This is a genomic window from Chitinophaga sp. CF118 (genome assembly GCF_900112615.1).
GTDB lineage: Bacteria > Bacteroidota > Bacteroidia > Chitinophagales > Chitinophagaceae > Chitinophaga.
In genome coordinates, this window is sequence record NZ_FOMK01000001.1 from 576,714 (window position 1) to 634,384 (window position 57,671).

The 57,671-nt window shown below is 42.4% G+C and carries 47 protein-coding genes (2 of these 47 cut by a window edge); 20 read left to right on the forward strand and 27 right to left on the reverse strand.

Annotated features, from left to right (window positions below):
- Positions 1 to 88: the 5' portion of a glutamate 5-kinase gene (gene proB, locus BM176_RS02190; RefSeq protein WP_090099105.1), read on the reverse strand. Its footprint begins 947 nt before the window's first position; only the first 88 of its 1,035 coding nucleotides appear in the window; it begins with the start codon at positions 86 to 88; its stop codon lies beyond the left edge, outside the window.
- A gap of 119 nt (positions 89 to 207) precedes the next feature.
- On the opposite strand from proB, the gene BM176_RS02195 reads away from it, so the two are divergent.
- The 6 genes from BM176_RS02195 (at position 208) to BM176_RS02225 (ending at position 8,821) form a co-directional block, all read left to right on the forward strand.
- The gene (locus BM176_RS02195) at positions 208 to 1,974 is read left to right on the forward strand and encodes an SGNH/GDSL hydrolase family protein (protein ID WP_090099107.1); all 1,767 of its coding nucleotides are present in this window, start codon (positions 208 to 210) and stop codon (positions 1,972 to 1,974) included.
- A 134-nt stretch (positions 1,975 to 2,108) separates the two neighbouring features.
- Positions 2,109 to 4,418 (forward strand): GH92 family glycosyl hydrolase, encoded by a 2,310-nt coding sequence (locus tag BM176_RS02200; protein WP_090099109.1) that lies wholly within the window; start codon positions 2,109 to 2,111, stop codon positions 4,416 to 4,418.
- Positions 4,419 to 4,792: 374 nt separating this feature from the next.
- Positions 4,793 to 5,311, forward strand: coding sequence for a hypothetical protein (locus tag BM176_RS02205; RefSeq protein WP_090099111.1), 519 nt, complete (start codon positions 4,793 to 4,795; stop codon positions 5,309 to 5,311).
- A 745-nt stretch (positions 5,312 to 6,056) separates the two neighbouring features.
- Positions 6,057 to 6,518 (forward strand): hypothetical protein, encoded by a 462-nt coding sequence (locus BM176_RS02210; protein ID WP_090099113.1) that lies wholly within the window; start codon positions 6,057 to 6,059, stop codon positions 6,516 to 6,518.
- A gap of 901 nt (positions 6,519 to 7,419) precedes the next feature.
- On the forward strand, positions 7,420 to 8,172 hold the full coding sequence (locus tag BM176_RS02220; RefSeq protein WP_177230271.1) for a sensor histidine kinase: 753 nt from the start codon (positions 7,420 to 7,422) through the stop codon (positions 8,170 to 8,172).
- Positions 8,144 to 8,821 carry a response regulator transcription factor gene (locus BM176_RS02225; protein ID WP_090099119.1) on the forward strand — a complete coding sequence of 226 codons (678 nt, stop codon included), beginning with the start codon at positions 8,144 to 8,146 and terminating at the stop codon, positions 8,819 to 8,821. The genes BM176_RS02220 and BM176_RS02225 overlap by 29 nt, the downstream gene beginning before the upstream one ends.
- Here the strand turns inward: BM176_RS02225 and BM176_RS02230 are convergent, their stop codons facing one another.
- From BM176_RS02230 to kduI, 5 genes are all read right to left on the reverse strand, one after another.
- Positions 8,822 to 10,078: a DUF2264 domain-containing protein gene (locus BM176_RS02230; RefSeq protein ID WP_090099121.1), complete on the reverse strand. Its 1,257-nt coding sequence runs from the start codon at positions 10,076 to 10,078 to the stop codon at positions 8,822 to 8,824. It abuts the gene before it with no gap.
- Positions 10,078 to 11,268: a glycoside hydrolase family 88 protein gene (locus BM176_RS02235; RefSeq protein WP_090101550.1), complete on the reverse strand. Its 1,191-nt coding sequence runs from the start codon at positions 11,266 to 11,268 to the stop codon at positions 10,078 to 10,080. The genes BM176_RS02230 and BM176_RS02235 overlap by 1 nt, the downstream gene beginning before the upstream one ends.
- A 320-nt stretch (positions 11,269 to 11,588) precedes the next feature.
- Positions 11,589 to 12,653 carry a LacI family DNA-binding transcriptional regulator gene (locus tag BM176_RS02240; protein WP_090099123.1) on the reverse strand — a complete coding sequence of 355 codons (1,065 nt, stop codon included), beginning with the start codon at positions 12,651 to 12,653 and terminating at the stop codon, positions 11,589 to 11,591.
- 22 nt (positions 12,654 to 12,675) lie between these two features.
- Positions 12,676 to 13,443, reverse strand: coding sequence for a 2-dehydro-3-deoxy-D-gluconate 5-dehydrogenase KduD (gene kduD, locus BM176_RS02245; RefSeq protein WP_090099125.1), 768 nt, complete (start codon positions 13,441 to 13,443; stop codon positions 12,676 to 12,678).
- A 12-nt stretch (positions 13,444 to 13,455) separates the two neighbouring features.
- The gene (gene kduI, locus BM176_RS02250; protein WP_090099128.1) at positions 13,456 to 14,292 is read right to left on the reverse strand and encodes a 5-dehydro-4-deoxy-D-glucuronate isomerase; all 837 of its coding nucleotides are present in this window, start codon (positions 14,290 to 14,292) and stop codon (positions 13,456 to 13,458) included.
- 301 nt (positions 14,293 to 14,593) lie between these two features.
- Between kduI and BM176_RS02255 the strand changes: the two genes are divergently transcribed.
- Positions 14,594 to 16,240 carry a UxaA family hydrolase gene (locus BM176_RS02255; protein WP_090099130.1) on the forward strand — a complete coding sequence of 549 codons (1,647 nt, stop codon included), beginning with the start codon at positions 14,594 to 14,596 and terminating at the stop codon, positions 16,238 to 16,240.
- A 141-nt stretch (positions 16,241 to 16,381) separates the two neighbouring features.
- On the opposite strand, the gene BM176_RS02260 is transcribed toward BM176_RS02255, so the two are convergent.
- The 7 genes from BM176_RS02260 to BM176_RS02290 form a co-directional block, all read right to left on the reverse strand.
- Complete coding sequence (locus tag BM176_RS02260) at positions 16,382 to 17,674, reverse strand: MFS transporter (protein WP_177230272.1); 1,293 nt, start codon at positions 17,672 to 17,674, stop codon at positions 16,382 to 16,384.
- A 110-nt stretch (positions 17,675 to 17,784) separates the two neighbouring features.
- A complete protein-coding gene (locus BM176_RS02265) occupies positions 17,785 to 18,450 on the reverse strand; it encodes a beta/alpha barrel domain-containing protein (RefSeq protein WP_090099134.1) in 666 nt (221 codons plus the stop codon).
- Positions 18,451 to 18,452: 2 nt separating this feature from the next.
- Positions 18,453 to 19,451 (reverse strand): sugar kinase, encoded by a 999-nt coding sequence (locus tag BM176_RS02270; RefSeq protein ID WP_090099136.1) that lies wholly within the window; start codon positions 19,449 to 19,451, stop codon positions 18,453 to 18,455.
- Between the two features lie 20 nt (positions 19,452 to 19,471).
- Positions 19,472 to 20,872, reverse strand: coding sequence for a glucuronate isomerase (gene uxaC / locus BM176_RS02275; RefSeq protein ID WP_090099138.1), 1,401 nt, complete (start codon positions 20,870 to 20,872; stop codon positions 19,472 to 19,474).
- Positions 20,873 to 20,876: 4 nt separating this feature from the next.
- Positions 20,877 to 22,349, reverse strand: a complete 1,473-nt coding sequence (locus BM176_RS02280; protein WP_090099140.1) for a tagaturonate reductase — start codon at positions 22,347 to 22,349, stop codon at positions 20,877 to 20,879.
- Between the two features lie 100 nt (positions 22,350 to 22,449).
- Positions 22,450 to 23,130 (reverse strand): hypothetical protein, encoded by a 681-nt coding sequence (locus BM176_RS02285; RefSeq protein ID WP_090099142.1) that lies wholly within the window; start codon positions 23,128 to 23,130, stop codon positions 22,450 to 22,452.
- Positions 23,127 to 23,639, reverse strand: coding sequence for a hypothetical protein (locus tag BM176_RS02290; protein WP_218162138.1), 513 nt, complete (start codon positions 23,637 to 23,639; stop codon positions 23,127 to 23,129). Before BM176_RS02290 ends, BM176_RS02285 begins: the two co-directional genes overlap by 4 nt.
- Positions 23,640 to 24,022: 383 nt before the next feature.
- Here BM176_RS02290 and mnmA point away from each other — a divergent pair, with 383 nt between their 5' ends.
- From mnmA to BM176_RS02320, 6 genes are all read left to right on the forward strand, one after another.
- Complete coding sequence (mnmA, locus tag BM176_RS02295; protein ID WP_090099146.1) at positions 24,023 to 25,123, forward strand: tRNA 2-thiouridine(34) synthase MnmA; 1,101 nt, start codon at positions 24,023 to 24,025, stop codon at positions 25,121 to 25,123.
- 215 nt (positions 25,124 to 25,338) lie between these two features.
- Complete coding sequence (locus BM176_RS02300) at positions 25,339 to 25,953, forward strand: RNA polymerase sigma factor (protein ID WP_090099148.1); 615 nt, start codon at positions 25,339 to 25,341, stop codon at positions 25,951 to 25,953.
- 261 nt (positions 25,954 to 26,214) lie between these two features.
- Positions 26,215 to 28,929, forward strand: coding sequence for a TonB-dependent receptor (locus BM176_RS02305; RefSeq protein WP_090099150.1), 2,715 nt, complete (start codon positions 26,215 to 26,217; stop codon positions 28,927 to 28,929).
- Between the two features lie 49 nt (positions 28,930 to 28,978).
- Complete coding sequence (locus tag BM176_RS02310; RefSeq protein ID WP_255373409.1) at positions 28,979 to 29,578, forward strand: GNAT family N-acetyltransferase; 600 nt, start codon at positions 28,979 to 28,981, stop codon at positions 29,576 to 29,578.
- Positions 29,579 to 29,641: 63 nt separating this feature from the next.
- Positions 29,642 to 30,661 (forward strand): FecR family protein, encoded by a 1,020-nt coding sequence (locus BM176_RS02315; RefSeq protein ID WP_090099152.1) that lies wholly within the window; start codon positions 29,642 to 29,644, stop codon positions 30,659 to 30,661.
- A gap of 45 nt (positions 30,662 to 30,706) precedes the next feature.
- Positions 30,707 to 33,745: a TonB-dependent receptor gene (locus BM176_RS02320; protein ID WP_255373410.1), complete on the forward strand. Its 3,039-nt coding sequence runs from the start codon at positions 30,707 to 30,709 to the stop codon at positions 33,743 to 33,745.
- Between the two features lie 55 nt (positions 33,746 to 33,800).
- On the opposite strand, the gene BM176_RS02325 is transcribed toward BM176_RS02320, so the two are convergent.
- The 3 genes from BM176_RS02325 to BM176_RS02335 form a co-directional block, all read right to left on the reverse strand.
- Entirely contained in the window at positions 33,801 to 34,964 is a 1,164-nt protein-coding gene (locus BM176_RS02325) for an RsmB/NOP family class I SAM-dependent RNA methyltransferase (protein ID WP_090099153.1), read from the reverse strand.
- Between the two features lie 294 nt (positions 34,965 to 35,258).
- Positions 35,259 to 36,824, reverse strand: coding sequence for a 2-oxoglutarate dehydrogenase complex dihydrolipoyllysine-residue succinyltransferase (gene odhB / locus BM176_RS02330; protein ID WP_090099155.1), 1,566 nt, complete (start codon positions 36,822 to 36,824; stop codon positions 35,259 to 35,261).
- Positions 36,825 to 36,887: 63 nt separating this feature from the next.
- Positions 36,888 to 39,638, reverse strand: coding sequence for a 2-oxoglutarate dehydrogenase E1 component (locus BM176_RS02335; protein WP_090099157.1), 2,751 nt, complete (start codon positions 39,636 to 39,638; stop codon positions 36,888 to 36,890).
- Between the two features lie 286 nt (positions 39,639 to 39,924).
- Between BM176_RS02335 and rpsT the strand changes: the two genes are divergently transcribed.
- The gene (gene rpsT / locus BM176_RS02340) at positions 39,925 to 40,179 is read left to right on the forward strand and encodes a 30S ribosomal protein S20 (RefSeq protein ID WP_090099159.1); all 255 of its coding nucleotides are present in this window, start codon (positions 39,925 to 39,927) and stop codon (positions 40,177 to 40,179) included.
- Positions 40,180 to 40,333: 154 nt separating this feature from the next.
- On the forward strand, positions 40,334 to 42,061 hold the full coding sequence (locus tag BM176_RS02345) for a M14 family metallopeptidase (protein WP_090099161.1): 1,728 nt from the start codon (positions 40,334 to 40,336) through the stop codon (positions 42,059 to 42,061).
- A gap of 87 nt (positions 42,062 to 42,148) precedes the next feature.
- On the opposite strand, the gene BM176_RS02350 is transcribed toward BM176_RS02345, so the two are convergent.
- The 11 genes from BM176_RS02350 to BM176_RS02400 form a co-directional block, all read right to left on the reverse strand.
- On the reverse strand, positions 42,149 to 43,213 hold the full coding sequence (locus BM176_RS02350; RefSeq protein ID WP_090099163.1) for a beta-ketoacyl synthase chain length factor: 1,065 nt from the start codon (positions 43,211 to 43,213) through the stop codon (positions 42,149 to 42,151).
- Positions 43,203 to 44,417, reverse strand: a complete 1,215-nt coding sequence (locus BM176_RS02355) for a beta-ketoacyl-[acyl-carrier-protein] synthase family protein (RefSeq protein WP_090099165.1) — start codon at positions 44,415 to 44,417, stop codon at positions 43,203 to 43,205. Before BM176_RS02355 ends, BM176_RS02350 begins: the two co-directional genes overlap by 11 nt.
- A gap of 12 nt (positions 44,418 to 44,429) precedes the next feature.
- Entirely contained in the window at positions 44,430 to 44,687 is a 258-nt protein-coding gene (locus BM176_RS02360) for a phosphopantetheine-binding protein (RefSeq protein WP_090099167.1), read from the reverse strand.
- A 106-nt stretch (positions 44,688 to 44,793) separates the two neighbouring features.
- Complete coding sequence (locus BM176_RS02365) at positions 44,794 to 46,080, reverse strand: ABC transporter permease (RefSeq protein WP_090099169.1); 1,287 nt, start codon at positions 46,078 to 46,080, stop codon at positions 44,794 to 44,796.
- 12 nt (positions 46,081 to 46,092) lie between these two features.
- Positions 46,093 to 46,839, reverse strand: coding sequence for an ABC transporter ATP-binding protein (locus BM176_RS02370; RefSeq protein WP_177230273.1), 747 nt, complete (start codon positions 46,837 to 46,839; stop codon positions 46,093 to 46,095).
- Between the two features lie 3 nt (positions 46,840 to 46,842).
- Entirely contained in the window at positions 46,843 to 47,847 is a 1,005-nt protein-coding gene (locus BM176_RS02375) for a BtrH-related acyltransferase DarH (protein WP_090099171.1), read from the reverse strand.
- A 76-nt stretch (positions 47,848 to 47,923) separates the two neighbouring features.
- Positions 47,924 to 48,325, reverse strand: a complete 402-nt coding sequence (locus tag BM176_RS02380; RefSeq protein WP_090099173.1) for a flexirubin biosynthesis protein DarG — start codon at positions 48,323 to 48,325, stop codon at positions 47,924 to 47,926.
- A 158-nt stretch (positions 48,326 to 48,483) separates the two neighbouring features.
- Complete coding sequence (locus BM176_RS02385; protein WP_090099175.1) at positions 48,484 to 49,620, reverse strand: dialkylresorcinol biosynthesis protein DarB; 1,137 nt, start codon at positions 49,618 to 49,620, stop codon at positions 48,484 to 48,486.
- A gap of 277 nt (positions 49,621 to 49,897) precedes the next feature.
- Positions 49,898 to 50,818, reverse strand: a complete 921-nt coding sequence (locus BM176_RS02390) for a hypothetical protein (protein WP_090099177.1) — start codon at positions 50,816 to 50,818, stop codon at positions 49,898 to 49,900.
- A 304-nt stretch (positions 50,819 to 51,122) separates the two neighbouring features.
- Positions 51,123 to 51,791 (reverse strand): class I SAM-dependent methyltransferase, encoded by a 669-nt coding sequence (locus tag BM176_RS02395; protein ID WP_090099179.1) that lies wholly within the window; start codon positions 51,789 to 51,791, stop codon positions 51,123 to 51,125.
- Between the two features lie 2 nt (positions 51,792 to 51,793).
- The gene (locus BM176_RS02400; RefSeq protein WP_090099181.1) at positions 51,794 to 52,513 is read right to left on the reverse strand and encodes a head GIN domain-containing protein; all 720 of its coding nucleotides are present in this window, start codon (positions 52,511 to 52,513) and stop codon (positions 51,794 to 51,796) included.
- Positions 52,514 to 52,732: 219 nt separating this feature from the next.
- Here BM176_RS02400 and guaA point away from each other — a divergent pair, with 219 nt between their 5' ends.
- The 5 genes from guaA to BM176_RS02425 form a co-directional block, all read left to right on the forward strand.
- Entirely contained in the window at positions 52,733 to 54,271 is a 1,539-nt protein-coding gene (gene guaA / locus BM176_RS02405) for a glutamine-hydrolyzing GMP synthase (RefSeq protein WP_090099182.1), read from the forward strand.
- Between the two features lie 156 nt (positions 54,272 to 54,427).
- On the forward strand, positions 54,428 to 55,747 hold the full coding sequence (locus tag BM176_RS02410; RefSeq protein WP_090099184.1) for an ABC transporter substrate-binding protein: 1,320 nt from the start codon (positions 54,428 to 54,430) through the stop codon (positions 55,745 to 55,747).
- A 178-nt stretch (positions 55,748 to 55,925) separates the two neighbouring features.
- A complete protein-coding gene (locus tag BM176_RS02415; protein WP_090099186.1) occupies positions 55,926 to 56,426 on the forward strand; it encodes an Lrp/AsnC family transcriptional regulator in 501 nt (166 codons plus the stop codon).
- A gap of 11 nt (positions 56,427 to 56,437) precedes the next feature.
- Positions 56,438 to 57,301, forward strand: coding sequence for a helix-turn-helix transcriptional regulator (locus tag BM176_RS02420; RefSeq protein WP_090099188.1), 864 nt, complete (start codon positions 56,438 to 56,440; stop codon positions 57,299 to 57,301).
- A 147-nt stretch (positions 57,302 to 57,448) separates the two neighbouring features.
- On the forward strand, positions 57,449 to 57,671 hold the 5' portion of the coding sequence (locus BM176_RS02425) for an ester cyclase (RefSeq protein WP_090099189.1). It continues 164 nt past the right edge of the window; 223 of the gene's 387 nt are visible here — the first part of the coding sequence; its start codon is at positions 57,449 to 57,451; the stop codon falls past the right edge of the window.

Consider the following 57,671-nt stretch of genomic DNA (forward strand, 5'->3'; position numbering starts at 1 on the left):
TCGATGCCAGGATTGTTTCATCCAGCTCACCATTTTCATGTGTAATAGAGGCCGTTCCAAATTTTATAACTACTATCGGTTTATTCACTGCTCCCTGAATTTGATGCCAAAATATTGAAAAAGACCCGTTTTTTCATGAAAAACACTATATAATATTCAATAAGAATGCAATATTTTTAGTAGGAATTAAAATACAATAAGAATCGTATGACAATTTTCAATAACAACACTTTAAAAACAATAACAATTATAATCACTGCCAGCCTGTATAGCCTTGGCATTTCCGGGCAGGATAACAGTAAATACAACTGGTGGAACCCTGCCAAAAATAATTTCCCCGCCATTGAAGGACAGGCTTGGCCGGAAGAAGTTGCGGCCACATACGACCGATTACCGGCCCGTGCAGAGAAAACGGTACAGTCCAATGTATGGAACTTATCCCATCAATCTGCTGGCCTTTCGATCCGCTTCAGAACCAGCGCAAAAGAGATAATAGTACGTTATACCGTTACCGGCGATCTCGCAATGCAGCATATGCCTGCAACAGGAGTAAGCGGGGTTGACTTATACGCCATTGATCCCAATGGGGCCTGGAAATGGGCTGCCGGCAGATATAATTTTGGAGATACCATTACATACCGCTTCTCTGCCCTCAGCGATGAAGCACGTGAATACCGCCTTTACCTACCCTTATATAACAAAGTGAAATGGATGGAATTAGGTGTACCAGATCATGATTCCATTGTGCCATTGCAAAAACGTAAAGAGAAACCTATCGTGGTATACGGCACCTCCATTGCACAGGGAGGTTGTGCCTCCCGTCCCGGACTGGCATGGACATCCCTGCTCGACAGGCAGATGGACCGCCAGGTAATCAACCTGGGATTTTCCGGGAATGGCAAACTGGAACCACCGGTAACAGCCCTGGTATCAGAAATCGACGCTAAAATATTTGTGTTGGATTGCCTCCCCAATATCAGTGGTCTGCCTCCGGCAGAAATTCAGGAACGCATCATCACTGCTGTAACTACTCTACGGAAAAAAAGGCCGGTTACCCCAATATTGCTGGTGGAACATGCTACGCCATCCATGCAAATGATCAACACTATCGGCGATGGTAATTACGTTACGGCCAACAAAGCATTACAGGATGCTTATGAAAAATTACAGTCTACCGGTACCAAAAAGTTATACATACTGCCAGCCAGTCAGATCAACTTTGACCTGTCTGCTACGGTAGACGGTGTACATCCCGCCGATGTTGGGATGGTAGCCTATGCCAAAGCTTATGAAAGCAGCCTGCGTATCATCTTAAACGAACCAATGGGTAATATTAATACAACCATGCCATGCCGCCAGTACCGTGAGTTATCATTCTACGACTGGGATGCACGACATAATGAAATATTAACGATGAACAGTGTTCAGGCACCTAAAGTATTATTAATCGGTAATTCCATTACACATTTCTGGGGAGGCCTGCCCGCTGCACCACTTGCCAGGGGAGCCGATTCATGGAAAGAAGTACTGGATCCCCTGGGAACCCGGAACCTGGGCTTTGGATATGATCGTGTAGAAAACGTGCTTTGGCGCGTATATCATGATGAACTGGATGGTTACCAGGCTAGCAAAATATACATCATGATAGGTACCAATAACCTTGGCATAAATACGGATGAAGAAATCGTTGCGGGACTGAAACTGCTGGTAACTGCCATACGCCAGCGGCAACCCCAGGCAGGTATATTGCTGAGCGGTATACTACCCCGTACTAATATGGAAAAAAGGATCGTGCGTATTAACCAGCTCATCATGCAGATGGCGGGTGAACAGCAGGTACAATTCATTAACCCGGGAACAGTACTGCTGAAAGCAGATGCCACCATAGACGCTTCCCTGTTCACCGATGGATTACACCCTAATGGAACTGGATATAGCAAACTGGCGCATTTCCTGCAACCTTACCTGAAATGAAAATCACTCATTTAAGTTTCATTTAAACTCTTTTACCATCCGGTGACACTGGAAGTCATATCAGGCCTACATCTCACCAAAATTCGTTTATTTTTGAACGTCACAAAATCTGAACGCTTAAACTACTTTAGACAATGGGTGCACGTTTTGCTTACCATCTTTCATTCTTAACCTGTATTGCATTATACACGCAACAACCCATACAGGCGCAGGACAAAAACCTGCTGCAATATGTAAAACCTATTATTGGCACAGAAAAAATGGGCCACACCTATCCCGGTGCAACTGTGCCCTTTGGAATGGTACAGCTGAGTCCAGAAACTGATACCATCCCTTACGAACAGGATGGACACTACAATCCGGATGTTTACAAATACTGTGCAGGCTACCAGTATGTAGATAAAACCATCACAGGTTTCAGTCATACACACTTCAGCGGGACCGGCCATTCTGATCTCGGAGATTTCCTGATCATGCCTACTACGGGTAAACTACTGTTGAATCCGGGTACCGCTACACATCCTGAAAGTGGTTATCGCTCTACCTTCTCTCATAACAATGAAGTAGCAGAAGCAGATTACTATAAAGTAAAACTTGACAAGTATAATATCACAGCAGAATTAACTGCCAGCAACCGGGTAGGATTTCACCAGTATACTTTTGCAGAAGCTACAGACCAGGCACATATTGTACTTGATCTCATTGCAGGCATTTATAACTACGGTAATAAAAACGTGTGGACTTATGTAAGAGTGGAAAATGATACACTGATTACCGGGTATCGCCAAACTAACGGCTGGGCACGTACGCGAATAGAATACTTCGCTATGTCATTTTCAAAACCGTTCTACCAGTATGGTCATCAAACATATGCCAATGATGTATATAAAGGCTTCTGGCGTAAGTTTGATGTTGCTCACAACTTCCCTGAAATGGCAGGTCGCCAGATCAGGGCCTGGTTTGATTTCAAAGCAACAGCCGGAGAAAAGATCAAGATCAAATTTGCATTGTCTCCTGTAAGTACAGAAGGTGCGCTGAATAATTTACGCAGTGAAATACCAGGATGGGATTTTGAAAAAGTGAAGCAGGACGGACAGGCGCAATGGAATAAAGAACTACATAAGATCACAGCACAACTGAATAGTGAAGATGAAATGGTGAACTTCTATACAGCCATGTACCATGCTTTCCTCAGTCCTACTATCTACATGGACGTGGATGGCAGCTACCGTGGACTGGATCAGAACAATCACAAAGCAACAGGGTTCACTAATTATACCACCTTCTCTCTCTGGGATACTTACCGTGCATTACACCCACTGTTCAATGTGATCCAGCCTAAGCGCAATGCGGATATGGTACAATCAATGGTAGCACATTATGAACAGAGTGTACAGCATATGCTGCCGGTATGGTCGCACTACGCTAATGAAAACTGGTGTATGACAGGATATCATAGCGTATCTGTCATTGCAGATGCGGTGATCAAAGGTAATGCGCCTTTTGATGTAAATAAAGCACTGGATGCCTGTGTTACCACAGCAAGACATCGCAGCTACGATGGTGTGGGTTACTACATAGATAAGGGATATGTACCGGAAGATAAGAGTGGTGCTTCGGTATCTAAAACACTGGAATATGCTTATGACGACTGGTGTATTGCCCAGATGGCAAAAAAACTGAACAAACAGGATCTTTATGCAGAATTCATCAAACGTTCAGAGAACTACCGCAACGTATATGATGCATCCATTGGCTACATGCGTCCACGCCTGAACGATGGTACTTTCCGTGCAGCATTTGATCCGCTGAAAACAGATAACCAGGGCTTCATTGAAGGAAATGCCTGGAACTATAGTTTGTATGTACCGCAATATCCCGCAGAAATGATTGAACTGCGAGGTGGAAAGAAGAGCTTTTCCAAACATCTGGATTCCTTGTTTACTATGCATCTGCCAGATGAATTCTTTGCAGAAACTGAAGATATTACCCGCGATGGTATTATCGGCAACTATGTGCACGGTAATGAGCCTTCGCATCATGTAGCTTACCTGTACAACTGGACAGGCGAACCCTGGAAAACACAGGAGAGAGTGCGCATGATCCTGAAAAAGATGTACCACCCCACAGCAGACGGTCTGGGAGGTAATGATGATTGCGGACAAATGAGTGCCTGGTATATTTTTACATCACTAGGCTTCTATCCCGTTTGTCCTGGTTCTGATCAATACATCCTGGGCAGCCCTGCCGTAAAGCAGGCCACTTTACAGCTTGAAAATGGCAAAACCTTTACCATTGAAGCTCCTGGGCAGAGTGATACGAATGTATACGTGCAGAAGGTAACCCTGAATGGACAGCCAGTACTGACTAATTCAATCACACATTCTGATATTATGAATGGAGGTAAGCTGGTTTTCTATATGGGGGCAAGACCCAGGAAATAAGTGAACACATTTGCTTTTCTGAAGGGATGCTCAAGCTCAATATTTATTTTTAATCCATCATCTTTATAAACTATTCTAAAAAGGCTGCATCGTAAGAATGATGCAGCCTTTTTTTTCTGAAAGGTTATTTCAATATTTATAAATCAGTTGATTTTTAAAATAACTTAACGTAATGCCTTCTCCCGGATTTTCTCAGGCTCACAATTTATTTCTTATAGATTAATACAAAACGGAATTGGTTAAACTGGAACTGATTCCCGTGTTATTTCTAAAAACAATTTGTGCTGCTTTTCTCACCTAAGATGTTAATCCTCTGCTGTTTTTAAGGCAACACCGGAATTTATTAGTACATTTATATATACTAACCTGTATATATGAAACCCACTCCGCAACAGCATTGTCTCCGGTTAAACCATCTGGGTATCGGTGACATACAGTTAGGCAAAAGGCCGGAACAACTACCTGACATGTTACCTTTCGATCATTTCGTGGGCAAACATACTTTTGATGTAATGCCGGCAGCCTCCCTTTACCACGTGTTCGACGGTGATCTGAGATGTACTATTGAAAGCCAGGATACGGGCATCGTATTAAGTCACCTGTTTGCTGCCACCAACGAAAATGGTTTTATTAACCGCATCTTTCTATATACCAGGGAGGTGAACGGTCATCTTGCTGAAAGGCTTAGCCAGCTTTATGGAGAGCCGAATGTATCTAAGGCTACGGTGGCGGGCAAACTGATAGGCACTCACAATAGCTGGATTACAGAAGGTGAAACAGAAGTATCCTTTTTTAGTCCTGTATATGACACTACTACCAGTACTGTCATCTCTTTTCGGTTCTTCTACGACTTCCCGGCACTCAAAGATTACATGATCTCTGTGACCTTATAACAAATGAAAAGGCCTGCTAAAAAGCAGGCCAGTTATGGTACTTTGGGGGGGACAATACAATTATAGGGTTTTCAAAGGGTACAATATTTTAAATCAGCATTCAGGCTTATTGCCTGCATCAATATTATTAAAAATATAGTTGCTGTAGCGCGGTAACAAAAGTAAATGCAAACTGTAAACGTAAACGAATCTATGTGTGTTACAACAACAGAATTTAATGAAGAGAACCAAAACCCCTGTGCTTCATATCAATAGCACTTTTTTAAAAGATAAATACCTGATAAACAGCCTTCAAATCACAGGTAAGCAGGTATAAAAAACCGGCAATAAATCAAGATGAAATGTAGCAGTATGCGACAATAAACTGCGTGAATCACGGTATATATCACCCCGTTATTTCACGGTAGGTTTTAGTTGATCATTATAAAACACACGTGCGGGTATCATTATTCCGTTCAGCTGTTCAGAAAAAAGGAAATCCTTCTCAGAAAATTAATTTATGCCGATAAACTACGGCAAAATAGTACCGTTATTTACGCAGAATTTTATACATATTTACACGAATATTTAGCAGGAAAGGCCGGTTTTTGCATTAAAGAAAATTATATATGAATTGATTAGCCAGTGATTACGAATTTCTTATGTTTGTAATGTTATGATTATTAATAACTTAGGGTAATTATGTACTTACATTAGGTGTAATTTTAAATTGTTAATGAGATCCAACAACCTAAATTAATATCTTATGTCTGCCATTAAAATCATGAAAGCCGGTCGGTTTGTTAATGATAAGCATGTTACAATGCTCCGCGATAATTATAGAGAAAACAGATGGAAAGCCAACTCAGAACGTCTTGGTAAGATGGACTCTCTAAGTGTATGGTATAGCCTTGATGAGCTTAAAGAATACATAGAAACGGCTAAAACAGCAGGTGCTGATGGTATAAGGGTCTATTTTGGTGTGTATCCTTCTTCTTTCCCTGAAAACATCCTGCTGGAAGACAGACAAACAATCGTTTTTGTTGCTACCCAGCAGAAAACAAGCAAAACCGGTAAAACCGAAAGTAAAGATCTGTATGTTTCCACACCTAAAGGACCTGAGATCATAGCCTTCAATTGGGCATTACCCTGCCCTCCCGGCTGTATAGGCGAAGAAGAGAAAAAAAGAGCACCAAATACCACCGAGAAACAAACAATGGGTATCTAACAGTTTCCCCATTTACATACATCACATCTTGAACTGCCGGATACCTTATCCGGCAGTTTTTTTTAAACAAAAATTATTTAACCCCCAGTTTTCTTAATTTGCTATTCACTATAAATATCCTTGTGTCAGTGCTAAATAGTTATTTTCAATATTCATCGTCCTGTGTAGGCCTACATATCCTAGCTTACGCACATAATTCACTGTACAGATTTCCTTTACATGTGCTCATTTATATTCTTTGTTTCATTATTGCCCTGTTTTCCAGGATAAAAAACCAGCGCCCTCATTACTTCAACTCTTTCATCCTGTATATATTACTGACAATTACGGTAGAGGTCATTGCCTGGTGGTACAGTGTGCATAGGAAAAACAACCTGATCTTCTATAATTTTTACACCATCATCAACTTCACCTATCTTATATACCTGATTAGATCTTTCCTGCAAAACAGGAAAGTTATGTCCATCCTCACCTGGGTAGCTATTGTATATCCTATCTTTGCGTTGACAAACATGATATTCATTCAGGGATTACACACTTTTAATTCTTATTCTCTTTTATGTGGCTGCACACTAACGGTTATGGCCAGTATTTCTTACTTCTATGAACGTATTAAACATTCCGGGCCTCAAAGTCTTTTACATGATCCAACATTCTGGATATCAACAGGCATATTATTCTATAATACCTGTAGCCTGCCAATAAACGGAATTTTGAATGTCATTGCCAACGTGCCAATGTATGTCTATAAGATTATTTATTCTGTTAATGTTGTGATGAATATTATTCTATATTTATTGTTCAGCATTTCCTTTTTATGCAATCTAACTTTCAGGAAGTCTTCCTAGTTATTTTTAGTTCCATATTCCTACTTGTTCTGCTTGTGGGATTCATAATAATTATGCTGATACTCAACCAGAAAAGCCGTCAGGCGCAGGTACAAGAGCTACATCTGATGAAAGAGCGCTACGAACAGGAGCTCCTGAAGTCTCAGCTGGAGATCCAGGAAAACGTGTTTGGACATCTATCTCAGGAGATCCATGATAACATCGGGCAATCTCTCACCTTTGTAGCACTATCCCTGTTAACGGTACCCGTGGAAAATAACAGCGAAGCACAGGAGTATATCGAAGAAAGCAGGAAGGCGCTACAAAAAGCCATTACTGAACTAAGAGATCTTTCCCGTAGTCTGCATACAGACCGGGTAACGGAAATCGGACTGGCCAATTCAATCGAATTCGAACTGGAAAGATTGAAAAGGACCAATTTGTACGAAACTTCTGTTAATTTTGTTGATATCCGGAACCTGCTTGATCACCAGACAGAGATCATCCTATTTCGTATTGTACAGGAAATGCTGAACAATATTGTAAAGCATGCCAGGGCAAGCAAAGTAGAAGTAAGCCTAACTCAAAATATCAATGTTATTGTATTGGAAATAAACGATAATGGTGTAGGCTTTGACCCGGAAGCCTTATTTGCAGAACAGGAAAATCATAAAGGTTTAGGATTAAGAAATATTCGTAAAAGAGCAGCCCTTATCGGTGGCACCTTCCAAATTCATAGTGTAAGAAATAGCGGAACCGCTATTCGTATCACTATACCAATAAATAAACAGTCAGTTCATGAGCATAACCAGGAGAGCGAAATATAGTGTAGCCATTGCAGATGACCATGTGCTTGTAAGAAAAGCACTCAGTCGTCTTATTAATACATTTCCCGATTACTTCATTTTGTTCGAAGCCAGCAACGGAGAAGAAGTAGTAAAAATTATCAATAACCGCGAATTGCAGTTGCCGGATATCCTCATTTTGGATGTAAACATGCCCGGCATGAATGGGTATGAAACTGCTACCTGGATCAATAACCATTACCCGCAGATTAAAGTACTGGCACTCTCTATGCTGAATGATGAATCTGTGATCATCAAGATGCTGAAATCAGGTGCTAAAGGTTATATTATGAAGAATGTGGAACCAGACGATCTCCGGGATGCATTTGATTCCATCATCAAAAAAGACTTCTATTTACCAGATTACATCTCGGGTAAAGTAATCTCAGGATTACAGAAAGATGTAATGTCGCTCAATGAAAAGATTGAGCTGAGTTCTAAGGAAAAAACATTTCTGCAATATCTCTGTACAGAATTATCCTATAAAGAGATTGCACAGAAAATGTTTGTAAGTCCGCGTACTATCGACGATTACAAAAGCAGCCTCTGCGACAAACTGAAAGTGAAAACACGTGTGGGGCTAGTAATTTTTGGAATCAGGTACGGACTAATAGATATCAATACCGACTAATCATAATGCGTGATCCTTATATACGGTCTTTCCTCTCCATGCTTTTTGCCCCGTCCACTCCACTGGTTTCTCTGTCCAGAAAGGATGTTGCGACGATAAACCTAATGCCAGAAAACCGGTAGTACAGAGATAAAGACTACCGGTTGCGGTATAAACATCTGCAATTTCGGGCTGATGCCCGCAGAAGCCTGGTTGCAACCAACCCTTACTGTCAAAGGTACCTGGTGCTTCAAAAATATTCTTCATTACTGCTGTAAGTGCACAACGCACCTGAGCAGGTGCCAATTCTGCCGGTAGCTGTTCATGCAGAGCCAGTTGCACCAATGGTTGAAAGGCCGCGTTCCTGTATACCATAGATCTTCCCACCACAGGAAAAGTACCTTCCGGCGATATCAGTCTTTCCTGGATCACACCATATCGCTGCATACGCGTGATAGCCAGATCGTATTCCTTTTTGTTGATCTTCCCTTTATCTGATAATACTTTCAGTATATCCGTCAGCATAGGATGGATCACGAAAGCATTGTAATAATCGTAATGAAAATCTGGTCCGTCTCCATATACCCCATCTCCCTTATACCACTCTGCATGTTTCTTCACTGCATAATCCACCCGCATACTATCCCATTCTTCTCCAAACAACAAAAGGGCGGCTTCTATTATTGCGGAAAACAACAACCAGTTATTATATCCTGGTGTAATACTGCGCAAACTCTTAAAACTATTGACCACCTGTTGTTTCACAGTAGCCGGAAGAGGCTCCCACAACTGTTTAGGGGCACGGATAAAAGCATGAGCAAGGAAGGCCCCATCTACCAATGGCTGCCCGTCATATTTACCTGTAAAGTTCATGTAATCCGGACCATCAGGATTAACTGCCTGTGCGGTTGCTTCCTGTGCATAATTGATCAGATTTATTCTCATACTACCCTCCACCGTCTGATCAGGCCCCAGTTCCAGCCAGGGAGCTATACCTGCCATCGTGCGGCCAAAAGCTTCCAGGTAGGTGACCTTTTCTACCGGTTTGTTATATCCCGGTGCGGTAACCAGTGGCATCACCTGCTTTAACTGTCCTTTGCTCAGATTGAGCAGTACAGGTGTAGCAATACGGTTGAGCAATTCTACCCAGTAAGCCCTGTCGGTATTTACAGCATGTGCCTGTTCGTTTTTAGGGGCTGTCCACAGACTTCCACCTGTTTTCACAGCACCAGCCATGCCTGCCAGCGGAACGGTTTTTATGAAATTACGCCTGTCCATTATTTAGCCCATTGTTTATATCGTAACAATGCTTCTACAAAATAATAATCTGCGTAGGTCAGTGGCACATCTACTTCAGAATTTTGAGGTAATGACCCTACACTATGCTTCAGAATGAAATCGTTATTCTCCCCGGCAGTAGCCAGGTAAGCCGGGCTGCACAGGCTTTCCAGCATCTTTTCACCTGCATTCCAGTAACGTGCGGATATAGTACCCGTGGTATAACGGCTTAACTCCAGTAATGCAGAAGCTGCTACAGCACCCGCAGAAGCGTCACGTGGTACATTCGGGATACCAGGTGCATCATAGTCCCAATATGGAATCAGATCTGCCGGTAACCGGGGATGTCCAAGGATAAAACCGGCAATATGCTGGGCCTGATCCAGGTATCTCTTATCTTTTGTTTCGCGGTACATCATGGTGTAACCATATAATCCCCATGCCTGTCCCCTTGCCCAGGCAGAACTATCTGCTGCTCCCTGGTGTGTATTTCTATTCAGCACAGCACCGGTAGTGGAATCATATCCTATTACGTGATAAGAGCTGAAATCCGGCCGAAAATGATGTAACATGGTAGTATTTGCATGTGTACGGGCGATGTGGTCAAATGAGGGCTCTTTGCTTACCCTGCTGGCCCATGTGAGCAACTCCAGGTTCATCATATTATCGATGATTACAGGAAACTCCCATGCTCCATGATCCCATGATTTGATACAACCCACTTTTGGATTAAATCGTGTGGACAAAGAACGTGCACTGGTTAGTAATACTGCTTTATAAGCGGGGTTCTTTGTGAGACGATAGCCATTCCCGAAGCTACAGTACATCATAAAGCCCAGGTCATGTGTACCTTTGTTATTCTTTTCTTTTTCTATCAGTTCATCCCGTTTGATAGCTTCCTGCTTCAATGTTTCATCTTTGGTATATTCATACAGATACCACAAAGTACCAGGATAAAAACCGGCTGTCCACCAGTTGGATTTTGCCGTTACCAGCCGGCCGTCTTTATTATTGGTAGTACGTGGTAATACGCTGTCTGGCACCTGTTTCATCATAAGTTTATACTGGCTGGCAGCAAAATCCAATGTTTTATTGGCCAGTGCAATCATTTGCTTTTTGCGGGCAGGTACCTGTGCAGTTGCATGTATGGCAAACAATGCACATAATAATAAGAAGCTGAGTTTTTTCATCCGGGTAATTTTAAAGAACATTTCAGATTATCTGGCAAACGTTTGCATATAGACTACTGCAAACATATTTATGTATGTTTAAATGATCATCACTTTCTCTGTTTCCATTTTTCACGTACTATATTAAGGATTTCAATAGTAATCAACTTAATGTTTCTTTATCATCAAATGCTTTTACAGAAACCATATGTGATCACTCTATTCTGCCTTCTTTTCCTTACAGCAACATTGAGAATTTCAATAGTGATCCGCTTTATAGAATCACTTTCTTTATCATAACATCGGGTGCTTCGGAGGAAGCATAGATGATCAGTTTTAAATCATCCTTTTCCTTTGCCTTGTTTCTTTAGTACAACATCAGGTCCTTCTGTAGAAGCGCGGGTAATTAGTTTTATAGGAATAATCTCTTCCGAATACTTTTTCGGAGTTGACTTCGGCTGTTGTAACAGAGCAAGTAAAGCTGCCGCTACCCTTTCACCCATCATTGCCGGACACTGATCTACCGAAGTAATAGACGGTGTAATGATCTCTGCACGCGGATCATTGGAATAACCGGTGACTTTAATATCTTCCGGCACCCGCAGATTGATCTTGCGGCAATATTCCAGAATGGTAATAGCAGTTGTATCATTGGCTGCGAAAATACCATCCGGATAAGGCTTCTGCGCGAATATTTTCTCGCAGGTCTGCCACGCATTTTCACGGGTTAATTCGTGGTAAAAGATGCGTGATTTATTAAAGGGGATCTTATACTTCCGGAGAGCACTTTTATATCCCGCAACTCTTTCTACATAGAGATTGCAGGTAAGTGGTCCTGAGATATGTACAATGTCTTTGCAACCTTTTTCTATCAGGTGCTGAGTAACTGTAAAGCCTCCCAGGTAATCATCCCCTTTGATTACTTTCACCCCATAATCTTTCGGCACACGGTCAAAGAACACCAGTGGAATATTGTTATCATTAAACACATCGAAGTGCGAGAAATCAGTTGTATACAACGTAGTAGATACCGCCAGCGCGTCCACACGTGCAGAATACAATGTATCTGCCAGTGCTATTTCCTGCTCATATGAATCATTGGATTGACAGATCAGCAGGTTATATCCATGTTCCTGCAACTTATTCTGAATCACGGTGCTGATAGTAGCAGGAAAGAACATGGAAATACGCGGTACTACCAGCCCGATGGTTTTGCTTTTATTATTTCGCAAACCCGCGGCCATAGTATTGGGACGATAACCCAGCTTACGGGCCATTTTCTTAACCCTTTCTTTTGTACGCGCACTGATATTTGGATTGTCATTCAGTGCACGTGAAACAGTGGACACCGAGAGGCTCAATTCTTCTGCGATATCTACAATTGTCTTTTCAGTTCTTTTGCTCATATATCAGTATTCAGGTGGAATTTCATCGTCCCATCCATCCCCCGTCTACTGTTAAAATGGTGCCATGTATATAATCCGACGCCCTGGAAGCCAGAAATACGGCCGGTCCTTTAAAGTCTTCCGGCTCACCCCAGCGCCCTGCCGGTATACGGTCCAATATAGCAGTACTCCGTTTTTCATCTGCACGTAATGCAGCTGTATTATCCGTAGCAATATATCCGGGTGCAATAGCATTCACATTGATGCCTTTACCAGCCCATTCATTGGCAAATGCCTTTACCAGTGAACCTACTGCTCCTTTGCTTGCGGCATAACCAGGTACATTAATCCCCCCCTGGAATGTAAGTAACGATGCCGTAAAGATAATCTTTCCGCTTCCATGTAACAGCATCAGTTTACCTATTTCCCGGGTTAGGATGAAAGCTGCATTCAGGTTGATGTTCAATACCTCATCCCAATATTCATCCGGATGCTCTGCTGCCGGCTTTCTCAGGATAGTACCTGCATTATTCACCAGGATGTCTATAACAGGGAAACGACCTGTTACTTCATTGATAAAGCTATATAGTGCGGGACGGTTGCCAAGGTCTGCCTGGTAAGCATGAAACTTCCGGCCAACTGCAGTTACAGCCTTTTCTATATCACTGCCTTCTTTTTCAAGAGAGGCAGATACACCAATGATGTCTGCACCTGCTTCTGCCAGTGCCAGTGCCATTCCAAAGCCTATACCTCTTTTACAACCTGTTACCAGCGCCGTTTTTCCCGTAAGATCAAATGATTGTAATACCATACATGATTAAATTTATCGCAGTTCAGGAATAGCACATACATCCATATCGCTGTAATCCAGATTTTCGCCAGCCATTCCCCATATAAAGGTATAATTGCTGGTACCTGCACCAGAGTGGATAGACCAGGGAGGAGAAATTACCGCCTGTTCATTCTGCATCCAGATATGCCTTGTTTCCTGTGGCTGCCCCCAGAAATGACATACAGACTGCCCCTTGGGAACTTCAAAATAGAAATATACTTCCATTCGCCTATCGTGCGTATGCGCCGGCATTGTATTCCATACGCTGCCTGTTTTCAGCTCCGTCATCCCCATCTGCAACTGGCAGGTAGTCAGTACACTCGCTACTATCAACTTATTGATAGTACGGTGGTTAGCTGTTTCCAGTGTGCCCAGCGTCACTACCTCTGCATCTTTGCGGGTAACAAGACGGGTGGGATATACCTGGTGTGCCGGGGTTGAGTTCAGATAAAATTTAGCAGGTGCTGTGACATCGTTACTGCTGAAAAGCAATTCCTGCTTTCCTCTTCCTATATATAATGCTTCCTTAAAACCTATTTCAAAAACTTCTCCATCTACAGTTACAGTTCCAGTACCTCCTACATTGATAATGCCTAATTCACGCCTTTCAAGAAAGTATACCGCCTTTAACTGATCAGGTGCTTCCAGCCGTAAAGCCTTTGTTACAGGCATAATACCACCGGTAATAAAACGATCATAATGACTGTACACCAGTTTTACGCCATCCTGTTCAAACAGCTTATCTATTAAAAGTTCATTGCGTGTTTCTTCTGTATTCCAGCGTTGTACAGCGGCTGGACTGGAGGCATACCTCGTTTCTGCTTTCATAAGCCAGACATATTAAAATTTAGAAATGATGACTACTTCAGGGAGTGATGCTGTATCAGTTGCATCCTTCATAACTGAATGGAAAGATAGAATATAATGAAGAAATATGCAAACGTTTGCATTTAAAATTAAAAGGGACCTGATCAGTTAGCAGTAATCGGGAATAGGGACCTGTTTTCCCCTCTTTCCAATATTAAATTTTCAGCTAAACGGATTTAGCAAAGAAGTGAAGTCAAAATGTCATCAATGATTAAGATTTTAGTATTAACAGCGGGTTCTGATATTTCATACTTTAGCCATTATGAATACGTATCTACAAATACATCCCGACGACAATGTTCTGGTGGCCCTGCAGGATTTGCAGGCAGGCACTGAAATCGGGTTCAATGGTTCCACTATTAAACTACTGAAAAACGTCTCTGCCAAACATAAATTCATGATCACCGACGTACAAACCGGTGATCCTATTACTATGTACGGAGTGCTGGTTGGTAAAGCCAATGAACCTATTCACAAAGGAGAAGTAATTACTATCTCCAATGTAAAACACGATGCCAATGCTTTTCATGAAAAAGAAGGAAGCATAGAATGGCAGAAACCCGATGTAAGTAAATGGGAAACACGCACCTTCAATGGCTTCCATCGTAAGGACGGACAGGTTGGTACACGCAATTACTGGCTGGTTATCCCAATGGTATTTTGTGAAAACCGCAATGTAAGCGTGATCAAAACTGCCTTTGAAAGAGGACTGGGCTTCGCTCCTACTGAGATCTACAATGAGCAGGTGCAGGATCTTGTTTCACTATACAAACAAGGCAATGTAAATGCAATTAAAGATTACCAGGCAGAGGCTGTAACGTTAACAAGTAAACGAAATACCGTTTTCTCCAATATAGACGGTATCAAATTCCTTACCCACGAAGGTGGCTGCGGTGGTACCCGTCAGGATGCAGACGCACTGTGCGCATTACTTGCAGGTTACATTCACCATCCTAATGTGGCAGGTGCTACCATACTTAGCCTGGGTTGCCAGCATGCGCAGGTATCTATCCTGCAGGAATCACTGAAAAAGCTGAATGCTGATTTTGATAAACCACTCCTGGTATTCGAACAGCAGAAAAGCGCTTCGGAATTCTCCATGCTGTCTAACGCTATTAAAGAAACTTTCCTGGCACTGATAGAAGCTGATAAAGTAAACCGCAAACCTACACCTTTATCCAAACTGGTAATAGGACTGGAATGTGGTGGTTCTGATGGCTTCTCTGGTATCTCAGCTAACCCGGCTGTTGGGCATACATCCGATTTGCTGGTAGCACTGGGTGGTACTTCCATCCTTTCTGAATTTCCTGAGCTGTGTGGTGTTGAACAGGAGCTGATTAACCGTTGCATAGAAAAAGATACGTCAGATAAATTCATTCGCATTATGCGTGCGTATGAAAGTCAGGCAGAATCTGTAGGCTCCGGTTTCTATATGAACCCTTCTCCTGGTAACATCAAAGATGGGTTGATCACAGATGCAATCAAATCTGCAGGGGCTGCTAAAAAAGGCGGTATCTCTCCTGTTACAGATGTACTGGACTATACAGAATATGTGAAGAGACCAGGACTGAACCTGTTGTGTACGCCAGGAAATGATGTGGAATCTACCTCTGCTGAAGTTGGGTCTGGTGCTAATATAGTGCTGTTCACCACAGGATTAGGTACGCCTACAGGTAATCCAATTGCGCCTGTAGTGAAGCTGGCTACAAATACAAAACTGGCTCAGCGTATGCCTGATATCATCGATATCAATACAGGCACCATCATCAGCGGAGAAAAATCTATTGAAGAGATGGGCGAGGAAATTATGGAATTTGTGATCAAAACTGCTAATGGTGAAGTACATACCAAAGCTGAACTATTAAACCAGGATGATTTCATTCCGTGGAAACGGGGGGTGAGTCTTTAGTAGATATAATCTCACAATGCCATGTCGGTGAGCTTAGAACCGAATTAAAAGAGCCTGTATTGTACTAATACAGGCTCTTCTTATTTTATCTGGTTGTCTGCTAATAGTTTGTCTATTATTTTAAGACACACTTATTTTTCATCAGATCTCTACTCTTTCCATTTTCGGTGCAAACAAATGCATCATACCCCACGCCACCAGATAAGAGCAACCACAGATAATGAATATAATGTTGTAACCCGCGCCAATATTTCCTAATATTTTATAATGTTGTAATAGTCCTCCTACTACAAAAGGAAACAGGCTACCTCCTATTGAGCCGGCCATACCTCCTAATCCTACAACAGAACTCACTGCATACTTAGGGAACATATCAGATGCTGTTGTAAAGATATTCGCAGACCATGCCTGATGCGCTGCTGCTGCAAGGCTGATCAGTCCTACCGCTACCCATATATTCTCTGTTTGTTTGGCAAACACGATAGGAAGTACACAGATAGCAAAAAATAGCATAGATACCTTACGCGCTTTGAAAATAGGCCAGCCTCTCTTTATCAGCCATGAAGACAGATAACCGCCACCAATACTGCCAACTGTAGTGGAAGTATACACGATAATTAGCTGCAGATTGGGTTTCGTAAAATCAAGGTGAAAAGTAGTAGAGAAGTAAGAAGGTAACCAGTACAGGAAGAACCACCAGATAGGGTCCGTCAGCAATTTCCCGAATATAAATGCCCAGGTTTGCCTGATGCCCAGTAACTGCTTCCACGTAACACGGGGTTTCGCTTTTGTAATATCCGGTTCAACTTCATGATCACTATGGATATGATCAAATTCTGCCTTTGTCAGTTGTTTATGCCGGGCTGGTATTTCGTACATGATTATCCAGAAAATAAGCCAGATAAAACCTAGTGCACCAGTCCATATAAATGCCTGCTGCCAGCCATAATTACCTAATAACCAAGGTACCACTATCGGAGCAACCACAGCCCCTATATTAGCGCCGGAATTGAAAATACCTGTGGCCAGTGCACGTTCTTTTTTAGGAAACCATTCTGCTACTGACTTGATAGCTACCGGAAAGTTACCTGATTCACCAAGGCCCAATAATACACGGGCCACCCCGAATCCGAAGGTGGTCTTGGCCAATGCATGAAGCATAGCAGCCACACTCCACACAACGATAGAAAGAATATACCCCATCTTGGTACCAATCTTATCTACCAGCCGGCCAAACAGTAATAAGCCAAGCGCATAAGATGCGGCAAATGCGGTTACGATATGACTGTAATCAAGCTCTGTCCAGTGAAAAGACTGTTCCAGAGTGGGTTTCAGGAGGCCAATCACCTGCCTGTCAATATAGTTGATCGTTGTAGCGAAAAATAATAGGGCACAAACGCGCCAACGGTACTTGCCAATTGTTGTGGAATCCATGCCTGTCATTTTGGAATTTATAAAGTAAATTCAATTTACGACTCTGCATCCAATTATGCAAACGTTTGCATTAATTAGTATTTACTACAGGTTCGTGGATCAGGATTTACTTATTTATTAAATGTTTTTGCTATATCCACTGCTTTGGATATCTGTGCTTTCAGTGTTACCCAGTCTTTCTTTTCTATCAAACCTTTGTTCAGCAGGTTTGATCCCATTCCTACACATACTACACCGGCATCCAACCAGGACTGCATACTTTCTTTGGTAGGCTCTACTCCTCCTGTTGGCATAAACTTCATTTTCGGAAATAAAGGCTTGATGGCATTTACGAAGCCAGGCCCCAGCACATTACCGGGAAATAACTTGGCCAAAGGCGCTCCGCTCTTTTCTGCTACAGCTATTTCAGAAGGGGTCATACAACCGGGAATCCACAGGATCTCTTCCTTCCTACAGGCTTCTGCAATAGTGATATCGATAATAGGACTTACAATAAAATCCGCACCTACACCCGCAAAAAATTTTGCATCTTCTGCATTTTTAATGGTACCTATTCCCAGGAACAGATCCGGCATGGTTGACAGTTTCTTATCACGTATAAAAGCAAAATTGCGACGTGCATGCTCTCCCCTGTTGGTAAATTCAAACACACGGAGCCCTGCATCATAACAGGCTTTCACAACTTCGTAACATACCTCTTCATCTTCATGATAGAATACCGGTATCATTTTACTGCGCTCAAATGCGGCTACGATCTCTGCTGGTGCTGGTGCCATATCTATATCAGTTTTTGAATGTTTGCTTTATCCGTTAAATTAAAATCTCCTTTTAAGAACAGCTTGGACCAGGCGGCGGCGGCGGCAAATGAAATAGTTTGCTGTGCATCCATTCCTTCCAGCTGTGCATGAATCAGTCCGGCCATAAAACTATCTCCACTTCCTACACGATCCACTACATCATTGGTTTCATACTGTTTTGAAACAGCCAGTCCGTTTGCATCATACCAGGTGGCATAATACAGGTTATGAGTAGGTGCATCCGAAAAACGGAAAGTGAAAGCTACTCTTTTACAACGCGGATATTTCTCTGTTATTTCCTTTGCTACCTGTGCAGCTTCTTGCAGGTAAACCTCTTTTGTAGCTGTTTCCAATGCCACTGTATTTAGTTTCGTATCCAGCATCTGATGGGCGGCCCAGATATTTCCCATGATCACATCACAGTACTGCACCAGTTCCGGCATCACAGCAAAGGGCTGTTTGCCATACTGCCACAGCTTACTGCGGTAGTTCAGATCTGTAGAGATGGTTAGTCCTTTCCGGCTGGCCGCTTCAAGTATTTCCTTACAAATAATGGCTGCATCTTCATTCAGCGCTGGTGTGAGTGCGCTCCAGTGAAACCATTCAGCATCGCCAAGCAGACTGTCCCAGTCAACCGTTCCGGGTTGTAACTGGCTAAATGAAGAATATTTACGGTCATACACTACCCCGGCATTCTTCAGATCTTTTCCCTGTTCAAGGTAATAGATTCCCACACGATCTCCGCCTTTCAGCATTCTGTCTGTAACAACACCGATCTCTTCCAGCTGTTGTAATACCTGCAAGCCTACACCATTATCAGGTACCCGGCTGATATAAGTAACAGGTGTTCCCCAATGAGCCAGTGCGGCAGCTACATTTGCTTCTGCGCCACCTACATACAGGGCTGCACTGTGTTTACCCCACTCCGGCGAGAGCCTGAGCAAAATTTCTCCGAATGAAATAACTTTAACTGGTTTCATAACTCAATAGTGTGGCCTAATTAGTCTTCAAACTTAAAATATGTTTTAGCATTGTTGTAGCAAATGTCCTGCACCATCTTCCCCAGCCACTTAATATCTCCGGGCAATTCGCCATTCTCCACATCGTTGCCAATGAGGTTACACAAAATACGTCGAAAATATTCATGCCGCGAGAACGAAAGGAAACTTCTTGAATCGGTGAGCATCCCTACAAAACGACTCAGCAATCCCATATTGCTTAATGCATTCATCTGTTTTTCCATACCATCCTTCTGATCCAGGAACCACCATCCGGAACCAAACTGCATTTTGCCGGGAACTGTACCATCCTGGAAGTTACCGACCATTGTAGCAAATACCTCGTTATATGCAGGGTTTAAATTATATACTACCGTCTTGGCCAGTTTGCCTTTCTTATCCAGTCCGTCCAGGAAGGCAGACATAGCCTGTGCTACCTGCCAGTCGCCAATAGAATCCACGCCTGCATCTGCACCTACGGATTGTAATAAGCGGCTATTGTTGTTACGGATAGCTCCCACATGAAATTGCTGTACCCAGCCCCGTTCCTGGTTCCATTCACAAATAAAATGCAGGGTACCTGATTTAAACTCTTCTGCTTCTGCCGGCGTCACTGATTGGCCCGCACGCAATTTCACGTAAATGGCTTCCAGTCCTGCAGCTGTAAAAGCACTGCCATAAAAAGTACTGATTCCGTGATCGGACAAACGTCCGCCTGCTGCATGAAAATAATCGTGCCGGCTACGCAGGGCATCCAGCAGTTGACGGTAACTACCGGCCTCTATATTGGCAGCAGCTCCCAGTTTATCGACATAAGCATTGAAAGCAGTTCCATCTTCTACGGCCAGCACTTTATCAGGCCGGAAGGTGGGTAGAACCTTTACATTAAAAGCAGATTGCTGAATATTTTTATGATGTTCAAGCGTATCGCAGGGATCGTCTGTAGTACACAAAGCACGCACCTTGAAATGCTGCAATAATGACTGAGCGCGCCACTGAGAAAGTTGTTCGTTACAGTGCGAATAGATAGATGCAGCACTGTCTGCATCCAGCAATTGCCTTACGCCAAAGGGGTTGAGCAATTCCATATGCGTCCAGTGATACAGCGGGTTACGCATGCTGTAAGGCACCGTAGCCGCCCAGTGACTGAACTTTGTATAATCATCCGCATCTCCGGTAATATATTTTTCTGCCACACCATTTGCCCGCATAGCCCTCCATTTGTAATGATCCCCATTCAGCCACATGGCTGTCAGGCTTTCAAACTGCCTGTTGGTAGAAATTTCATCTGGAGATAAGTGATTATGATAATCGATGATGGGCATCTCTTTTGCATAATCGTGGAATAGTTTTTTGGCTGTTTCTGTACGTAACAGAAAGTCCTCACACAGGAATTGCTTCATTAGTCTATAATTCTTTGATCAAAATACCTTCATGCAACATTGCCTGCAAATGACCGGTAACGGCATCGCTAAAGCCAGGTAATAAATTAAGGTCTGTTTCCCACAGGCGTTTATCTGCACAAATCTTTTCTACCATTTCAGTAATATCTCCGGTTTTCCAGTGAGCAGCGAAAATGGCAGCATTATCGTCTGTGATAGTGTAATATTCAGTTCCACGCAAGCCCAGATACTGGCCATTCTCCTCTTTTACCGGGCGCAGGAAGAGCAGCATGGCAGCAAAGCCCAGGCACATATGTGCGGGCAGGATGTTCTGCTGTTCATAATAGCGGACAAACGTTTTTATATTCCGGGCGTTCATCTTGGAACTTTCCTGGAAAGTAATGCTCAGGAGTTTATGGGCAATGTACGGATTTGCGAACCTGTCCAGCACATCTTCTGCAAAAGCAGGCGCCTGGGGGCAGATTTCGCGGATTGTAGGAACAATCTCTTCTTTGATCACCGACTGGAAGAATGTGCGCATATATTCATTATTCATGCACTCAAATACGGTGTTCAACCCACTCAGGAAACCGAGTGGTACTGAAATAGTATGGCTGCCGTTCAGGATACGCAGCTTCTGCTCCCGGTAAGGAGTAATATCTGGCGTGATCAGCATTCTTTTATCCGCCTCATGAAAAGACAGTCTGTCACTGATTCTTTCATCCCCTTCAATAGCCCACAACAGGAATGGCTCTGCATCAATCCACAACTGATCAGTATATCCTGCTTCTTCCTGCAGGGTGGGCAGATCTTTAGGTTTCCCCGGTACTATACGGTCTACCAGGGAGTTACAAAACTGGTTATCTGCAGTTATCCATTTAATGAATGCTTCCGGTAACTCATTGTAAGCCGCCAGCTTTAATACGATCTCCTGTAAGAGCCGGCCATTGTTTACAACCAGTTCCGTAGGCACGATCACAAAACCGCTATGCGAGGCACCTTTAAAATGGGTATACCGTTCCCATAGTACAGCCAGCAATTTACCGGGAAAGGAAGCAGGTACAGCCTGGTCAATCCGTTCTTCAACGTATTGAATACCAACCTCTGTTGTGTTAGAAACAATAATTTGCAGATCCGGTTGATGAACGGTTTTCAATATTTCTTTCCATTCTGCATTCGATTGCAAAACACGGCTTACAGAAGCATTGATAATCCGTTGATTCACCAGTTCTCCCTGAGCAACACCTTTAATGCTGGTGGTAAACAGGTTATCCTGGGAAGTAAATTCTGTTGTGGGACCATCAGTAGATTTCACAACAACAATGCGTCCTTCAAAGATCCCCTGTTTATTAGCCTTGTCTACCAGGTAATCTACAAGGCCACGTAACAATACTCCAGTTCCAAACTGTAAAATCTTTTCCGGGTAGCTGAAATAGGCTTCCTTTACCCCAAATTGAGGTTGTTTCAATACATGAGCCTTATTTAGTACAGGTAACATGTTAATAAATTTAATGATTCCGGGAATTTTGATGAATAAATATAGGATTCCGGAAGAACTTTTTCAGGAAAATTGTGGGGAAGACTATATAAAAAGGAGATTATCGTGTGAATTCCTTCATTTGATTAATAATACCTGCAACTTTTCCTTTTTCGGGAAATGCCATATTTGCCCCTATCCATTCTTCGAGATAAGCATTATGCAACAATTCAGTAAATGCTGTATGAAGATATTCCCTTACCTCTTTGCCTGTTTCTTGTAATTCCCGCCAGATGGTAGTTCGATTATTAAGCAGGTAAACAATATCCTCAAAATCAGAACTGGTTCTCCCATCACCCTGCCCTCTATTTTTGAATGCTTCCAGTTTTGTAGCTATGAAATATGCAGGTTTGAACAATCGAATGATATATCCATCTTCTAATGAATGATCCATTGCATTGGCAAATCCCTGTTTATACCACTTATTGGAAAACCCTAAGATTTCTTCAGAAGTAGGCATTACATCTACAATAATGCCATGTATCTTATACCGGCATATAACCTTTGATTCCTGATCATTCACAAAACCCTTTTCTCTTAATTTAGTTTCAAGCTGTTGATAACCTTTGTAATTAAGTAACTCAATAAGAATATCAACATCATTGGTTGGTCTGACTTCTTCCCCTGACCGGTCTGCATACAAAGACACTGTTGCTCCACCTACAAATACAACCTCCTGCTCTAACTCTTCTAATGCATTATATACAGCCTTTATCCGGGTAATATTTTCCCTATGACTCATACTAATATAATTTTCCTGAGCTCTTCCAATGCCAGCTTTTTCTCCCTGTTTTTACCTACCCGAATAATATCAAGACTAGCAAGCAACTTATACAACTGTTCATTATCCTTCACTGCTTTTATTACATTTTTATATAAAGGTTCAATCATCAGCCCTCTTGTAGTGCCCTCATTATCCGGCCATACATAATCAGATTCACTGGAAAAATGTTCTTTGTAAAATGGATGGGAATGTGCAGTTGGAATGCCGGTTACCGTTTGACCCGGTACCTGTGGAAATACATAGTGTAATCCATAGTGGATGAATTCCATTAATGACATACGGTAGACTTTCCTCTTTGCCTCATCTATCAAACCGGCTATATAACTTCTGTGCAGAGATTCGGAAATCTCTGAAATACTGATAGATAAGGCAGTTGACAAATCTCTATACTGCCAGTCGCCTTCTATAGTCAATATTTCCAATAAGATTACTACGTCCTGTGGACGCATTCCATTATGCCCTCTCATAGCTCAAAGATACGCTTTTTTTTTACCCTGTTCGCATATCGCGAACAGAGAACAAAAATACAATAGTTAGTGTATCTATAAGTGTAATAAATTGATATTCATCATAAACCCGCTCACCACTCTTAGTTGTACCGACCTGGTTAGATTCATGGCTCCTTGTACTATAAGCCCCATATAAGCCCCATACAATACCTCTACATCCCCTCTATAAGCCCTCCTTATTTAAGGGGGGCTTATAGAGGGGATGTAGAGGTATTGTATCAGTCCTAAATAGTATTTATAGATAAGAGAGAGTGCTTATTCCCATGAGAATGACTCCACCTTTAGTAACACCCCGCTTTAATGATTTTTCAGTAATTTTGCACTCTTAATAATATGCAACGATGAGCAGACATGGCAAAGTACTGGTAGCAATGAGCGGCGGTATAGATAGTACGGTAACAGCGCTGATGTTGAATGAACAAGGGTATGAAGTGGTGGGTATCACTATGAAAACCTGGGATTATGCTTCAGCTGGCTCAAGTAAAAAGGAGACGGGATGCTGTAACCTGGATTCCTTTAACGATGCACGTGCGGCAGCCGTTCACCACGGTTTTTCGCACTTCGTGCTGGATATACGAGAGGAATTCGGAGATTTTGTGATTGAGAACTTTGTGGACGAATATATAGCAGGACGTACACCCAACCCCTGTGTGTTGTGTAATACGCATATCAAATGGCGCGCGCTGATGAAAAGAGCCGATGCCATGGATTGTGCATTTATTGCCACCGGCCACTACGCACAAATCAGGGAAGAAAACGACCGTTATGTACTAAGCAAGGGGATCGACGAACTGAAAGACCAGAGTTACGTACTCTGGGGATTACAACAGGATGTACTGAAACGTACCCTGCTCCCGCTGGGAAAATACCGTAAACCGGAGATCCGTAAGATGGCTGAAGATTTCGGATATCCGGAACTCGCCAAGAAGGCAGAAAGCTATGAAATATGCTTTGTGCCAGACAATGATTACCGTGGCTTCCTGAAACGCCGGGTAGACGGACTGGAAGAAAGAGTAAACGGCGGCAATTTCGTACTGCGGGACGGAACAATTGTAGGACACCACAAGGGTTATCCTTTCTATACTATCGGTCAGCGTAAAGGTCTTGAAATAGCCCTTGGCAGACCAATGTTCGTTACAGAGATCATCCCGGAAACCAATACCGTGGTACTGGGTAATGAAAATGAACTGGATAGAAGCGAAATGTTTGTAGGTGGGATCAATATGATTAAGTATGATCATATTCCTGAAGGAATGGAAGCTTTAACCAAGATCCGGTATAAAAGCAGTCCGGCACTTAGCAACCTGTATAACGAAGATGGTAAGGTGAAAGTGAATTTCTACGAACAGGTGAAAGGAATTGCACCCGGACAATCTGCTGTGTTTTATGATGGAGATGATGTGATTGCAGGTGGAATCATTCAGCGTGCAGGAATAAAATAAATAGTTTATAAAAATAAAACGGCTTCGTCAGGGTATTCTGACGAAGCCGTTTTATTTTTATTCAATCTTTTTACCTAATGAGTGCAGATATGAATATCAAAATTTTATCATGTTATATAAAGTGATATTTTTTATCATTATATTACAAGAAGCCTTTAAAAAAATTATATACTAAATATTTATATATTAATAAGAGGTGAACAACGTGACTTTACATGGCCAACACACCCTTTGATATAAATAATTTTCATGAAGATGAGGCCCTGATAAAACAAATAAAATCAGGCAATTATGACGCGTTCACACTTCTCTACAACAAATACATCCGGCAGTTGACACAATATGGGCTTAAGTTCAATACTGATCTGCCGATTATTCAGGATTGCCTGCATGATGTTTTTGTATGGTTATGGGCAAACCGGCATAAGTTAGCAATTCATCACTCTGTTAAAAGTTATCTTTTTAAGGCAGTCCGTACCTCCATTCTCCACATACTTGAAAAGAAAAATAAATTAAGAACCTTACATCCGGAAGAAGGAAATGAATACAATTTTGAACTTGAACTATCGCCGGAAAACCTCATGCTCCAAGATGAAAACCGAGAGCAGATAAGAGTGCAGATTGAAGGTTTGATGCGTAAACTTACTGCTAAACAAAAAGAAGTTATTTACCTGCGCTATTATGAAGGACTAAACTTTGAAGACATTGCTCAAAACATGAATCTTTCTGTGAAAGCATCATACAAACTAATGGGACGAGCTATTGCTACCCTTCGCGAAAACGTACCCAGTTCCCAGGTACTGCTCATTATTCTACTTCACCTCCACTAAAGAGATAACCTACCTGCCCTTCTTTTAATCAATTCTAAACAATTACAATCAACAAAAAAAGTTTCAAAACCGCGGGGTAATTTTTGAGACTCCCTCCTCTTACATCTGATTCGCTAGTAATAATGGATTGATGTAGGCCTACAATTAAACCATTTATAATATACGCTTGCGGCATAAATAGTAAGCCTTCAAGGGGATGCTTGCTTTTTTATTGTAAATATTCTTAACCAGAATCTATCTAAATTCTAAATCGTAAATCGTATGAAGACGTTCATTCATGCCATCTTTGTTATGGCTATACTGCTGCATGTCAGCCTGCGTGCAGTTTCACAGGGCGTATTAAAGGGAACCGTAAAAAATGAAAAAGGTGAACCACTGGAAAATGTTTCCATAACTATACCCGGACAAAAAGGCGGAACGTTTACAAATACCAGTGGAACCTACCAGCTATCACTTGCTGCCGGCACCTACAAAATTGCCTTCACCAGTATAGGCTACACCAGTTCTTCTATTCCTGTTAAAATGGAACATGCAGATATAACAACGGATATTATTCTGAAAACGGCTTCGGTTGACCTAAGTGAAGTAATAGTAGCTGTAGGTAGCCGTTCCTCACAGCGAACATCTACCAGTTCTCTGCTTCCTGTTGACAATATCAATGCCTCTGAATTGCAGACCACCGGTCAGTTATCATTTGATAAAGCATTGCAATTAAGAGTACCTTCCTTTAATACTGTTAACACACCGGTGAATGATGCATCTTCTTTACTGGATCCTTATGAGATCAGGAACATGGGGCCCAGCCGCACTTTGATATTAGTCAATGGTAAGCGCAAGAACCCCAGTGCATTGGTATACATTCAAACATCACCAGGACGTGGTGAAACAGGCGCCGATCTTGCAGCCATTCCTACAGATGCCATCAAAAGAGTGGAGATCCTGCGCGATGGGGCTTCTGCTCAATATGGATCTGATGCCATCGCTGGTGTTATGAACATAATTCTGAAAGACAAGTTCGAGTACACCAACTTTAAAATTGCCAGCGGTATTACTCATAAAGGCGACGGTTTTTCATTATCAACAAGTCTTAACAGCGGTGCCAATATTGGCAGCAAGGGCTTCATCAATTATACCATTAATTTTCAAAGAGAGAATAAAACCAATCGTCCGGGTACAGTAGATGCAGAACAGGATAACAAAGATCTGAGTGATGGGACCGATGCTAGTCTTGCGAATGTAAAGGCTTTCCTGGCACGCTTTCCGGATGCAAAGAATATCAATGGCACACCCACCAATACTGCGGCTAAATTCCTGGTGAACACAGGTTTTCCTTTAACTGAGAATACCTCCTTTTATGCCAATGCTGCCTATATATACAAGAAAGTGCAAAGTTATGCCAATTACCGCACCCCTTACTGGAAGCAGGATTATGGATTGCTGCATACTGCCGGAACAGAATACCTGGGTTATGGTCCTACCTTTCAGGGTGATCTGAATGATTACAACGCCACCGTTGGATTTAAAACAGAAAAAGGTGGATGGACACATGATATAAGCCTTACTACCGGAGGTAACAAGCAGTTATATACAGTAGATAATACCGTGAATCACTCTTTAGCTGCAAACAGTCCTATCTCTTTCAAACCTGGTGGTTTTTCTTTTAATCAGCTGGTAGGGAATATAGATATCACAAAAGCAGTGGGTGATAAACTGTCTATAGGTTTTGGTAGTGAGTTCCGAAGTGAGACTTTCCAGATTATTGCAGGGGATACAGCCTCATACTCCGGTGAGGGTGCCAACTCTTTTCCGGGCATCAGCCAGCCCAATGCTCTGAAGGCAAACCGTTTTAACATGGGCGGATACCTGGATGTGAGTTATGATCTTTCCCATGCCCTGCTTTTTAATGGCACTGTAAGGGAAGAATATTACAGTGATTTTGGTAGCGCCTTTGTATGGAAGATAAGCGGAAGAGCTAAACTAGTTGATGATATGCTTACCCTGCGTTCATCTATATCCACAGGCTTCCGCGCGCCAAGTCTGCACCAGATAAACCTGCAGATTGCACAACAAAGTTTTGTTCCCGGCCAGGGCATCCAGACAAAAGGTATTGTAAATAACCACAGCCCACAGGCACATTTACTTGGAGTACCCGCACTGAAACCGGAGAAATCAGTAAACTTTACAGCAGGCTTAGGTTTCAAGCCTTCAAGGAACTTCAGCCTGACTGTTGATTATTACAATATTGATGTTAAAGACAGGATCATCCTGAGCTCTAACATTACTCATACTGCCAGCGGAACCACAGCATTGGATACTGTATTGACCAACAACGGTATTGTTGGTGTTAGCTTTTTCACCAATGGTATCCGTACAAAAACACAGGGAATTGATGTAGTGGCCACTTATAAGAACATATTAATCGGAACTTCAGGCAAGCTTACCATCAACCTTGCCGGTAACTATACCATTTCCAATAAACTGGATGGTGCTATTACAGATCCAAAACTCATTAGCCAGGCGGGCCAGTCAACCTTTGACTATATTCAGGAAGCGTTGCTTTTAACCAGCAGACCTAAATACAAAGCAATATTGGGCGGGGACCTGGATATCAACAAATGGAGCTTCAGTTTGAATAATACGTTATATGGACCAGCCACTTTCCGCAATGATGGGCTGGATGAGAATCTGAAACTGGTTTTTAAAACCAAAGTACTGACGGATATTAATATTGGCTACCAGTTTGGTAACCGTGTAAGTGCTTCAATAGCGGTAAACAATATCCTCAATATAACACCGGAATATCAGTTAAAGGCATTAAATAGTGACGGACAGGCCGTTTTAAACGATCCGACACAGTTGAAAGGCAATATCAACGCCATCACATTTAATGGCAGGTATAGCATGGTTACTTATGATGCTTCCCATTTCAGCCAGTTGGGTACCACCTTCCTGGCCACATTGAACTTTAGGTTGTAAAAGTGGTTGACCAGCGGGGGCGGTAGTATCGCAAAACGCCGCCCCCTTTATGGTTTTAATGCCAAAGGAATTACAGTATTTTTATGACTATATGATAGTTTATACTACATCAAAAACGGATAAAGACTTGCTACAGATCCTGGAACTGCAAAAGAAAAATCTGCCGGCCAGCTTAACAAGTGAGCAGATCTCAACTCAGGGTTTTGTAACAGTATCCCACAGCTTTGATGATCTGCAAAAAATGAATAACATAGAAGAAAGTATCATTGCCAAAGACGATGATCACGTTATAGCCTATTTATTGGCTATGACAGCAAAATCGAAATTGGATATACCGGTGTTGGTTCCTATGTTCGAAGTATTTGATAACATTACATTTCAGAATAAGAAAATATCGGACTATCAATATATCGTTGTCGGCCAGGTATGTGTAGCAGCAGGATACCGTGGAATAGGCATCCTGGACAGTTGTTATTCCGAATATAAAAGACACTTTGAAAATAAATACGACTTTGCCATAACAGAAATCTCCAGCCGGAATCTGCGTTCCCTGAATGCTCATAAACGGATTGGATTTGATACCATTTACGAATACGCAGCTCCCGATGGTGAAACCTGGAGCATTGTATTATGGAACTGGAGAGTTTAAAGGCAATGTTATTAGCTACAATGGAGTAATTTTTTGTATTTTTCTCCTAACAATGGAACTGCAATGAAAAATGCTATGGACAAGTATGGGGATTATCAAACCGAAGACTTTCTCCAGGACGAATCGTTTATCAATTGGGTACTAAATCCGGAAGAAGCGAGCAACAGATCATGGGCTGCCTGGGTAAAATCCAATCCTCATAAGAAAGAAACAGTCCAGAAAGCAATTGATATTATCCGCTCTTTTGACTTTAAGCAGGAACCGGTAGCAGAAAGTTTTTATACTGATCTCAAACAAAGCATTGATCAGACCATTGGTTATAGTAACCAGGCTGCACCCAAAATGGCTACCTTATTCCCTAAATGGCTGAGCATAGCTGCTGTTGTTACCGGCATACTGCTTGGTGGTGCTGCAGTATATTATTTCATGCAACCTTCTTATACAGTTGTTTCTACTCCATATGCAGCAACCAAAACGATATGGCTGCCCGACAGTTCTGAAGTAGTACTGAATGCCAATTCAAATATCAGGTATCTCAGCAGCTGGAATAAACATAAAAGAGAAGTGTGGATAACCGGCGAGGCTTTTTTCAAAGTAAAACATATCACGACTGCCGGGGAAATACAGCACTTCAAAGTGTATGCCGCCAATACAGAAATTGAAGTACTTGGAACCGAATTCAATGTAAAGAGTATTAACAACAATGCCATAGGTGTAATGCTTCAGAAAGGGAAGGTAAAATTCAGTGTTCCGGCCCGGAAGATGCAAACGATTATGCAACCTGCCGATTATTGCCAATACAATGCATCACTGGGAAAAATTATTACCAGTCCTGCAGATCCTGAGTTGTATATATCATGGATGAAACACAAATACAGGTTTGAAAAAACACCCGCCAGGGAAGTATGCCAGACACTTACAGCGTATTTTGGTTATGGTTTCATTTTCCGGCATGCGGAACTTGCAGAACAGCACATTTCCGGAACACTGGAGCTCCAAAATGAACAATTATTGCTGAGCACTCTTTCCGAGTTATTGAATGCTTCTATCACCAAAAGTGGACGGGATTTTATTATAGAGTAAGTCACATTTTTAGCAAGAAACTGTTATGAGCATATGATCCAAAACATGCTAAGGGAATGGTTTATTGTGGTAAGCCTATTGATCTGTGCAGTAAAAACGCTGCAGGGGCAAGACTTTGTGCAACTGAGCAAGAAAGATCAAATCACCACCCCCTCCCTTAACAATAATCAGGATTACAAAGTTCCACTGAAAAACATACTGACAGCATTCGAAAAAAAATACAACATCAATATCATTTACAGAGAAAGTATTGTACAAAATAAAATGGCGGTTGCCCTCAAAGCAGACATCTACAATACTGATACAGCACTCTACACCCTGCTTACCCCTCTTGGATTAACATTCAAAAAAATTACTGCTACTCAGATCATCATCACAGAAACATCCGGCTCAAAAACGGGAGGAGAAAAAGGAAGCGGCTACATGAATGATCAGCAAAGCCTTTTAAGAGGAACCGTAAAAAATGAAAAAGGCGAACCGATGCCAAATGCATCCGTGATCATCATGGGCATTTCTAAAGGAACTGTTACAGATGCGTATGGAAATTACCGGTTATCTCTTGGTAGTGGAACCCATAAAATCCTCTTCAGCAGTGTTGGATATAACAGCCTCTCAACTACCATTAAAATTGAAAATGCGGATATAAAAAGAGATATAATGCTCTACAACGCTGTGGCGGATCTAAGTGGTGTAGTAGTAACTGTTGGTAGTCGTGCATCACAACGAACATTCACTAATACACCACTTCCTGTTGATAACATCAATGGTACTGAACTACAAACCACCGGTCAGTTATCTTTTGATAAAGCACTGCAATTACGGGCACCTTCTTTTAATACAATTAACATGCCTGTACATGATGCCACTTCTTTGTCCGATCCCTATGAGATCAGGAATATGGGACCCAGCCGTACATTGATATTGATAAATGGCAAACGAAAGAATCCCGGAGCGCTGGTGTATATACAAACCTCTCCGGGGCGCGGAGAAACCGAAACCGATCTCTCAGCAATTCCTATTGACGCCATTAAACGGGTGGAAATACTACGCGACGGCGCTTCTGCCCAATATGGATCAGATGCCATTGCCGGTGTTATGAACATTATTCTTAAAGACAGGTTTGAATACACAAATTTCAAAGTAGCGAGTGGTATTACACATAAAGGCGACGGGGTTTCGTTATCTACAAGTCTTAACAGCGGCGCCAATATCGGCACCAAAGGATTTATCAATTACACTATTAATCTTCAAAAGGAAGATAAAACCAACCGTCCCGGTACAGTAGATGCAGAACAGGATAACAAAGATCTGGGTGATGGCACTGCTGCCGGTCTTGCACAGGTAAAAGAATTCCTCGCACGTTTCCCGGATGCAAATAATATCAACGGAACACCAGTCAATACATCTGCAAAATTCCTGATCAACACCGGCATTCCTTTAAAAGACAACGTTACCTTTTATGCCAATGCGGCTTACGTGTATAAAAAAATTCAAAGCTTTGCCAATTACAGAACCCCTTATTGGAAACAGGATCCCTATAATTTATTACATGCTGCCGGCACTGAGTATCTCGGGTTTGGGCCTACGTTTGCAGGAGATCTCAATGACTATAATGCTACCGTTGGTTTAAAAAGTGACATAGGTACCTTCAATACTGATATCAGTCTCACAGTTGGAGGAAACAGGCAATTGTATTTAGTGACCAATACCTGGAACCCTTCATTGGAAGCACAAAGTCCTGTTTCTTTCAAGCCCGGTGGTTATGCTTTTAATCATGTAGTGGGAAATATTGATATTACAAAAGTAGTCAATGACAGGTTATCCATTGGTTTTGGCTATGAATTCCGTAATGAGCGTTTCCGGATTATTGAAGGCGATACCGCCTCTTCTTCCGGAATAGGTCCTATTTCTTTTTTAGGTGTCAGTGCAATTAATGCTATTAAAGCGTATCGTTTTAATATTGGCGGCTACCTTGATGTAAGTTATGATCTATCAAAGTCTGTATTGATCAATGCAACAGCACGACAGGAATATTATGACGATTTTGGAAGCGCCTTTGTGTGGAAGATAAGTGGGAGAACTAAACTGGTGGATGATAAGTTAACCCTGCGTTCATCTGTATCTACCGGCTTCCGTGCACCGGGTCTGCACCAGGTAAACCTGCAGATTGCACAACAGATCTTTGTTCCCGGAAATGGCATCCAGACAAAAGGAGTTATTAGCAATAAAAGTGTGCAGGCACATTTACTAGGGGTGCCCAGCCTGAAGCCAGAGCGATCACTCAACTTTACTGTAGGATTTGGTATGAGACCCTCAAAAGATTTTAGCCTTACACTGGATTATTACAATATTGATATTAAAGACAGGATCATCCTGAGCTCCAATATCGGGCATACTTCCGGCGGCAATACACAATTAGATGAGGTATTGAGCGCCAATGGAATTGTTGGCGTTAGTTTCTTTACTAATGGTATAAGAACCAACACGCAGGGAATTGACCTGGTAGCTAATTACAGGAATATACAGATAAGTCCGGGTAGCTCGCTAACAGTTAATCTGGCAGGTAATTATACTATTTCTAACAAGCTGCTTGGTATGATATCCAACCCCAAATTAATTGCAAATACGGACCAGGCAGTTTTTGATTATACCCAGGAAGCACTGTTGTTAACGAGCAGGCCAAAATATAAAGCCATATTAAGTGGGGATCTTGCGCTGAACAAATGGGGCTTTTTCCTGAACAATACATTGTATGGTCCTGCCACCTTCCGCAGTGAAGGATTGGACCGGAATATAAAACTGGTTTTCATTAGCAAAGTGGTGACAGACATCCATATAAGCTACAAGTTTAATCACCGGTGGAGTGCATCGCTGGCTGTAAACAACATTTTGAATATCCTTCCTGAGTATAAGCTAAAAGCATTGAACGCCAAGGGGCAGGCCGTTTTAAATGATGCGGAGGAGGTTAAAAGAAACATCAATGCCATTACATTTAATGGCCGCTATGGCATTGTTACTTATGATGGCTCTCACTTCAGCCAGTTAGGTACTACCTTCCTGGCTACCTTGAATTTTAAGTTGTAACCATTTTAAATTCAGCCGGCCTCTCTTTTGAAACCATGTTGATTCAAAATATGATCTATGCCTTTATCAGTCTAACCGCAAACATACTGTCTGCACGGCCTTCATAACCAGGAATAATGCCTCCCTCCTGCTTTGTAAGCCCTGTTGTTTCTTCAAGAAAAGCCACTACGTCCTCATTTTCTTTACTAAAAACGGAGCAGGTAATATAGATCAGTGATCCTCCCTGTTTTAATAACGGTACAACGTTAGCAGCTATACGTTTTTGTAACTGCTGATAGGTATCAATACTTTCTTCATTGAAGTAATACAGGTTTTCCGGAGAACGCGCCCAGGTACCAGACCCCGTGCAGGGCGCATCTACTATGATCTGATCAAACTTTCTGTTACTGATAGTGGCGGGTAACACAGGCGCCGTCAGATCCAGTAATACATCTTCATAACCACGAATACCTGCTTCTTTAAACCGCTGATGGAGATTTTGAATGATAGAGGCCCGTACATCACTTACCAGCAATTTTACATTGGGTTGCTTATCTATCAACATGATAGATTTCCCTCCGCTTGCAGCACAACAATCCCACCATGCCTCTCCCGCCTTTGGATGAAATAATGCTCCCACTTTCTGCGATGAAAGATCCTGGATTTCATACCAGCTTTTATCAGTAATGATACTGTCTATTTTGGTGCTGTTGGGAAGGATAATTGTATCCGTTCCTGATGTTGTAAAAGTGATACCTGCCTGTTGCAGTAATTGCATAACAGCAGCCTGTTTGTTATTCCTTGTACGGATAAAAAGATAAGGCTGTACAAAGAATGAATAGGCAAAAGCAGCGGCATCTATCTCTTTTGAAAGAAGTGACACAAAAGGAAAGATATCTCCCGGCTGCCCATCAAATGAAAGCATTGTTAACTTTTCACCTAATGACAATTGTATCTTTTCATTCCACTCCGGGCGGAAAAACTGTAACAGCTCATTCTTATCAAACTCACATAAAAAGGTACCCTTCAGTATTCTTTCAGTCACTTGTCGTTCGTCTTTCCATAGATGCCCCAGCCGGTAATAATGATATACCAGCTGAGATACCCAGCGGCGATCACGGCTTCCCATATAGGGGCGTTGTTTGAAAAAACCTTTCAGGAAATGATGCAACGGCACATCCCCATCATAAACGAGTATAATCTCTTCTGCAGTAGATAAATAATTTTCCCAACGGGTCATAGCCGCAAAGATACTTGCAAAATAGTAATGTTCCAGCCTTTACCAGTGTAACCTATAGTTGTTCAGGTGAGTTCGGGGAAACAATGATAGTGAGTCTATACGTTGAACAGACATTGAACAGACATTGGACATACGTTGGACGCCCTTAGATCGCATATAAACGTTCAAAAAGTGTCCAACATATGTTTAAAGTATGAAGCAAATATCAACTCACTCCGAACTCTCCCGGAAGACACTGTTATAAACAAAAAAGGCTCCCTTCGGGAGCCCTTTGTTTATAAAACTAATTGAAAGTTACAATTTCAGTAATGCTTTTAAAGGATCCTTACCGAACAACAATTGTTCAGGATTTTCCAGCATTTCTTTTACACGTACCAGGAAGCTCACAGACTCACGACCATCAATGATACGGTGATCATAACTCAGTGCCAGATACATCATTGGGCGGATTACAACCTGTCCGTTTACCGCCATAGGGCGATCCTGGATCTTATGCATGCCCAGGATGGCAGACTGAGGAATGTTGATGATTGGAGTACTCATCAGTGAGCCAAACACACCACCATTGGTGATTGTGAAAGTACCTCCGGTCATTTCCTCCATCGTCAGTTTATTATCACGTGCTTTGGTAGCCAGTTCCACTACTTTCTTTTCGATCTGCGCCATATCCATACTCTCTGCATTACGGATAATTGGTACTACCAGACCTTTCGGTGCTGATACTGCAATAGATACATCACAGAAATCATGGTATACCAGTTCTTCTCCGTCAATGTAAGCATTCACAGAAGGGAATTCTTTCAATGCAAAGCAACAAGCCTTTGTGAAGAAGCTCATAAAGCCCAGGTTCACTTCGTGTTGTTTCTTGAACACTTCTTTATATTTCGCACGCAGCTCCATGATATTACCCATATCTACCTCATTGAAGGTAGTGAGCATGGCGGTGGTGTTCTTTGCTTCTACCAGGCGGCGGGAAACAACCTTACGCAGGTTGCTCATCTTTTCACGACGCTCGCTGCGGGTAAACATTTCCTGGCCGATAGCCACGCCCGGATTCTGCAGAGCAGCAAATACATCATCTTTCAGGATCTTGCCATGAGCGCCGGAACCTTTAATAGAGGATGGATCTACATGCTTGTCGGCAATAACTGCCGCCGCTACCGGTGTAGCTTTGATATCGTTAGGGATTGCTGTAACAGGCGCCTGTTGTGCTTGCGGAGCCGCCTTAGGTGCAGCAGTTGCAGCAGCAGCTACCGGTTGTGCCTGACCCGCAGGACGGGCAGCACTGGTATCTATTTTACAGGCGATATCGCCTATTTTTAATACATCTCCTTCTTTAGCCAGTATTTGTAACACGCCTGCTTCTTCCGCATTCAGTTCAAAGGTGGCTTTCTCAGATTCCAGTTCACAGATCACTTCATCACGTTCTACGTAGTCACCATCTTTTTTGATCCATTTGATCAGGGTTACTTCACTGATAGACTCTCCCACAGTAGGCACCTTCATTTCAATTGTTCCTTTGTTCACGGCAGGAGCTGCTGGTGCAGCTGCTTCTACAGGTGCCGGTGCAGCTGGTTTTGCTGCCGGAGCTGGTGTACCGGGATCACTGCCTGCAGGCGCGGCTGCATCGGTGTCAATAGTACAAGCCACATCGCCTACTTTCAAAGTAGCGCCTTCAGGGGCTGCAATTCTCAATACTCCCGCCTTTTCCGCATTCAGTTCAAAGGTGGCTTTTTCAGATTCCAGTTCACAGATCACTTCATCCTGCTGCACATAATCTCCGTCTTTCTTCAACCACTTTGCAATTGTTACCTCGCTAATAGATTCTCCTACCGTAGGAACTTTGATTTCGATAGCCATATTTCTAATTTCTGTGTGCAATGTTAAAAAGTGAAATCATCCTTCACTTTTGTTCCCGTTTCTTTAAATGTTAAATGCCGTTTCAATGATTTCCAGCTGCTCACGTCCGTGTACTTTAGCATATCCTGTAGCCGTGGCTGCACTTGGATTACGGCTTATTACACCGTAATTGATCTGCTTCAGGTTCATCTGAAGGTAAGAAGCAGCGCCCATGTTCAGCGGTTCTTCCTGTACCCAGAACCAGGTAGCAGCTTTATATTTCTGATTCAGCGCTTCCAGCTGTGTTACAGGCAATGGATACAACTGTTCCAGACGTACAATCGCTACATCTTTCCGGTTATCTTTCAATTGCTTTTCACTCAGATCAAAATACATTTTACCAGTACATAACAATACTTTCTTCACTTTTGACGCATCCTCTATAAAAGTATCATCTAACACTTCCTTAAATCCTCCTTCAGTAAAATCAGCTAACGGAGAGTAAGACCCTGCATGACGTAAGTTTGCTTTAGGTGCAAAGTTCACCAATGGCTTACGGAACGGCCAGGTTAACTGGCGGCGTAATGCATGGAAGAAGTTGGCAGAAGTAGTAATATTTGTAACAATGATATTGTATTCCGCACATGCCTGTAAGAATCTTTCAGGGCGGGCATTGGAGTGATCCGGTCCGCCGCCTTCATAACCATGTGGCAATAACAGTACCATACCATTCATTGTAGTCCATTTCTGTTCTCCACTGGTGATGTACTGGTCTATCACTGTTTGAGCACCATTGGCAAAGTCGCCATACTGTGCTTCCCACAACACTAGGGTGTTTGGATTGGCCATTGCGTAGCCATATTCAAAACCAAGCACTGCAAATTCACTCAGTAAAGAGTTATAGATACGGAACTGACCCTGATTCTCCTGTAATTTCGCCAGCCTGTTGTAGGTAGCGTTTGTATTTTCATCGAACAGAATAGCATGACGGTGGGAGAAAGTACCCCTCTTCACGTCTTCCCCACTCATACGTACATCCTTACCTTCTACCAGTAAGGTGGCATATGCCAGCAGTTCACCGGTAGCCCAGTCTATTTTACCTTCTGTTTCGAATAATTTAATCTTTTCCTGTAACAGCTTCTCTACTTTACGTAAAGGCACGAATTCTTTAGGCCACTGAGTTAAAGCACCAAACAGGCGTTTTACATCATCTTCCTTCACGGCAGTAACCGGGGATTTCTCAAAGTCTTCAGGTTTGGATTTGCGCAAAGCCGCCCACCATTGTTCAGGTTTCTGATAAGTATATGGTAAAGGATGTTGTCTTACTTCATCCAGGCGTTCCTGCAGATCTGCCCAGAAACTCTTCTCCATTTCCTTGGCCATTTCCTGTGCTTCAGTTTCACCTTTCTGCAACAGGTACTGGGTATATACTTCTCTTGGATTAGGATGTTTATCAATCAGCGCGTATAAACTTGGCTGGGTAAACTTAGGCTCATCACCCTCGTTATGGCCATGTCTGCGATAGCACAACAGGTCTATAAAAATATCTGAATTGAACTCCTGACGGTACCTGGTAGCAATCTCAGCTACTCTCACTACTGCTTCAGCATCATCCCCATTCACATGGAAAACAGGTGCCTGTACGGTAGCAGCGATACTGGTACAATAATCAGAAGAACGGGCATCATCAAAGTCGGTAGTGAAACCAATCTGATTGTTGATTACCAGGTGCATGGTACCACCGGTAGAGTATCCTTTCAGGCTGCTCATCTGCAGTAGTTCATAGATTACACCCTGACCAGCAACCGCGGCATCACCGTGGATCAGGATTGGGAGAATTTTATCGTAATCGCTGTTGTAGATCACATCTGCCTTACTGCGGGCAAAACCTGTAACCAGCGGATCTACTACTTCCAGATGGGAAGGGTTAGGGATCAGTTGCAGGTTTACTTTATTACCGGAAGGGGTTTCTATAATTGAGTGGAAACCAAGATGATATTTCACATCTCCGCTACCCATGGTGAGGTCTGGTACAGCATGGCCTTCAAACTCATTGAAGATCTGCTCATACGTTTTACCAAGAATATTTGCCAATACGTTCAGACGGCCACGGTGGGCCATACCGATTACTGCTTCCTGAACGCCTTCGCTGGCAGCAGTATTAATAATAGCATCCAGGGCAGGAATGGTGTTTTCACCCCCTTCCAGTCCAAATCTCTTCTGACCAATATATTTTGTTTGGAGGAATCTTTCGAACATAACGCCCTGGTTCAGTTTGAGCAGGATACGTTTTTTCTGTTCCAGGGTCAATGGCTTTTGCATGGAAGTTTCCATTTCCCGCTGCAGCCATTCCACCTTTTTAGCCTCATTGATATAGGTAAATTCCAATCCTACGGGACCAGCATACACCTGTTTAACCCGGTTAACGATGTTTTCCAGGGAGGTCTTTCCAAGACCCAGCACCTGACCGGCGTAGAATTCGGTTTTAAGGTCGGCCTCAGTTAAACCGTAAAAAGAGATGTCCAGGTTGGCTTGACGGTCCTTCCTTTCACGGATAGGATTTGTTTTGGAAATAAGGTGTGCCTTTTTACGGTAAGCCTGTATCAGCCGGTAAACATTCAGCTCCTTTGTTAACTGATCACTGCTCACTGGCAGTCCAGCCCCTGCTGCTGCCGGGGCTCCTGCTTTTCCATTAACGTTATTTACCGCAAAGTCAAACCCTTCAAAAAACTTGCCCCATTCAGGGTCTACAGCGCCAGGGTCTTTACGGTAATCCTGGTATAAAGATTCTATGTAAGCAGGATGTGAGTTTGTAACAAATGAGAAGTCCTTCATTTACAACGAGTTTTGCTAAAGCTTCGATTCAAATTGCTATTCTAATGAATGGCCCCACAATATAATATATGGGATTGCAAATATCGTTCGTTTTTTGATAAAGGAGAAGAGGAAAAAAGGATTTCACAAGGTGAATTTGTTAATACTGTTACAGTTGATTGTATAGAACACATTTAACCTTGATTTTCTGTACATTTGCACTTTGGCAAAAGGGATTATTTCGGAATTTTTTGTTTTCTAAGAAAGTAATAATTACCTTTGCCGTCCGAAACTTGAAATTAAAGAAATGGCAAACCATAAAGCAACGAAAAAAGACGTACGTCAGAGCAATAAACGGAATGAGCGTAACCGTTACCACGGTAAAACTACCCGTAATGCGATCCGTGATCTGAAGAAATTGACTGAAAAGCCTGCTGCTGACGAGAAGTTGTCTGATGTGATCTCTATGATCGACAAGTTGGCTAAACGCAATATCATTCACAAAAATAAAGCAGCCAACCTGAAGAGCAAACTTTCTAAGAAAGTGAATGCCCTGGCGTAAGCAGCTTTTCAATTAAAATATTTGATACAACAGCTCTTCCTGTAAGCAGGAAGGGCTTTTTGTTTTGTAAATGTTTTCGTGCTTAGTATAGATTTTTCCTGTTAGGGGGGCCAAAAACCCTTAGTCCTAACAGAGCCAGGATTAAATTTTACCGATGAAACAACTCATTAAGATAGCTTTGCTCTCCCTTCTTTGTGCGCCTGCCATCGCACAAGACCTTACCACCCGCTACGAACGAACCCAAGGGAAGGAAACAGTTACCTACAACGAATGCATCTCTTATTACCACCTGCTGGTAAAACATTTCCCGCAGATCCATATGCTGGAACTAGGTAATACTGACAGCGGCTACCCGCTCAATCTTGTTATCTACTCCCCCACTAAGGACTTCGACTTTGCCAGTCTCCGCAAAAGAAATAAACGGATTATCCTCATCAATAACGGGATCCATCCCGGCGAACCCGATGGTATTGACGCCAGCATGCTGCTGCTCCGTGACCTTGCCACAGGTAAAAAGAAGCTGCCAGACAACATAGTACTGGCTGTGATTCCACTTTATAATATTGGCGGCGCACTCAACCGGAGTACAGAATTCCGGGTAGATCAGAATGGTCCGGAGGCCTTCGGGTCCCGTGGTAATGCCCGCAATCTTGATCTTAACCGTGATTTTATCAAGGCCGATTCCAGGAATGCCCGTGCCTTTCAGCAGATATATCAGCTAACAGATCCTGATGTGTTCATCGATAACCATGTGAGTAACGGTGCTGATTATCAGCATATAATGACCTTATTATCAACAGAACATACCAAACTGGGTGGTGAAATGGGAGATTTTCTGCATAAAACCTTTGAGCCAGGGATCTATTCCCTTATGAAAACCAAAGGTTATGATCTCATCCCTTATGTAAATCATTTTGGCGAAACACCAGACAATGGCTGGCTCACTTTTGATGATAGTCCCAGGTTTTCCAGCGGGTATACCACTCTCTTTCACACATTTGGCTTTGTACCCGAAACACATATGCTAAAGCCTTATCCGCAAAGAGTGCAGGCTACTTATGCATTGATGGAATCATTTATCCAGTTTGTAAGTGAGCATAGTGAACAGATCAAAACATTAAGAGCACAAACCAAAGAAAAAGTGAAAACACAATCCTCCTTCCCTCTGGAATGGAATGTGGATACGAGCAAATACAGCGCTCTTACTTTTTTAGGATATGAAGCAGAACATCATCCCAGTGCTATTTCAGGATTACCACGTTTGTACTATAACCGCTCACGGCCTTATACAAAGCAGGTAAAGTTCTACAACTATGTGGTTCCAGGCAATTTTGTGCAGAAACCCAGTGCTTATATCATTCCGCAGGGATGGTGGCCGGTGCTGGATATCCTGAAAAATAATAAAGTAGTTATGCAGCCATTGCTTCATGATACTACAATTGCCGTGGAAACCTATCATATAGCCGACTATAAAACAGCTCAGCGTCCTTATGAAGGACATTATTTTCATAATAATGTAAAAGTGACCAGCAGCAATGACAGTATACAATTCAGAAAAGGAGATTATTACATTCCCATGAACCAGGTAGCCAACCGTTATCTGATGGAAACACTGGAACCCACAGGAGATGATTCTTTCTTTGCATGGAATTTCTTTGATGCTATCCTGGCCAGGAAAGAAGGTTATTCTCCTTATGTATTTGAAGATATTGCAGCAGAATATCTTTCTGGCAACCCTGCCTTACAATCCGAACTAAAAAACAAACGGGCGGCAGACAGCACATTTGCACAAAGTGCAGAGGCACAATTGAGATTTGTATATGAGCATTCTCCTTATGCAGAGCCGGGCTATATGAGATATCCGGTGTTTAGGGTAAAATAACGTGCATCATTCTTTGGCACATCCCCTAAAAGATATAACTAATAGCTCTATGAACTCCGGCATTACCGAGATTCATAGGGTTATTAATTATATAGCTTTTAGCAGCATGAACACATGCTGCTCGCCAAAGAAATTATTATAGATCAGGAGATTACGCAGTTTTGCGGGAGGTGATTGGAGCATAGGAAACCACTGTACCGGTAATTGCTGTGTTTTAAGCAACTGTGCGCCCAGCCACAGGGCAAAAGCGCCGGCAGTATCATATTCTCCGCAAAGATGTTTGAAAGGTAACTGCGGAATATTACCTAACCGTGTATCCAGTACATGGTAGTATCGTTCGTAGTTAATATCTGCATTACGGCCGGTGAGCACCAGGTCGATCTCCTCCGGTTGTACGCCCTGCTGTTTAAGGAATGTCTGCAAAGCGGTATCCAGTTTCTCCAGAGATGGCTTGTATAACATTTTCAGCCCTGCCAGTTCTGCATACGTTTTGTTAGTCGAAGTAGAAGAGAGAAGGAAAAATGCTGCACCTTCTCCTGAAATGGTACCGGGAGAAAAGTGCTGATATAGGGTATCATTGGAAATATTTTCGGACTTCCACTGCCCTATCCGGCTCTTGATATAAAAATGTTCTGTTGTGATTTCTTCAAAAGCGCCTGCCAGTACATCTGTTTTTCCTTCATGTAAAAGCAACATACTATCAAGCAATGCATTTTCAAAAGAGAAACCACGATGCACGAAGGTATTATTGTATTGAGTGCATTTCTGTTGTAATGCTATCAGACCATTAACAGCGTTGTAAGTAGATTGTATGAAAGGAGTAGGATTTAGTGCCTGCTCATTATAATCACGGATCTCTTTAATGAAACGTTCGGTATCCTGTAAACTGCCTTTACCTGTACCGGTTACAATAGCACCAGGAGTTTCAATGCCGCTGTCCTGCAAGGCTTTCAATGCCGCAGTAAGCCCCATCTTCAATATACGGCTCATTCGCCGCAGACTGTTGCCTGGAATGAAAGCACGGTAATCCGGTTCAACGCAGGAAAGCATGTTGCTGCTGCTAATCACTATTGGCTGCGCTGAAAGATCTCCCTCAAATGTTTGCTGAGGAGAAATGGCCGCCATTCCTTGTATGTAACACTTACCCTTCATAGTTGCTGATCACCAGGGAGGCATTATTTCCTCCGAATCCGAATGAATTTGAAATAACATGTTGTATAGGATATCCTTCCAACAACTGTGTTTCCGGTGCTACATAAAGCTCCTCCATCCTTTCCGTAAAGTTCAGGTTGGGAAATACAAGTTGATGCCGGATAGCCAGTACAGAATAAATTGCTTCTATAGCGCCTGCGGCTGCAAGCGTATGCCCTGTAAAAGGCTTGGTACTGCTGAATTTAGGGACAGTTTCTCCAAACAGGCGTTGCAACGCCTTTCCTTCAGATACGTCGTTGGTCAGTGTAGCGGTACCATGTACATTTACATACTGTACATCGGCAATTGTACGGCCACTCATAGCCAGTGCATCTTTCATGGCAGCATAAGCACCATCTCCATCGGGAGAGGGAGAAGTAGGGTGGAAAGCTTCGTTGGTATTTGCATATCCGCTCAGTTCTGCCAGTACTACACTATTATTCTCTTTTACCAGCGATTCACTTTCCAATACCATGTAAGCAGCCCCTTCACCAAGATTCAATCCGTTCCGTTGATTATCAAACGGACGGCAAGGATGCTTATCAATGTTTTTGAGTGAATTGAACCCATTCAGTGTAAATCTTGTGAGTGCTTCCGTTCCCCCACAGATCACCCTGCGTGTAAGTCCCGCCTTAATCAGGCGGGCGCCATACATTAGTGCATTGGCAGAGGAGGAACATGCTGTACTGATGGTAGCAATATGTTCCGTAATACCTATTGTATCAGCAATGCGCTGTGTACAGTCTGCACAGTCCAGAGTGTCTATGAATTTCAGGAAATCGCCCGTTTTGTCCGGGTTCACAATATCGAAATAAACGTTTTCAGTATCACACATCCCTCCAACGGTAGACGCATTGATGAAGGCTGTAGGCTCCTGTTGCACATCGGTAATGCCAGCCTGCGCCAGTGCTTCACGCATGGCGATGAGTCCCAGCAAAGTAGTACGGGTGTACCCGTCAATACCGGCTACACCCGCTATTTCACTTAACTGAAGGGTTGTATACTTTACTTCCGCTACAGGTAACTTTTCTTTGTAAATAGTATCAAGATGGCTGGTAAATCCCAGGCCACTCTGTTTTGACCGCAGGCTTTGAAGGTTTCCTGCTACATCATCACCAATGGCGGTGATCATCCCCATCCCTGTTATATACACACGTTCCGCCATACCGGTTTTTTCTTAGGCAGGTTGTTTTGATTGAATAAATTCTGCCATGGATTGTACAGACTGCAAAATTTTACGTCCTTCACGTGGATCTTCCACTTTAATCTGATAAGATCTTTCCAGCAATACCATTAATTCCAGGGAATCAATACTGTCAAGTCCAAGACCTTCTCCAAATAAAGGTGCATTATCCAGAATATCTTCCGGACGTGTATCCTGCAGATTCAGGGCTTCAATGATTTGTACTTTTAACTTCTTTTTTAACTCTTCCATATTTGTGTTGTAGGTTTATACTTCCCATTATTATTGCAGAAAGCAAAGCCTGCCTTTTTAATGCCAAACGGCGGTAAAAATACAGTTTTACCTTCAATAGTCAATATCAGCTCATTCTTCTTTTCTCAATAGCAGCCGCTATACACAACATTCCAGCTGCACATATCACCAGTTTGCTTACATCTGCCAGAATGTGCATCACGCCCATATTCCGCAGGTAAATATTATTGATGGCAGATAGTCCCCAGCTTAACGGCGACAAATGACCAATGAACTGCATATTAGGTGGCATTATTTCCAGCGGAATCCAGATACCTCCAATGGCAGACAGGATTACGATTGAAATAGCGCCAAAATTCAGGGCCTGATTTGGCGTTTTAAATAATGTTCCCACCAGGATTCCGTATGCTGTTGATGCCAATCCGATACAGGCAGCCACAATAAATGTAGCAGCATGACTGTTTCCCAGCATCAGTTTTGGTAATCCGAACAACGGCAACAGGTAAATGCCCACCAGGATCATCAGGTAGAACTGTACTACACAGATGCCTACAAAGAACAACATTTTACCCGCCAGAATTGCCAGATACGAACCTGGAATCAGCTTCATACGTAACAGACTGCCATCTTCCCGCTCGCGAATCATATTACCCGCAATGGGTATTACAATAAAGAACATCGCAAAAATGCTCCATGCTGGTACATTATGCTGCACGGAATTAGAGATTACATCTACCTGTTTCGACTCACCGGCAAACTGTTCTTTTAATCCTACAGCCTTTAACTGTATCATCATTGTATCCGTTTCGGGTATATCGCCTTTCTTTAATTGAAGTTTGATACGATCCATTAGCAGACCTGTTTCCACCTGTGTAAGAAAATTATCCAATGCCTGGTGAATAGCCCCTTTGAATGCTTTTTTAGCAGCAGGATCAAAATACACAGATACGTTCAGTGAATCTTTCCGGGTACTTACCGGTAATGATGCTGACATTCCCATACGTCTGGAAATATCATTCACAATCTTGTTGGCATTGCTCACAATAGCACCGGTAGCACCCTGCGGAATAATGATACATATCTTATACTCTCCTGCATTCACCAGTTCTTTCGCGGCCTGTTCTGTAACGGGTTGCCCCTTCACAGAATCAACAATATTGAACTGTCCGCTGGACTGTAATCCTTCCTGGATATATCTTCCTAAACGTCCATGATCATTATCTACGGTAAGGATATCGAACTTTACTTCCTGGTAATCCCTGAAAGGAGCATCTTCTATCAATGCCATAACAGTGATCAGCATCACCGGCATAGCAAATAACAGGGTAATCCCTGTTCTGTCACGCAATAACAACAGCCATTCTTTCTTTATGGTAGCCAGTAATCTTAACATGAATCTTTTTAATTAGTCCCTTACTGCATGACCGGTATAATGCAGAAACACATCTTCCAGGTTTCCACAGGCGCTATGCTTTTCTATCAAATCCGATGGAGAGCCCTGCACTATCAGCCGGCCTTCATCTATGATGGCTACTTCACTACAGATTGTCTGTGCCTCTTCCAGTAAATGGGAAGTGTATACAATGCTTACGCCCTGTTTGTTATATTCCCGGAGAAACTGCAGGATCATACCACGCGATTGTACATCTACGCCGGCAGTAGGTTCATCCAGGATCAGTAATTTCGGCTGATGCAGAATTGCTGCTATAATGTTTGTACGGCGCTTCATCCCACCGGAAAAGCGGCGAACTTCTTTATTACCGTTTTTTTCCAGTCCGAAAATCTGCAGGTATTCATCTATACGGGTACGCAATCCTTTACCTTTTAATCCGTAGAGGTTGCCAAAGTATACCAGATTTTCAATAGCGGTAAGTTCCGGGAATAAAGCAATCTGCTGAGGGACGATACCCACCAGCCGTTTGATCGTTTCCCGGTGTGCAGCATCCTGCGGAAAATCAAAAATATTCACCTGCCCGCTATCTGCTTTTACCAGTCCGCATAAAATAGATATAGTGGTTGTTTTCCCTGCACCATTGGGACCCAGTAATCCTACAATAGCATTCTTCTGAAAGCTAAAGGACAGGTCTTTCAATGAAGGTTCCAGTGCGCCTTTATATGTTTTATGCAAACCATGTACAGCGATGCTCGTCATTCCTTATATTTTTACTTTAGACAGGCGTTTGAACACCAGTTCTTCTTCTGCCGCACATTGCATCAGCATTTCGCTGAGTTCAGCATAGGATATATTATTTACTGATCTGCTCTTACACACCCTGCCTGCATTGAATGCAAAATTGCGCCAGAGATCTCCCACACGTGTCAGGTCCTGCGACAGCACACCCAGTTCATCCTTTTGAAGTACATTCGCCGCTTCCTGTAAAAAGGCAGCATACATAAAACGGAAACCTGCACCACCGGTACCGATTTCTTCCTGCATCCTGATAATATTTCCCAGATATAATATGGCTTTCCGCTCTCCCACTTTTTCCGGATATGTTTTCAAACGTTTGGCCAGGTAACGGATACCGCTTACCCCAAACATAGGAAGTGGCAGCTTCAGCATATAATGACATGACTGGGCAATTCCTTCTTTGATTGGCTTTTGCAGGGATACCTGTTCAGGTACGCTCAATGCGTAATACATTTTCCCTTTAGGAGCAGGAAACCCTTTAGCAAAGCGGGCTTCCGCAAGACTTTTAGGATCTATTTCCATGATATCTTCCATCACGGGGTCGCTCACGCGGTAGTTTTCTCCGTTCTTGCCAAATATGAGGATATTATGTGCATTAAAATGAAAACGGTAGGCCGCGGGTAAGTATGGCAGATAATACACACTGGATAATAATCCTACGGGTGTTCCCTTTTCCAACACACGATCCAGTTCCAGCATTGCTTTTTCCGGAGTGGAAAAACTCTGCGACTGCATTTTAGCCCCCAATCTTTTGCATACACGCTGAAAGATAGCACCCGGCCAAATACGGTAGGTAGTACCCGGAACACCATTTACTTTAATAAATGGCAGGTGTGCAAAGAAGATTCCGGCGCCAATCCCAAAGGCCATTGGCTCACTGATGTGTAAACCGTAATGCCGGAAAATATTTGAAATAACTCCGCTTTCACAATGCGCAGTTTGCACATGACTGAACTGTTTCTCGCTCATAATTGTTACCCCTTAATATGCTTTAGTACTTCAACTGTAATCTTACATGTCAGTTTTACCTGGTAAGCATAACATTTCAGAACTTAATATGTTTTAGTTCATCAACTGTAATCTTAAACGCTGCTGCATACCGTTGTAAGGTGCGTTCACTCAGATGTTTAAAAACAGAAGGTTTCATATGCCGTTTTACCTGCCACTGGAATTTACTTACATAGCTGGCCAGTAAGGCCAGGTCCATAATATTCTTTTCCATGTAATAGCCGATGGGGCTGATTTCACCGGCCAGTACGCCTTGCCGGGCCTTTTCCACACGTGCATTCACTTCCTCCCATGCCTGTTGCATGGCGACATTTTCGGGTTCCCATCCCACACTGGTTACAGGTACATATTTCCCATCGTTGTCGGTGGCGTAAAATAACTGCGTGAATTTGCCTTCAAGCATCTTATTTCCATCCTGGGGAACTTCCTCTTTTTTCATGGATTGTTGTCTTTTAAGAGATCAGATGATATAACACCTCTTCACAAAAGCCAAAATTACATTTATTTATTTTCTATACATCAACTAGCTGATAAACAAAATAAAAGGAGCCGTATGATTACACACTAAGCTCCTTTATATAAGTTACGGATTATCCATTATACAACTGTCAGATGCGCGTATGCATAAGTAAAACGGGCACTTTCAGGAACCATTAATACAATCGTCTGTCCTTTTTTGAGCATACCTGTATTCAGCAGTTCTTCCAGCATAAAGTACGGAGAAGCAGTACCTATATTACCTACGCGGGTAAGGTTGGTGAACCATTTTTCCTGTGGAATGGGTACATTCAGGCGGGTGATCTCTTCATCTATCTTGGAACGGAAGAATTCGGAGGACAGGTGGGGCAGGAAATAATCCAGCTTGTCGACATCTACATTATAACGTTCCACCAGCTCTTTCCACATTTTAGCACCGGATGGAACAATGTTAGCACCTAATAAACGGGTATCCTGTTTAAAAGCGAAAACACTTTGTTTAGTCCATTCTTCCGGCTTCAGTAAATTCCAGCCAGTGATGCTGCCATCCTCATTCTTAATGGAACCTGCATACATACAGGTTTCCAGTTCATTCGCATAAGAGGCTATTTCTACCCAATCTACCCGGAGGGAAAGTCCTTCCTCGTTTGGTTTATCCTGTAATAACGCTGCACATGCACCGTCGGATAACATCCAACGCAGGAAATCCTTTTCAAAAGCAATGATTGGATTCTCATCCAGCTGTTTCAGGTTTTCTGTTTCAGGTTCAAACATACCGGCTTTCATCCAACTGGAAGCCTTCTCGGAACCAGTACTTACACCATTACTTGAATTACCACATTTGATGGACATCCAGGTATATTTAAAGGCCTGCATACCTGCCGCGCAGGCACCTGTAGCAGAAATTAGCTCCACGGGATGACATTTGAGCAGGCCATGTACCATTGCAGCATGGTTTGGCAACATCTGATCGGGTGAAGTTGTACCACATGCCAGCAACTGCAACTTGCTGATAGGAAATTTTTCATCGAAAAGCCCCTTTACAGCCAAAGAAGTCATATCTGCATTGGAATGGGTAGAATTTCCTTTTTTATCCAGTGAATAATAACGGGTTTTAATCTTATTATTTCCCAGTATTCTTACACGTGCACGCGAAGGTTTTCCATCCACCAGTCCCAATATGCTCTCCATCTCGTCATTCCCGACAGGCTCGTTAGGTAAAAATTTAGAGAGCCTTGTAATATAAACTTCCTTCATTTGAATTAGGTTCCTATTTTATTATTATTATTATTTGATACCTGCCTCCCCCTGGTGGCTGGTTATTGTATATCACTTTGCTGTAGGTATTAATTTAGTCCCTTTCTCCCTTTGTAATGCTACCTATACCCCTTTTCTAGTGTTATTTTAGCTGTAACCTGTATTTAAACGCCTGTAAATATAAAATACTATACGGATATATCCGTAAATAGCATATTAATACTTTTCTCCTTATGTTGGCTTGGTACAATAAATGGTTACATGACAATCCGTGAACTTACCGCAGATGTATGCCTTTAAAGTACTTAACGTCTTCCTGCAGTTTATTTTTCCTGAAGGTTAGTTTTATTATAGAAGATATTTTATCAATGGGCGAAAGGACAAATATCCCCACTAATAATAATATGCGATACATGGTTAACCGCCCCTTCCTTTCAGGTGCGCCTGGCCCTCCTTTAGCACTTATGAATTTAGCCCAGAATCCAAAGGCACTAATCCCTCTTTGTTCCAATAATATCAGATTAGGCTTTAATTCAACGGCTTTCAGCGTCAGCAATTCAGGATGCAATGCATCCCATTGCCGGGTTTCCAGTGCCTGCGCCAATGGAGCGGCAAAGCGGGAAGACGCTATAATATCTTTCTCCTGTACACCAGCGGCTGGTAACCACTTTGTTGCTTCCTTCTGGCCTTTAAACTGCCAGCGTAAAACCGTCAGCAAAGCTACAAGATTTGGAGAAGTATCAACTAAAACTATATTACCTACTAATTTAGCTCCCATCCCCTTCAGGTAGCCCTTTACTTTTTCCTGTGCGTTCACCCACATATTACGGCAGCCCATTATTGTGACTACCGGTTTATCTTTCAGTAAGCGTTTAGCTGTTTCACTTTGCAGGAAAGCAGCAGTTGGCTGTGAAGGTGAAAGGAACCACGGCTGGTAAGCCAGAATCACAAGATCAAAGTGCTCATCCGGATTAACCTTTAATGGCTCTATTGGACGCGGCTTCCCCAGCACAGTTTCGGGCATGGTTTCAAAAAATACTTGTTTCTCCCATGGGAACGTAAATGGCTGTACAGGTTTAATCTCTTCGTATACAATGGTAGCCTTGTCTTGTAAGGGTTCCACTATAGTATCTATTATTCTTCTCAGTTGCCCGGTCTGCGTATAATATACTACCAGGATCTTAGGTCGTTCAGTCATACAAGGAATAGGAGTTGAACAGTTGTTTAGACAGTTATTGACGTAAACATACGAAAAACAACTGTAGTGTAAAGATATATTTTTTGTTATATGTTAATTGCTAAATCTTAAGTGTAAGGTAATGTCGGGAGATTAAGGCTTGACAATGAGCAGGTTATAGGTTAAAAGATCAATTGTGCCTTAGCCAGGTACTGCTGCAATCCTCTGCATTTGTTCACAACAGTACCTTGGCCAAAGGACTTAATTTCTTGTTTAAGAACTACAAAGATGCCATTTGTATGATTAATCAAATGTTAAATACAACTTAAATTTTCACTCCACGCATACAGATATTTTCCAGCTGTACCAGCTTACTCCCATCGGCAGCCAACTTTTCCGGTTCTATAGATGTAATAACGTCAGTCACCTTAAATCCATTTTGCTGAAACAACTTTTCGGCCATCTCAATATCATACAATGTGAAACCCTGATCTACAAAAGGCAACAACTGCATTGTAGCTTTTGAACGGAAAGCAAGCACCAGATCACCACCCAGTCTTAATACCCGGCGAATTTCTGCCAGGGTCTCTTCAGGATGATCCCAGAAATATAGCACATTCACCCCGAACACCTTATTAAAGTGTTCATCGGCCACCGGCATCTTTTCTGCTGTTGCACAATAAAAAGCGGCATTACCATTGGCTATCAGCACTTCATTTGCCTGGATAGCCTCTTCCACCATACAATCGGAGAAATCCAAACCGGTATAATGAATGGAAGGCTCCTCCTCAAAAAGTTCCTTCACAAAATGGCCATTGCCCATTCCTATTTCCAGCACAACATCGCCCTGATGTAATGAGAGGAAGTCCAACGTCATTTCATACAACAGGCGGTTAGATTTGTTCATCTGTACCCCCATTTTTACACCGGCATCGCCTTCCGGATGCCGTAACTGACGGGCTGCTTCAGCAGCCGTCATAACTGGCTTCTCCATTGCTAATCTTTTTTAAGTACGCTTCCTGATCCCATAATTTTAGAAGATACTTCTGGATTGCCCAGGTAATTGACATCTCCGGAGCCTACTACTTTTGCATCCAGCTTTACACTGGCATGCACCTCTGCATCCCCACTACCGGCTATATTTACAGATGCACTTTCAGCCATCAGGGATTTTCCTTCAAAATTACCGCTGCCGGCTATATTAACTTCCAGATCGCGTGTTTCTCCCCCAGCCTTTATATTACCGGAACCGGTAACATTAACATTTATTTCGGGAGAATGTACTGTACCTGAGATATCACCACTACCACTTACATTCATTTTTACCATCTCTTCATTATCCAGTGTATTTATCAGCTTAATGTTGCCGGAGCCAGAAAGACTCAATTCTGTTACTGACGGAGCAGTAAGCCTCACCTTAATATTATCATGAAATGATAAGGATATATTATGCTTCTGCCTGATGATCAACCGGTCATTTTCTTCCACCAGTTCTATATAAGGGAGGATATTATCATCGCCTTCAATAACGGCTTCCTGTTCGGGGCCCTGGGTAAGATATACGTCCATAGGGCCTTTTACCTCTATTTTGTGATAGCTGCCCAGCTTTTTGCTTATTGTAGTAGTATGTCCACTTCCCTTTATGTGTCTTACATCACAGGAAAATAGGGTAAATGCTAATAAGGTCAACGATATACAGTAAAATGAATTCTTCATAAAAACAAAATTTATGGTCTTTAAAATGGCGGATAACTGCCCGAAAATACAAAACTGATTGACAATGGCGTATTCATTTATATACTCAATCTTTCTTTTTCTTACTGATTGTATATTTTATACAAAAACACTCATCATATTATTATATTTTCGATCATATAAGAGTATTCCTATTTTCAGACTTGGGATTTGATATTTGGCCTTTATCTTTGCACCACCATGACAGAAAAGATACTTATCCTCGATTTTGGCTCCCAGTACACGCAATTGATTGCACGTAGCATCAGGGAACTGAATATTTATTGTGAAATCAAGCCTTGTCTTCAGCCAGTTCAATGGGATGATTCAATTAAAGGCATTATTTTATCCGGTAGTCCGTTTTCTGTAAACGACGCAAAGGCTCCTTCGGTAGATATTGCCGCCATGGCAGCGAAAGTACCGGTACTGGGTGTTTGCTATGGCGCTCAGCTGATGGCTAAGAATTTTGGCGGAGAAGTAGCAAAAAGCTCTATTCGTGAATACGGCCGTACTTTCATGGAGCACGAAAACAGGGAAGAAAAGTTATTATACGATATCTCTCCCCGCAGCCAGGTATGGATGAGCCATTCCGATACAATTGTACGCATGCCAGAAGGTTTTGAGATCATTGCCCGTACAGAAAGTATCCCTGTGGCGGCTTTCAAAGCAGACAAGATCGCTAAATATCCCCTGCTGGGCCTGCAGTTCCATCCGGAAGTGACTCACTCACTGGAAGGTAAACTGTTGCTGCGCAACTTCCTGGTACACATCTGTGGTTGTAAACAGGACTTTACTCCAGCTGCTTTTGTACAGGAAACGATAGAAAAGATCAAGAACCAGGTAGGCGATAAGAAAGTGGTGATGGCTCTCAGCGGTGGTGTAGATTCTACCGTGGCAGCAGAACTGATCCACAAAGCAATAGGTAAAAACCTTTATTGCGTATTCGTTGATAACGGTCTCCTCCGCAAAGATGAATTTGAAACCGTACTGGATTCATATAAACATATGGGATTGAATGTGAAAGGGGTAAATGCACGTGACCTCTTTTACGGTGAACTGAAAGGTGTAAGCGATCCTGAAGCTAAACGTAAAATCATTGGCCGCCTTTTCATAGAGGTATTCCAGCAGGAATCTACCCAGTTGCAGGATATCTCTTTCCTGGGGCAGGGTACTATCTATCCGGACGTAATTGAGTCCGTTTCTGTAAATGGACCTTCTGTAACCATCAAATCACATCACAATGTGGGTGGATTACCGGAAAAGATGAAGATGGGCCTGGTAGAACCACTGCGTTTCCTTTTTAAAGATGAAGTAAGACGAGTAGGCCGTGAAATAGGTATCAGTGAAATATTCCTGGGCCGCCATCCATTCCCTGGTCCTGGTCTCGCTATCAGAATCCTGGGAGATATTACCCCGGAAAAAGTAGCGATGCTGCAGGAAGCAGATGCCATATATACAGATGGTCTGCGTGATGCAGGACTGTACGACAAAGTATGGCAGGCAGGTACTATCCTCCTTCCGGTACAGAGTGTTGGCGTGATGGGCGATGAAAGAACCTATGAATTCACTATAGCGCTCCGCGCAGTGACTTCTGTAGATGGGATGACTGCCGACTGGGCACATCTTCCTTATGAATTCCTGGCAAAAATGTCCAACGATATTATTAACAGAGTAAAGGGTATTAACAGGGTGGTATACGATATCAGTTCCAAACCACCTGCTACTATCGAGTGGGAGTAATTTATTTAATTGTTATGGAACCGGCTATCTTTTTAGCCGTTCCATAACAGTTTTTTATAAAAAATACCTGCATTAGTGCCATACTGGAAACTCTTGTTTGCAGCCCCTGTTCGTAAGGTATTTGTTGGGAATGATTTTTGTAATTTAACGATCGCTATGAGTAAATCCAATATATGCAGTCACCTTTTGGCTGTATGCACGCTGGCTGTTTTGTTATCTGCCTGCTCTGCATCAAGGAAGAGCAGTAAGACTGCCACACCACTGCCAACTGTATCAAAACCTGTTCCTGAGGAAAAGAAAAAGGACAATGGAAAAAAAGAAGAGAAAGCAGCTCCCTTCAACGTTGCTGCATTTGGTCGTGAAGTAAAAAAAGATGTTTATAACATTGCACTTTTTTCACCACTGTATCTTGATTCCGTTTTTTCCACCTCTACTGATATACCCGGACGCACCCTGCCCCGTTATGTATTACCCGGGCTGGATTTCTACGAAGGTTCCCAACTGGCCCTCGATAGCCTGCAACAGCAGGGTATTAAGCTGAATGTAGTGATCTACGATAGTAAAGGCAGACAAAATAATCCTCAAACATTATTACGTAATAAAAGTCTGGATTCCACAGACCTGATCATTGCGGCTGTAGGTACTCCGGAACTGAAAGAACTTAGTGATGTGGCAAGGGGAAAAGAGATCAACATGATCTCGGCTACCTATCCCAATGATGGTGGTATTACCGGAAACCCTTTCCTGCTCATAACCAACAGCCTGCTGAAAACACACTGTGAAGCAATACAGCATTATGCACAGGAAGGATTTGCGACCAAGAACATCCTGCTGTTTCACCGCAACAGTACTTTTGAAAAACATCTGGTAGCTGACTTCAAAGCAGACTACGAGAAAACAAATAGCAGCAAAAAGTCAAGGATCCGTGAAGTTATCTGGAATGATTCGACTTCAGAGACCGAATTAGCACAGTATCTGCTGGCAGACCGTCCTAATATCTGTATCATTACAGCCCTGGACGAAACGAGTGCCAAAGACATCCTGCGCAAACTGAGCGTACAAATGGCCAATTATCCTCTTCAGGTATTTGGTATGCCTACATGGGATATCATGAAATTTAGAGAGCCTGAATTCAAAGGAATGCAGATCTATTATACCTCTCCTTATTTCAATGATAAGACCGATGTATACAGCCGTTATATAACCGATTATTTTAAAAGGGTATATAAATCACGCCCTTCCGATATGGCGTTTAAAGGCTTTGAACTGACCTGGTACTTTGTAAAACAGTTGACAGACAAAGGTGTGTACTTTAACACAAACGTGAATGATCCATCTAAAAGAGTATTCAGCAACTTTAATTACCAGCCTGTATACCTGAAAGAAGGAGAAAGCATACCGGATTATTTTGAGAATAAAAATATCTATATCATCCAGAAGGGCGATAGCAGCGATATAAAGATGAACATTCAATAATCTCGTACAAAATAAAGGTCCTGAGAATTTCATCCTCCAGGTTCCCGAACAAAAGTGGGCGTATCATATGATACGCCCACTTTTGTTTAGTTACTTCTGAAAATGCATCGATGGTAAGTTATATTTAGTATATTGTACTTATTTTTGCTTTATTATCGGAACATTATTCTATATTCTTATGAACCTGGGAAATAATAAAAAAGAAGGTCCTACTGACAACATTGCACTGGATGAGAAGGATATTGCCATCCTGCAATTGTTGGAAGAAGATGCAAAAATGACTATCCGGGATCTTGCAGCACGCCTTAACCTTAGTGCGACTCCTGTATATGAACGAATCCGTAAAATGGAACAGGCTGGCGTGATCAGGCAATATGCTGCAATCATAGATCCCAGTAAAATTGATAAAGCTCTTACCGTACTGTGCTATATTTCCCTGAAAGAACATGGTAAGAAAGCCGGTGGCAAGTTTATCAAGGAAATCATTGCCTTCCCTGAAGTAATGGAATGTTTAAATATCTCCGGAGAGTTTGATTTTATGCTGAAAGTGCAGGTAAAAGACATGTATGCTTACCACGAATTTAATGTGAACAAACTGGGAGAACTGGATAATATCCGGCACATGGAAAGTGTGTTTGTAATGTCCGTGATCAAGGCCACTCACCGGGTAGTGTATTAGTATTTAAATTTATGCTCCGTTATCCTACTTTACAGAAAGAAATCAGCGAACGGGTATTACAATCCGCTACTTTATCCTATGCCAGATACAAACAAGCTATAAGTGCTCATAAAAGAACACTGTTTCTTACAGAACACACAATGGTGTTTGTGCTTCATGGGCATAAAATGCTCCACCTCCACGATGCCACGGTAACAGTTCATCCTTCCAGCCTTATGTTGTTTAAAAGAGGGATATATGTGATGTCTGAATTTGTTCCGGACGGCCTCAATTATGAAGCATTGCTGCTGTTCTTTACAGAAAGCATGCTGAAAAACTTTATGCTGCAATATAAGCTGCAACCTGCTACCACCGTAAAGGATAGCCCTTCATACCTGGTTATTGAAACCAATGAATTGCTGGATAGTTTTAAAGATCAGTACTTACATTTATTCGGAAAACATCCGGATAACATGGAAGCCATTTTACAATTAAAACTGCAGGAACTTTTTCTTCTGTTAATATCCGGAGAACATAAAAAAGAGGTACTTTCCTTCTTCCAGGGAATTACACATGCACAACCGGCAGACATTTCCTATATTATAAACACCCATCTTTTTCAACCACTTACCATATCAGACCTGGCAAAATTATCCGGCCGCAGCCTGGCATCTTTCAAACGTGATTTTCAACAGCAATACCAATGTGCTCCCAAGAAATGGATCAATGAACAACGCCTGGCCCATGCACATATGCTACTGCAAAACTCCAGCAAAAACGTATCTGAAATAGCCATGGAATGTGGCTTTGAAAACATCTCTCACTTTATCCGCATCTTTAAACAGGAATACGGTACCACTCCAAATACACTGAGAACTAAAAACGCAATTCTTTGAGCTTTTAGCGTTATTACCACAACTTCATTACAGGATACCTTTGTTTTGCTTTAACGACACAAACCACTGCCATCGAAAGCATTGGTCACTTTCTGTATTTATCTAACGTTGGTCCGGGAATGGATCCACTTAAAAAATCAATTAAATATGAATAAAGAAATCGTAAAACGCTTTAATGAAGCATTTCTTGAAAAAGGAGATCTACAGGCATTTGATGAAATAATTTCTCCTGATTTCATCAACCACACGGCTATGCCGGGTATATCAAAAGGGAAAGACGGTATATTACAACTGTACAGGGATGTAATACAACCAGCTCTTCCTGATTTACGGATAGAGATTTATGATATGATTGCCGAAGGTGATACAG

Coding starts and splice junctions, on each gene's coding strand:
- guaA (WP_090099182.1), top strand. CDS start 52,733: ATGACAGAAAAGATACTTATCCTCGATTTTGGCTCCCAGTACACGCAA.
- BM176_RS02385 (WP_090099175.1), bottom strand. CDS start 49,620: ATGAAGGAAGTTTATATTACAAGGCTCTCTAAATTTTTACCTAACGAG.
- BM176_RS02380 (WP_090099173.1), bottom strand. CDS start 48,325: ATGAAAAAAGAGGAAGTTCCCCAGGATGGAAATAAGATGCTTGAAGGC.
- BM176_RS02240 (WP_090099123.1), bottom strand. CDS start 12,653: ATGAGCAAAAGAACTGAAAAGACAATTGTAGATATCGCAGAAGAATTG.
- mnmA (WP_090099146.1), top strand. CDS start 24,023: ATGAGCAGACATGGCAAAGTACTGGTAGCAATGAGCGGCGGTATAGAT.
- BM176_RS02270 (WP_090099136.1), bottom strand. CDS start 19,451: ATGAAACCAGTTAAAGTTATTTCATTCGGAGAAATTTTGCTCAGGCTC.
- BM176_RS02225 (WP_090099119.1), top strand. CDS start 8,144: ATGAGCATAACCAGGAGAGCGAAATATAGTGTAGCCATTGCAGATGAC.
- BM176_RS02365 (WP_090099169.1), bottom strand. CDS start 46,080: ATGTTAAGATTACTGGCTACCATAAAGAAAGAATGGCTGTTGTTATTG.
- BM176_RS02210 (WP_090099113.1), top strand. CDS start 6,057: ATGTCTGCCATTAAAATCATGAAAGCCGGTCGGTTTGTTAATGATAAG.
- BM176_RS02375 (WP_090099171.1), bottom strand. CDS start 47,847: ATGAGCGAGAAACAGTTCAGTCATGTGCAAACTGCGCATTGTGAAAGC.
- odhB (WP_090099155.1), bottom strand. CDS start 36,824: ATGGCTATCGAAATCAAAGTTCCTACGGTAGGAGAATCTATTAGCGAG.
- BM176_RS02285 (WP_090099142.1), bottom strand. CDS start 23,130: ATGAGTCATAGGGAAAATATTACCCGGATAAAGGCTGTATATAATGCA.
- BM176_RS02415 (WP_090099186.1), top strand. CDS start 55,926: ATGAACCTGGGAAATAATAAAAAAGAAGGTCCTACTGACAACATTGCA.
- BM176_RS02220 (WP_177230271.1), top strand. CDS start 7,420: ATGCTGATACTCAACCAGAAAAGCCGTCAGGCGCAGGTACAAGAGCTA.
- BM176_RS02300 (WP_090099148.1), top strand. CDS start 25,339: ATGGCCAACACACCCTTTGATATAAATAATTTTCATGAAGATGAGGCC.
- BM176_RS02230 (WP_090099121.1), bottom strand. CDS start 10,078: ATGGACAGGCGTAATTTCATAAAAACCGTTCCGCTGGCAGGCATGGCT.
- BM176_RS02235 (WP_090101550.1), bottom strand. CDS start 11,268: ATGAAAAAACTCAGCTTCTTATTATTATGTGCATTGTTTGCCATACAT.
- BM176_RS02335 (WP_090099157.1), bottom strand. CDS start 39,638: ATGAAGGACTTCTCATTTGTTACAAACTCACATCCTGCTTACATAGAA.
- BM176_RS02260 (WP_177230272.1), bottom strand. CDS start 17,674: ATGGATTCCACAACAATTGGCAAGTACCGTTGGCGCGTTTGTGCCCTA.
- BM176_RS02325 (WP_090099153.1), bottom strand. CDS start 34,964: ATGACCCGTTGGGAAAATTATTTATCTACTGCAGAAGAGATTATACTC.
- BM176_RS02350 (WP_090099163.1), bottom strand. CDS start 43,213: ATGAAGGGTAAGTGTTACATACAAGGAATGGCGGCCATTTCTCCTCAG.
- BM176_RS02345 (WP_090099161.1), top strand. CDS start 40,334: ATGAAACAACTCATTAAGATAGCTTTGCTCTCCCTTCTTTGTGCGCCT.
- BM176_RS02320 (WP_255373410.1), top strand. CDS start 30,707: ATGCTAAGGGAATGGTTTATTGTGGTAAGCCTATTGATCTGTGCAGTA.
- uxaC (WP_090099138.1), bottom strand. CDS start 20,872: ATGAAGCAATTCCTGTGTGAGGACTTTCTGTTACGTACAGAAACAGCC.
- BM176_RS02420 (WP_090099188.1), top strand. CDS start 56,438: ATGCTCCGTTATCCTACTTTACAGAAAGAAATCAGCGAACGGGTATTA.
- BM176_RS02370 (WP_177230273.1), bottom strand. CDS start 46,839: ATGACGAGCATCGCTGTACATGGTTTGCATAAAACATATAAAGGCGCA.
- BM176_RS02360 (WP_090099167.1), bottom strand. CDS start 44,687: ATGGAAGAGTTAAAAAAGAAGTTAAAAGTACAAATCATTGAAGCCCTG.
- BM176_RS02280 (WP_090099140.1), bottom strand. CDS start 22,349: ATGTTACCTGTACTAAATAAGGCTCATGTATTGAAACAACCTCAATTT.
- BM176_RS02310 (WP_255373409.1), top strand. CDS start 28,979: ATGGTTTTAATGCCAAAGGAATTACAGTATTTTTATGACTATATGATA.
- BM176_RS02315 (WP_090099152.1), top strand. CDS start 29,642: ATGAAAAATGCTATGGACAAGTATGGGGATTATCAAACCGAAGACTTT.
- BM176_RS02265 (WP_090099134.1), bottom strand. CDS start 18,450: ATGGCACCAGCACCAGCAGAGATCGTAGCCGCATTTGAGCGCAGTAAA.
- BM176_RS02410 (WP_090099184.1), top strand. CDS start 54,428: ATGAGTAAATCCAATATATGCAGTCACCTTTTGGCTGTATGCACGCTG.
- BM176_RS02395 (WP_090099179.1), bottom strand. CDS start 51,791: ATGGAGAAGCCAGTTATGACGGCTGCTGAAGCAGCCCGTCAGTTACGG.
- kduD (WP_090099125.1), bottom strand. CDS start 13,443: ATGGTATTACAATCATTTGATCTTACGGGAAAAACGGCGCTGGTAACA.
- BM176_RS02205 (WP_090099111.1), top strand. CDS start 4,793: ATGAAACCCACTCCGCAACAGCATTGTCTCCGGTTAAACCATCTGGGT.
- BM176_RS02390 (WP_090099177.1), bottom strand. CDS start 50,818: ATGACTGAACGACCTAAGATCCTGGTAGTATATTATACGCAGACCGGG.
- BM176_RS02200 (WP_090099109.1), top strand. CDS start 2,109: ATGGGTGCACGTTTTGCTTACCATCTTTCATTCTTAACCTGTATTGCA.
- rpsT (WP_090099159.1), top strand. CDS start 39,925: ATGGCAAACCATAAAGCAACGAAAAAAGACGTACGTCAGAGCAATAAA.
- kduI (WP_090099128.1), bottom strand. CDS start 14,292: ATGAAAGCAGAAACGAGGTATGCCTCCAGTCCAGCCGCTGTACAACGC.
- BM176_RS02255 (WP_090099130.1), top strand. CDS start 14,594: ATGAATACGTATCTACAAATACATCCCGACGACAATGTTCTGGTGGCC.
- BM176_RS02195 (WP_090099107.1), top strand. CDS start 208: ATGACAATTTTCAATAACAACACTTTAAAAACAATAACAATTATAATC.
- BM176_RS02305 (WP_090099150.1), top strand. CDS start 26,215: ATGAAGACGTTCATTCATGCCATCTTTGTTATGGCTATACTGCTGCAT.
- BM176_RS02355 (WP_090099165.1), bottom strand. CDS start 44,417: ATGGCGGAACGTGTGTATATAACAGGGATGGGGATGATCACCGCCATT.
- BM176_RS02290 (WP_218162138.1), bottom strand. CDS start 23,639: ATGAGAGGGCATAATGGAATGCGTCCACAGGACGTAGTAATCTTATTG.
- BM176_RS02400 (WP_090099181.1), bottom strand. CDS start 52,513: ATGAAGAATTCATTTTACTGTATATCGTTGACCTTATTAGCATTTACC.